Origin of the sequence: Bacillus sp. FSL L8-0654, from assembly GCF_038629965.1 — a bacterium.
In the GTDB taxonomy this organism is placed as follows: Bacteria; Bacillota; Bacilli; order Bacillales; family Bacillaceae; genus Bacillus; species Bacillus safensis.
The window spans coordinates 3052455-3110125 of the sequence record NZ_CP152026.1 but is presented as its reverse complement, the minus strand read 5'-3'; the positions used below and the strand labels follow the sequence as shown (position 1 = coordinate 3110125).

63 protein-coding genes and 1 other RNA gene (2 of these 64 cut by a window edge) are annotated in these 57671 nt (G+C 43.0%); 52 read left to right on the top strand and 12 right to left on the bottom strand.

The genetic code is table 11. From position 1 onward, the window contains the following. A protein-coding gene (locus MHH65_RS16150) for a polysaccharide deacetylase family protein (RefSeq protein WP_075623629.1) crosses the window boundary here: on the bottom strand, nucleotides 1-615 show its 5' portion. Its footprint begins 795 nt before the window's first position; 615 of the gene's 1410 nt are visible here — the first part of the coding sequence; the start codon lies at nucleotides 613-615; its stop codon lies beyond the left edge, outside the window. A 323-nt stretch (nucleotides 616-938) separates the two neighbouring features. Between MHH65_RS16150 and MHH65_RS16145 the strand changes: the two genes are divergently transcribed. From MHH65_RS16145 to MHH65_RS16130, 4 genes are all read left to right on the top strand, one after another. After that, the gene (locus MHH65_RS16145) at nucleotides 939-1967 is read left to right on the top strand and encodes an iron ABC transporter permease (RefSeq protein ID WP_081372098.1); all 1029 of its coding nucleotides are present in this window, start codon (nucleotides 939-941) and stop codon (nucleotides 1965-1967) included. Continuing rightward, a complete protein-coding gene (locus MHH65_RS16140) occupies nucleotides 1964-2965 on the top strand; it encodes an iron ABC transporter permease (protein WP_268412609.1) in 1002 nt (333 codons plus the stop codon). The genes MHH65_RS16145 and MHH65_RS16140 overlap by 4 nt, the downstream gene beginning before the upstream one ends. A gap of 17 nt (nucleotides 2966-2982) precedes the next feature. Beyond that, nucleotides 2983-3882 (top strand): iron-hydroxamate ABC transporter substrate-binding protein, encoded by a 900-nt coding sequence (locus MHH65_RS16135; protein ID WP_169510663.1) that lies wholly within the window; start codon nucleotides 2983-2985, stop codon nucleotides 3880-3882. A 144-nt stretch (nucleotides 3883-4026) separates the two neighbouring features. Further along, complete coding sequence (locus MHH65_RS16130) at nucleotides 4027-4251, top strand: phage holin (RefSeq protein WP_024423530.1); 225 nt, start codon at nucleotides 4027-4029, stop codon at nucleotides 4249-4251. Between the two features lie 86 nt (nucleotides 4252-4337). Here MHH65_RS16130 and MHH65_RS16125 read toward each other — a convergent pair whose 3' ends face one another. After that, nucleotides 4338-4808: a helix-turn-helix domain-containing protein gene (locus MHH65_RS16125; protein WP_024426096.1), complete on the bottom strand. Its 471-nt coding sequence runs from the start codon at nucleotides 4806-4808 to the stop codon at nucleotides 4338-4340. Between the two features lie 257 nt (nucleotides 4809-5065). On the opposite strand from MHH65_RS16125, the gene MHH65_RS16120 reads away from it, so the two are divergent. The 19 genes from MHH65_RS16120 to MHH65_RS16030 all read left to right on the top strand — a co-directional run bounded on the left by MHH65_RS16120 (nucleotide 5066) and on the right by MHH65_RS16030 (nucleotide 25452). Beyond that, complete coding sequence (locus tag MHH65_RS16120) at nucleotides 5066-5797, top strand: Wzz/FepE/Etk N-terminal domain-containing protein (RefSeq protein WP_024423528.1); 732 nt, start codon at nucleotides 5066-5068, stop codon at nucleotides 5795-5797. Continuing rightward, nucleotides 5787-6470: a CpsD/CapB family tyrosine-protein kinase gene (locus MHH65_RS16115; RefSeq protein WP_024423527.1), complete on the top strand. Its 684-nt coding sequence runs from the start codon at nucleotides 5787-5789 to the stop codon at nucleotides 6468-6470. The genes MHH65_RS16120 and MHH65_RS16115 overlap by 11 nt, the downstream gene beginning before the upstream one ends. 165 nt (nucleotides 6471-6635) lie before the next feature. Next, nucleotides 6636-8510 carry a nucleoside-diphosphate sugar epimerase/dehydratase gene (locus MHH65_RS16110; protein ID WP_061110108.1) on the top strand — a complete coding sequence of 625 codons (1875 nt, stop codon included), beginning with the start codon at nucleotides 6636-6638 and terminating at the stop codon, nucleotides 8508-8510. After that, nucleotides 8476-9624 carry a glycosyltransferase family 4 protein gene (locus MHH65_RS16105; RefSeq protein ID WP_268412610.1) on the top strand — a complete coding sequence of 383 codons (1149 nt, stop codon included), beginning with the start codon at nucleotides 8476-8478 and terminating at the stop codon, nucleotides 9622-9624. Before MHH65_RS16110 ends, MHH65_RS16105 begins: the two co-directional genes overlap by 35 nt. Then, nucleotides 9617-10456, top strand: a complete 840-nt coding sequence (locus MHH65_RS16100; RefSeq protein WP_073207494.1) for a glycosyltransferase — start codon at nucleotides 9617-9619, stop codon at nucleotides 10454-10456. Before MHH65_RS16105 ends, MHH65_RS16100 begins: the two co-directional genes overlap by 8 nt. Beyond that, on the top strand, nucleotides 10449-11579 hold the full coding sequence (locus MHH65_RS16095) for a glycosyltransferase family 1 protein (protein ID WP_098677535.1): 1131 nt from the start codon (nucleotides 10449-10451) through the stop codon (nucleotides 11577-11579). Before MHH65_RS16100 ends, MHH65_RS16095 begins: the two co-directional genes overlap by 8 nt. A 14-nt stretch (nucleotides 11580-11593) precedes the next feature. Next, nucleotides 11594-12697, top strand: coding sequence for an EpsG family protein (locus tag MHH65_RS16090; protein WP_268412612.1), 1104 nt, complete (start codon nucleotides 11594-11596; stop codon nucleotides 12695-12697). A 27-nt stretch (nucleotides 12698-12724) separates the two neighbouring features. Then, nucleotides 12725-13747: a glycosyltransferase gene (locus MHH65_RS16085; protein WP_197202598.1), complete on the top strand. Its 1023-nt coding sequence runs from the start codon at nucleotides 12725-12727 to the stop codon at nucleotides 13745-13747. 11 nt (nucleotides 13748-13758) lie between these two features. Beyond that, nucleotides 13759-14781 (top strand): polysaccharide pyruvyl transferase family protein, encoded by a 1023-nt coding sequence (locus tag MHH65_RS16080; RefSeq protein WP_231506873.1) that lies wholly within the window; start codon nucleotides 13759-13761, stop codon nucleotides 14779-14781. Nucleotides 14782-14809: 28 nt separating this feature from the next. Then, nucleotides 14810-16324: an MATE family efflux transporter gene (locus MHH65_RS16075; protein WP_024426088.1), complete on the top strand. Its 1515-nt coding sequence runs from the start codon at nucleotides 14810-14812 to the stop codon at nucleotides 16322-16324. Between the two features lie 20 nt (nucleotides 16325-16344). Beyond that, the gene (locus MHH65_RS16070) at nucleotides 16345-16938 is read left to right on the top strand and encodes a sugar transferase (protein ID WP_029707401.1); all 594 of its coding nucleotides are present in this window, start codon (nucleotides 16345-16347) and stop codon (nucleotides 16936-16938) included. Further along, complete coding sequence (locus tag MHH65_RS16065; RefSeq protein WP_268412613.1) at nucleotides 16901-17587, top strand: acetyltransferase; 687 nt, start codon at nucleotides 16901-16903, stop codon at nucleotides 17585-17587. The genes MHH65_RS16070 and MHH65_RS16065 overlap by 38 nt, the downstream gene beginning before the upstream one ends. Next, on the top strand, nucleotides 17587-18765 hold the full coding sequence (locus MHH65_RS16060) for an aminotransferase class I/II-fold pyridoxal phosphate-dependent enzyme (RefSeq protein ID WP_268412614.1): 1179 nt from the start codon (nucleotides 17587-17589) through the stop codon (nucleotides 18763-18765). The genes MHH65_RS16065 and MHH65_RS16060 overlap by 1 nt, the downstream gene beginning before the upstream one ends. 149 nt (nucleotides 18766-18914) lie before the next feature. Beyond that, a complete protein-coding gene (gene nikA / locus MHH65_RS16055; RefSeq protein ID WP_098677541.1) occupies nucleotides 18915-20537 on the top strand; it encodes a nickel ABC transporter substrate-binding protein in 1623 nt (540 codons plus the stop codon). Nucleotides 20538-20555: 18 nt separating this feature from the next. Next, nucleotides 20556-21500, top strand: coding sequence for a nickel ABC transporter permease subunit NikB (nikB, locus tag MHH65_RS16050; protein ID WP_095409600.1), 945 nt, complete (start codon nucleotides 20556-20558; stop codon nucleotides 21498-21500). Continuing rightward, nucleotides 21497-22330 (top strand): nickel ABC transporter permease subunit NikC, encoded by an 834-nt coding sequence (gene nikC, locus MHH65_RS16045; RefSeq protein ID WP_098677542.1) that lies wholly within the window; start codon nucleotides 21497-21499, stop codon nucleotides 22328-22330. Before nikB ends, nikC begins: the two co-directional genes overlap by 4 nt. Before the next feature lie 4 nt (nucleotides 22331-22334). Further along, the gene (gene nikD / locus MHH65_RS16040; protein WP_176544472.1) at nucleotides 22335-23150 is read left to right on the top strand and encodes a nickel import ATP-binding protein NikD; all 816 of its coding nucleotides are present in this window, start codon (nucleotides 22335-22337) and stop codon (nucleotides 23148-23150) included. A gap of 13 nt (nucleotides 23151-23163) precedes the next feature. Continuing rightward, entirely contained in the window at nucleotides 23164-23979 is an 816-nt protein-coding gene (gene nikE, locus MHH65_RS16035) for a nickel import ATP-binding protein NikE (RefSeq protein WP_098677543.1), read from the top strand. A 147-nt stretch (nucleotides 23980-24126) separates the two neighbouring features. Further along, nucleotides 24127-25452: an MATE family efflux transporter gene (locus tag MHH65_RS16030; protein WP_024426080.1), complete on the top strand. Its 1326-nt coding sequence runs from the start codon at nucleotides 24127-24129 to the stop codon at nucleotides 25450-25452. Between the two features lie 21 nt (nucleotides 25453-25473). Here the strand turns inward: MHH65_RS16030 and yvfG are convergent, their stop codons facing one another. Further along, complete coding sequence (gene yvfG, locus MHH65_RS16025; RefSeq protein ID WP_024423509.1) at nucleotides 25474-25689, bottom strand: protein YvfG; 216 nt, start codon at nucleotides 25687-25689, stop codon at nucleotides 25474-25476. 70 nt (nucleotides 25690-25759) lie between these two features. Here yvfG and rpoN point away from each other — a divergent pair, with 70 nt between their 5' ends. Further along, a complete protein-coding gene (rpoN, locus tag MHH65_RS16020; protein WP_024426079.1) occupies nucleotides 25760-27058 on the top strand; it encodes an RNA polymerase factor sigma-54 in 1299 nt (432 codons plus the stop codon). 171 nt (nucleotides 27059-27229) lie between these two features. Beyond that, nucleotides 27230-27967, top strand: coding sequence for a FadR/GntR family transcriptional regulator (locus MHH65_RS16015; protein ID WP_098677544.1), 738 nt, complete (start codon nucleotides 27230-27232; stop codon nucleotides 27965-27967). A 30-nt stretch (nucleotides 27968-27997) separates the two neighbouring features. On the opposite strand, the gene MHH65_RS16010 is transcribed toward MHH65_RS16015, so the two are convergent. Beyond that, complete coding sequence (locus MHH65_RS16010; protein ID WP_335350939.1) at nucleotides 27998-29434, bottom strand: sigma 54-interacting transcriptional regulator; 1437 nt, start codon at nucleotides 29432-29434, stop codon at nucleotides 27998-28000. A gap of 199 nt (nucleotides 29435-29633) precedes the next feature. On the opposite strand from MHH65_RS16010, the gene MHH65_RS16005 reads away from it, so the two are divergent. The 13 genes from MHH65_RS16005 to MHH65_RS15945 all read left to right on the top strand — a co-directional run bounded on the left by MHH65_RS16005 (nucleotide 29634) and on the right by MHH65_RS15945 (nucleotide 43131). Beyond that, nucleotides 29634-30827: an ornithine--oxo-acid transaminase gene (locus MHH65_RS16005; RefSeq protein ID WP_034280960.1), complete on the top strand. Its 1194-nt coding sequence runs from the start codon at nucleotides 29634-29636 to the stop codon at nucleotides 30825-30827. 139 nt (nucleotides 30828-30966) lie between these two features. Next, the gene (locus MHH65_RS16000; RefSeq protein ID WP_044333973.1) at nucleotides 30967-32340 is read left to right on the top strand and encodes an amino acid permease; all 1374 of its coding nucleotides are present in this window, start codon (nucleotides 30967-30969) and stop codon (nucleotides 32338-32340) included. Between the two features lie 309 nt (nucleotides 32341-32649). Further along, entirely contained in the window at nucleotides 32650-33687 is a 1038-nt protein-coding gene (locus tag MHH65_RS15995; protein WP_024423502.1) for a sugar-binding transcriptional regulator, read from the top strand. A 31-nt stretch (nucleotides 33688-33718) separates the two neighbouring features. Continuing rightward, nucleotides 33719-34726, top strand: coding sequence for a type I glyceraldehyde-3-phosphate dehydrogenase (gap, locus tag MHH65_RS15990; RefSeq protein ID WP_024423501.1), 1008 nt, complete (start codon nucleotides 33719-33721; stop codon nucleotides 34724-34726). Between the two features lie 212 nt (nucleotides 34727-34938). Further along, nucleotides 34939-36123, top strand: a complete 1185-nt coding sequence (locus tag MHH65_RS15985) for a phosphoglycerate kinase (protein ID WP_024423500.1) — start codon at nucleotides 34939-34941, stop codon at nucleotides 36121-36123. Nucleotides 36124-36153: 30 nt separating this feature from the next. Next, nucleotides 36154-36915 (top strand): triose-phosphate isomerase, encoded by a 762-nt coding sequence (tpiA, locus tag MHH65_RS15980; RefSeq protein ID WP_017359213.1) that lies wholly within the window; start codon nucleotides 36154-36156, stop codon nucleotides 36913-36915. After that, complete coding sequence (gene gpmI, locus MHH65_RS15975; protein WP_024423499.1) at nucleotides 36908-38443, top strand: 2,3-bisphosphoglycerate-independent phosphoglycerate mutase; 1536 nt, start codon at nucleotides 36908-36910, stop codon at nucleotides 38441-38443. The genes tpiA and gpmI overlap by 8 nt, the downstream gene beginning before the upstream one ends. Before the next feature lie 30 nt (nucleotides 38444-38473). After that, complete coding sequence (gene eno / locus MHH65_RS15970) at nucleotides 38474-39766, top strand: phosphopyruvate hydratase (protein ID WP_003212752.1); 1293 nt, start codon at nucleotides 38474-38476, stop codon at nucleotides 39764-39766. Between the two features lie 257 nt (nucleotides 39767-40023). After that, entirely contained in the window at nucleotides 40024-40293 is a 270-nt protein-coding gene (locus tag MHH65_RS15965; protein WP_024423498.1) for a hypothetical protein, read from the top strand. A 58-nt stretch (nucleotides 40294-40351) separates the two neighbouring features. Continuing rightward, the gene (locus tag MHH65_RS15960) at nucleotides 40352-41119 is read left to right on the top strand and encodes an ABC transporter ATP-binding protein (RefSeq protein ID WP_024423497.1); all 768 of its coding nucleotides are present in this window, start codon (nucleotides 40352-40354) and stop codon (nucleotides 41117-41119) included. Then, nucleotides 41091-42488 (top strand): hypothetical protein, encoded by a 1398-nt coding sequence (locus tag MHH65_RS15955; protein ID WP_098677547.1) that lies wholly within the window; start codon nucleotides 41091-41093, stop codon nucleotides 42486-42488. The genes MHH65_RS15960 and MHH65_RS15955 overlap by 29 nt, the downstream gene beginning before the upstream one ends. Continuing rightward, a complete protein-coding gene (locus MHH65_RS15950; RefSeq protein ID WP_098677548.1) occupies nucleotides 42485-42853 on the top strand; it encodes a hypothetical protein in 369 nt (122 codons plus the stop codon). Before MHH65_RS15955 ends, MHH65_RS15950 begins: the two co-directional genes overlap by 4 nt. Continuing rightward, nucleotides 42850-43131, top strand: a complete 282-nt coding sequence (locus MHH65_RS15945) for a hypothetical protein (protein ID WP_024426069.1) — start codon at nucleotides 42850-42852, stop codon at nucleotides 43129-43131. The genes MHH65_RS15950 and MHH65_RS15945 overlap by 4 nt, the downstream gene beginning before the upstream one ends. 31 nt (nucleotides 43132-43162) lie before the next feature. Here MHH65_RS15945 and MHH65_RS15940 read toward each other — a convergent pair whose 3' ends face one another. After that, the gene (locus tag MHH65_RS15940) at nucleotides 43163-43618 is read right to left on the bottom strand and encodes a GNAT family N-acetyltransferase (RefSeq protein ID WP_098677549.1); all 456 of its coding nucleotides are present in this window, start codon (nucleotides 43616-43618) and stop codon (nucleotides 43163-43165) included. A gap of 15 nt (nucleotides 43619-43633) precedes the next feature. After that, a complete protein-coding gene (locus MHH65_RS15935; protein ID WP_098677550.1) occupies nucleotides 43634-44098 on the bottom strand; it encodes a hypothetical protein in 465 nt (154 codons plus the stop codon). Nucleotides 44099-44217: 119 nt separating this feature from the next. Here MHH65_RS15935 and MHH65_RS15930 point away from each other — a divergent pair, with 119 nt between their 5' ends. After that, on the top strand, nucleotides 44218-44850 hold the full coding sequence (locus tag MHH65_RS15930; RefSeq protein WP_098677551.1) for an NAAT family transporter: 633 nt from the start codon (nucleotides 44218-44220) through the stop codon (nucleotides 44848-44850). Between the two features lie 55 nt (nucleotides 44851-44905). On the opposite strand, the gene MHH65_RS15925 is transcribed toward MHH65_RS15930, so the two are convergent. Next, nucleotides 44906-45442: a GbsR/MarR family transcriptional regulator gene (locus tag MHH65_RS15925; RefSeq protein WP_024423490.1), complete on the bottom strand. Its 537-nt coding sequence runs from the start codon at nucleotides 45440-45442 to the stop codon at nucleotides 44906-44908. A 268-nt stretch (nucleotides 45443-45710) separates the two neighbouring features. Here MHH65_RS15925 and MHH65_RS15920 point away from each other — a divergent pair, with 268 nt between their 5' ends. From MHH65_RS15920 to MHH65_RS15905, 4 genes are read left to right on the top strand one after another with little or no spacing between them, the layout of a single operon-like run. After that, nucleotides 45711-46859: a betaine/proline/choline family ABC transporter ATP-binding protein gene (locus MHH65_RS15920; RefSeq protein WP_025094044.1), complete on the top strand. Its 1149-nt coding sequence runs from the start codon at nucleotides 45711-45713 to the stop codon at nucleotides 46857-46859. Nucleotides 46860-46872: 13 nt separating this feature from the next. Further along, the gene (locus MHH65_RS15915) at nucleotides 46873-47526 is read left to right on the top strand and encodes an ABC transporter permease (protein WP_024426063.1); all 654 of its coding nucleotides are present in this window, start codon (nucleotides 46873-46875) and stop codon (nucleotides 47524-47526) included. Between the two features lie 13 nt (nucleotides 47527-47539). Continuing rightward, the gene (locus MHH65_RS15910) at nucleotides 47540-48457 is read left to right on the top strand and encodes an osmoprotectant ABC transporter substrate-binding protein (protein WP_024426062.1); all 918 of its coding nucleotides are present in this window, start codon (nucleotides 47540-47542) and stop codon (nucleotides 48455-48457) included. Nucleotides 48458-48478: 21 nt separating this feature from the next. After that, nucleotides 48479-49168 carry an ABC transporter permease gene (locus MHH65_RS15905; protein ID WP_024423486.1) on the top strand — a complete coding sequence of 230 codons (690 nt, stop codon included), beginning with the start codon at nucleotides 48479-48481 and terminating at the stop codon, nucleotides 49166-49168. An 80-nt stretch (nucleotides 49169-49248) separates the two neighbouring features. Here the strand turns inward: MHH65_RS15905 and MHH65_RS15900 are convergent, their stop codons facing one another. The 3 genes from MHH65_RS15900 to MHH65_RS15890 form a co-directional block, all read right to left on the bottom strand. Then, the gene (locus MHH65_RS15900; RefSeq protein ID WP_024423485.1) at nucleotides 49249-49569 is read right to left on the bottom strand and encodes a helix-turn-helix domain-containing protein; all 321 of its coding nucleotides are present in this window, start codon (nucleotides 49567-49569) and stop codon (nucleotides 49249-49251) included. Nucleotides 49570-49639: 70 nt separating this feature from the next. Beyond that, nucleotides 49640-50041 carry a transcriptional regulator gene (locus tag MHH65_RS15895; protein WP_024426061.1) on the bottom strand — a complete coding sequence of 134 codons (402 nt, stop codon included), beginning with the start codon at nucleotides 50039-50041 and terminating at the stop codon, nucleotides 49640-49642. A 130-nt stretch (nucleotides 50042-50171) separates the two neighbouring features. Continuing rightward, a complete protein-coding gene (locus tag MHH65_RS15890; RefSeq protein WP_024426060.1) occupies nucleotides 50172-50576 on the bottom strand; it encodes a helix-turn-helix transcriptional regulator in 405 nt (134 codons plus the stop codon). 154 nt (nucleotides 50577-50730) lie between these two features. Between MHH65_RS15890 and MHH65_RS15885 the strand changes: the two genes are divergently transcribed. From MHH65_RS15885 to MHH65_RS15845, 9 genes are all read left to right on the top strand, one after another. Continuing rightward, nucleotides 50731-50964, top strand: coding sequence for a helix-turn-helix transcriptional regulator (locus tag MHH65_RS15885; protein ID WP_024426059.1), 234 nt, complete (start codon nucleotides 50731-50733; stop codon nucleotides 50962-50964). 29 nt (nucleotides 50965-50993) lie between these two features. Then, a complete protein-coding gene (locus MHH65_RS15880) occupies nucleotides 50994-51284 on the top strand; it encodes an AbrB/MazE/SpoVT family DNA-binding domain-containing protein (protein WP_024426058.1) in 291 nt (96 codons plus the stop codon). Between the two features lie 185 nt (nucleotides 51285-51469). Then, the gene (gene secG / locus MHH65_RS15875; RefSeq protein ID WP_003212746.1) at nucleotides 51470-51703 is read left to right on the top strand and encodes a preprotein translocase subunit SecG; all 234 of its coding nucleotides are present in this window, start codon (nucleotides 51470-51472) and stop codon (nucleotides 51701-51703) included. A gap of 124 nt (nucleotides 51704-51827) precedes the next feature. Then, nucleotides 51828-52574, top strand: a complete 747-nt coding sequence (locus MHH65_RS15870) for a carboxylesterase (protein ID WP_024423480.1) — start codon at nucleotides 51828-51830, stop codon at nucleotides 52572-52574. Nucleotides 52575-52593: 19 nt separating this feature from the next. Further along, nucleotides 52594-54936, top strand: coding sequence for a ribonuclease R (gene rnr / locus MHH65_RS15865; protein WP_024426057.1), 2343 nt, complete (start codon nucleotides 52594-52596; stop codon nucleotides 54934-54936). A 139-nt stretch (nucleotides 54937-55075) separates the two neighbouring features. After that, nucleotides 55076-55546, top strand: a complete 471-nt coding sequence (smpB, locus tag MHH65_RS15860) for an SsrA-binding protein SmpB (RefSeq protein ID WP_012011279.1) — start codon at nucleotides 55076-55078, stop codon at nucleotides 55544-55546. A gap of 174 nt (nucleotides 55547-55720) precedes the next feature. After that, nucleotides 55721-56083: a transfer-messenger RNA gene (gene ssrA / locus MHH65_RS15855) on the top strand. A 431-nt stretch (nucleotides 56084-56514) separates the two neighbouring features. Further along, nucleotides 56515-56718, top strand: coding sequence for a hypothetical protein (locus MHH65_RS15850; RefSeq protein WP_065214778.1), 204 nt, complete (start codon nucleotides 56515-56517; stop codon nucleotides 56716-56718). A gap of 109 nt (nucleotides 56719-56827) precedes the next feature. Then, on the top strand, nucleotides 56828-57331 hold the full coding sequence (locus MHH65_RS15845) for a hypothetical protein (RefSeq protein WP_065214777.1): 504 nt from the start codon (nucleotides 56828-56830) through the stop codon (nucleotides 57329-57331). Nucleotides 57332-57388: 57 nt separating this feature from the next. Here MHH65_RS15845 and MHH65_RS15840 read toward each other — a convergent pair whose 3' ends face one another. Both MHH65_RS15840 and MHH65_RS15835 read right to left on the bottom strand, forming a co-directional pair. Then, the gene (locus MHH65_RS15840) at nucleotides 57389-57568 is read right to left on the bottom strand and encodes a hypothetical protein (protein ID WP_034623886.1); all 180 of its coding nucleotides are present in this window, start codon (nucleotides 57566-57568) and stop codon (nucleotides 57389-57391) included. A gap of 71 nt (nucleotides 57569-57639) precedes the next feature. Continuing rightward, nucleotides 57640-57671: the end of a hypothetical protein gene (locus tag MHH65_RS15835; protein WP_098677552.1), read on the bottom strand. 943 nt of this gene lie beyond the right edge of the window; only the last 32 of its 975 coding nucleotides appear in the window; the start codon falls outside the window, past its right edge; the stop codon is at nucleotides 57640-57642.

Below are 57671 nucleotides of genomic sequence, written 5' to 3'. Positions count from 1 at the left end.
TTTCAAGGCAAATTGACTGAAGTTTTGAGCATCAGGGGCTGTTCCCTTCTGAAGGAGAGGCTGATCCTTAGATAAGGTTTTATCCTTTCGAAGCTCTGTATATGTAATATAGGATAATTTCTTTAAATAATTGGTTTTAGGCAGAAATAAATCTTTGGTGTCAAGAAAGGTTTTTTTCTGAAAATCAAAGTTAATCGTGAGATGATTGGTGGTTCCACTTTGCTGGCCAGTATACGTATAGGTCGTAAAGCGGATGGCAGCAGACTGCTTCGCATAATGCACCATTTCATAATCAATATTCAGTTCATAGCGTTTATTTTCATCAATATCCTTTGCTTCACTGAATGTTTTTTTGAAATGCTCTAATGCTGAATTGGCATAGCTTTGAATCTTGTCATCTAGCTCTTTTTGATGAAAAAGAGGATAGTTGACTGCATATCTCATAAATTTCCCGTCATTTACGAGAGTGACAATTTCTACGTTTTTATAGTTCGTATCCTGCTTTACATTTTTCTTCTCTGTACCGCTTGCTTGTTGATTTTGAAAGAAAGCAACTGCTCCAATGACGACTGCAAGCGCAAATAGGACGATACTCCATTTTCCCTTTACTGACACAACTTTCAAATCTCCTCTCATGACGGGTCATTCTTTATTAGTTTGACATCTGTTTGTAATATTTTTATAACATTTGACTTACTTTTGTAATTTTAGGGGATATTCATGTGAACTGTCAACTATTTTCCTATTAAACTAGGAGAAAAAATGATAGGCCGTACTGAGCGGCAAAAAGAACCTCCCACCCCGATGCTCCGCATATACCTTCATTAATTAAAAAAAGGGGTGTACATTGATTTTTTAGAGGCTGACGGCTATAATTTTGTTGATTATGATTCTCATTTTCAAACTGACTTTTAATGAAGAAAAGGATGACACCGATTTTGCAGGATAAGCGAAAACCGCAACAAAAACGATCATCACATATTCTGTTCTTTTTGATATTTTTTCTCGCCGTCATTGGTTTAGCGGCTGCCATGTTTTTTGCTGTGTCATACGGTGCAAAAACATTGTCTCTGCAAACGGTTTGGACAGCTGTATTTGACTACCAGTCAAATGTCACAGAGCAGCAGATCATCCATGAATTAAGACTTCCACGTGTTTTAGGGGCAGCTCTAGTGGGAGCGGCGTTTGCCGTAGCGGGTGCTCTTATGCAGGGCATCACAAGAAATCCACTGGCAGATGCGGGGATTTTGGGCATTAATGGCGGTGCGATGTTTGTGGTCGCTCTCTGTTTTGCTTTTTTCCCGGGAATACCTTATTCAGCACTGATGTTTTTTTCCTTTATTGGTGCTGTGCTCAGTACGCTGCTGATCTTTGCGATTGGAGCGGCTGGCGGTGTATTGACACCGCTGCGCCTCACTGTGGCAGGAGCGGTTGTAGCCGCATTGCTTCATGCGCTCAGCTCTGGGATCGCGATTTATTTTGATCTGAGTCAGGATTTGGCTTTTTGGTATGCAGGCGGGGTAGCTGGTGTGAAATGGCCGCAGCTGACGATTCTCGCCCCGGTTATTCTGATTGTGATCGTATGGGCCATGCTATTAGGCCGGTCACTTTCCTTACTATCGCTCGGTGAAGATACAGCGGCAAATTTAGGGGTGAAAACACGGCAAGTGCGAATACTAGGAATGACTGCTGCTGTGTTATTAGCAGGGGTTTCTGTTTCAGCAGTCGGATCGATTGGGTTTGTCGGTCTCGTCATCCCGCATATCGCACGAAAGCTTGTTGGTGTAGACTATCGTTTCGTCATTCCGATGTCAGCGATACTAGGCGCAATGCTGCTTGTCTTTGCAGACCTTGCCAGCCGTACAGTCAATCCGCCAAGAGAACTTGCCATTGGCGTGATGGTGGCACTTGTTGGTGTTCCTTTCTTCTTATACATTGCCAGAAAAGAAGGGAGGAACCTGTCATGAGAGAGAAACAGCGTGCTCTTGTCGTGACACTCGTTTTGCTTTGCCTGAGTGCGGCTGTGGTGCTGTATAGTTTAAATACCGGTACGCTGAAACTAAGCCCTGTCATGGTCGTCAAGACGTTATTTGGCTTTGGAGATTTCCAAAGTGAAACGGTGCTGTTTGACTATCGTCTGCCTCGAATTGTGGTGACGATGTTAGCTGGTATTGGTCTTGGCATTGCTGGCGGCATTTTGCAGAGCTTATCCCGTAACCCGCTGGCCGATCCTGGGATTATTGGATTGAATGCAGGGGCAGCCTTTGGCTTAATTGTGTTTGTGACATATTTTCACGCACTTGAAGGCAATCCGTCTCTTCTTATTCCGCTCTTTACGTTTGGCGGCGGACTGCTTGCGGCAGCTGTCATCGTGCTTCTTGCATATGACCGGCATGAAGGGCTTGTTCCTATCCGGCTGATCTTAGTTGGCATTGCGGTTGCTGCGGGATTTAGTGCACTCACCTTATATTTGTCATTGAAGCTGGATGAAGATACATACACGTTTGCTTCAAGGTGGCTTGTGGGCAATGTATGGGGGAGAGACTGGATTCATGTGCTGGCGCTTCTGCCTTGGATTGTATGCCTTGTGCCGCTTACGCTGATGCAGACGAACACGCTCAATGCATTGACATTAGGAGATGCTGTCGCCTCAAGTGTAGGTGTACGTGTCCAGCGTAAACGTCTTCTCCTCTTGACTTTAGTGGTAGGCCTCGCGAGTGCAAGTGTTTCAATGACAGGTGGTATTGGCTTTATTGGCCTCGTCGCCCCGCATTTGGCTAGGAGGCTTGTCGGTTCACTGCATCAGTATTTTTTACCAGTTAGTGCGCTGCTTGGCTTGTTGATTTTGGTCAGTGCCGATACAATCGGACGTTCCATCTTTGCTCCAAATGCCATACCGGCGGGTGTGGTCGTGGCCTTTATCGGTGCCCCGTATTTTCTCTATTTATTAACTAAAACGAAATAAATATGAAAGAGGAACTCATCATGAAAAAACTACTAGTAATTGGATTAACGCTCTGTTTCTTGCTGCTTGCCGCTTGCGGACAACAGGAAACAAAAAATACAACAAATGAAAAGACCAATGGCACACCAAAGATTGCTTCCTTGTCTATTCATTTAACAAATGACTTGTTAGCACTCGGTATCAAACCGGCGGGCTCTGTTGTAGGAGGAGACTTAAAAGATTTCCTTCCACATGCGAAAAAGCAGCTGAGTCAGACGAAGAAGCTCGGCATTGCATCTGATCCAGATATGGAATCACTGCTTGCGTTACAACCAGATGTCATTTATGTTGATGAAGAATTAGCCGGTCAAGACTTATCGAAATATAAGAAGATCGCCAAAACAGAAGTGTTTAATTTAAATGATGGCACATGGCGGGATCATTTGAAAAAAATCGCCAAACACGTCAATAAAGAAAAAGAAGCGGATCAATATATTAAGAATTACAATCAAGAAGCAAAAGAGGTCAAATCGCTCATCAAGAAAAAGATTGGAAACGGAAAAGTCATGGCGATCCGTGTGACAGCAAAGGAGCTTCGCGTATTTAGCATGAAGCGCCCAATGGGTCCTATTTTATACGAGGATTTAGGCCTGACACCTGTCGATGGTGTGAAAAAGCTGGACAGCAAGCGCCCATTTGAAGTGATTTCTCAAGAGGTTCTTCCTGATTATGATGCTGATGCAATCTTTGTCGTTGTCAACCGTGATGATAAAGCGCAGCAGGCATTCAAGCAATTAGAAAAGACTCCGATTTGGAAGGGTCTAAAAGCAGTGAAGAAAAACCAAGTCTATCCGATTGCCGATCAGCCTTGGCTCGATTACTCAGCTCTAGGCAATAAAATGGCATTGGATGAAGCAAAAGAGATGTTTTCTAAATAAATAGCTAATGAAATCAGGCATCATTCCGCATATAGGAATGATGTCTCTTTTTTTGATTCGTTCTTCTATTCATTCGGCTGATGCATACATATGAGAGAGAACGAGCAATACCGCCCGTGAGAAGAGGAAAGGGAGGGGTTACAGTTGGAGGTTCAAAAAATTAGTGCAGGTACGATTGCAAGGCTTGTGCTGCTTTTACTGGCGCTTGTTAACAGTGCGCTAACTGCTGCGGGAAAAAGCCCAATTCCTATTGATGAAGAAGGCGTTCAGCAATTCATCACACTGGCCTTTCTGGGAATTACATCACTATGGGCCTATTGGAAAAACAATGATATAACGAAAAAAGCACGAACAAAAAAAGAAGAATAACAGAAAAAAGAGCCTTTCATGAATCAAAGGCTCTTTTTCATCGAAGCGTCAAACGCCTCTCCCCGCAATCATTCTTCCTGAAAGGCTTACGCCCGGCGTTCTCCCATGTTGTTGAGGAAAGCTTTTACTTCCTCAATGCTTAAGCCAATTGCCTTTGCTTCACTCATTAGACGCTTCCACTCTGCGATATTTGAATCAGTCAGCTTTCTATGGGTGACATGTAACGACTTCTCTTCCTGCTCCTTTCGGTACGTTTGGAGCAGCTGATAGAGCTCTTCTTTAGGCATGCCTGATTGGACGGCACTTACGATATGCTCCCGCCATTCGTGTTCACCACCCTCAGCGTAATGAAACATCATCGTCTCTGCATCAAACAGCTCTTGTAAATCAATCTCTAGTGAAGAGGATACCTTTTTTAAGAACTGGACAGATGGATTTCTGTGGACACCACGCTCAATTTTGCTCAAATATGACTTAGAGACATGAGCATCCTCAGCCAGCTGCTGAATCGAGTATCCTTTTCTCTTTCGGTAAATGCGTATCACCTTGCCTATCATTCGATCAATGATCTCCCTTCTCACCGGCGAATAGTTCTGCGACCTTTTCGTTCATTATAAGAAATAAATTGTTCTTTATAAAATTCAAAAACGTAAGAATCAGGAAGTAAACAAAAGAAAACGAACGATTTCGTTCTTTAAAAAGAACTATAAGACCTATTATGACATTTTTCTTTGCGGGTATTATCTTTTATAATCCAATCATTAACAAAAAGAAACCATATATAACCTTTTTATGATGAAATCGGGAGGTATCTATGAATGAGAATATAGGTTTTAAGCAGCTGTTTTCTGTCATTAAAGAGAAAATGGCCCTTCTGATCCTGATTGTCCTGATCGTAACGGGCATTTCAGCCTATTATCAGTTCTATGTCTCGACTCCTGTATATCAGGCAACCACTCAAATTCTTGTTCATAAACGCAGCAATGACGCACAAGCAGATTTAAACGATATTCAGATGAACCTTCAATATACACGTACCTTTCAAGTTTTATTAAAAAGCCCAATCGTCATTGAAAAAGTAAAAGAAACACTCCATCTCACAGAATCAGCAGAAGGACTAAAACACAAAATTGCCACAAGTACAGAAAATGAGTCTGAGGTCATCAATATTTCTGTACAAGATGAGGATCGCGCGAAGGCAGTCGCCATTGCGAATACCGCAACAGAGGTGCTGCAAGAAGAAATCAAAAAAACAATGAATATGGATCGCATTAATGTTTTGTCTGAAGCCAAGCTGTCCAACACGATTCTGATGAATTCAAGGAAGTTCGTTCATATCGTTCTGGCACTAGGCGCCTCTTTATTAGGGGGCATGACACTCATTTTCTTAATGAATTTACTCGATGATACTGTAAAACGAACACATCAAATAAGAGAAGAGATCGGATTGCCGTCGCTTGGCAGTGTCTATCAGATGCAGGCAGACAGGAGGGCCAAAAAAGACAAGCAGTCCGTCATAACGGGAGGACAGAACATTGATCTTTAAGAGGAAGAAAAGAGAAAAGAGAGATTTATCCTGTATTTCTGTATTAAATCCTCACTCTGTCATTGCGGAACAATTCCGTACGATCCGAACAAACATCGAATTCACATCGATCCAAACAAGGCTGAAATCGATATTAGTGACCTCCTCCTTACCGAAGGAAGGGAAATCATTTACGGCTGCAAACTTAGCAGCTGTTTTTGCACAGCAGAACAAGCGGGTGCTGCTCATGGATGCTGATTTGCGAAAGCCGGCCGTCCATGAATATTTTGACTTGAGTCATCATACCGGTTTGACGAATGTGCTATTAAATAATTGCAGCTTGGAAGAAGCCATTTTACCGACACCGATTGAGCATTTAGAGCTGCTTCCGAGCGGAACCATTCCGCCGAATCCAGCTGAGCTGCTCTCCTCTTCTGTAATGAAGCAGTTATTTTATGAGATTGAACAGCAATATGACATGGTGATTGTTGATTCCACGCCGCTTCTGCCAGTTGCAGATGCAAAGATCTTGGCGAACCGGACGGATGGGAGCATTCTCGTTGTCTTAAGCGGCAAAACAAAGATTGCTGCTGTGAAGAAATCAAAAGAAGTATTAGAAGGAACAACAAGTAAACTGCTTGGAGCTATGCTAAATGGCAAGAAAGAGAAAAAGGGCAGGCTGTATATGTATTAAAAAGATTGATAGGTGATGTCTCCTAATCTTTAACAATGGAGGCACTCGATCCTGCTGTGGGCATAACCGGTGCCTTAGATGCTCGTCATCAGTAGTGGGATGTGAGGACGGGTTTGATGCCCATGTTACGTAAGAATAGTGATGCTTTAAAAAGGGGGAGGAGCGTTGACTTACGCCCAAAGATTATCAATCATCGTAGCACTAGATTCATATCTCATCTTAGTTGCCGTCTTTTTTGGTTTTCAATTTGTCCAAGAGGCGGCTTTAACCGTTTATACATTTGAAATGCTCGCCATTTCTTCACTCAGTCTGCTCATTGGGCACCATATATTTGCCTGCATGTTTCATGTGTACAAGCAAGTATGGGCTTATACAGGAGTAAGAGAGTTATTTTCTTTAATGAAGACCTTTGTGTGTTCTTTTTTATTTTCGATGACGATGCTGTACCTTTTCGTGCAGACATGGCCATTTCGGTTTTTATTCATCGTGTGGCTTTTTCATATCTTATTCATCGGTGCATCTCGTATGGCTTCTAGGCTATTTCATGATGGGGCAAAACGGCTTCAAGCAGAAAAAGAGCGGGCATTAATTATTGGCGCCGGATCAGCGGGGACCATGCTCGTTCGTCAGCTTCAGCAATCGAGTGATGTACATATTGAGCCAGTCGCCTTCATCGATGATGACAAGACGAAACATCGGCTTGAAATTATGGGTCTGCCTGTCATAGGAGGAAAAGAACAAATTCAAACAGCTGTCGTCATGATGGATATTCAGAAGATCATCATCGCCATTCCGTCCAAAAGCAGCCACACCTTAAAAGGGCTGTATAAGGAATGTGTCGCGACCGGAGTCAAAACACAGATCATGCCGGAAATGGAGCAGATTTTAAAAGGAACCCATGCGCTGAATCAATTACGGGATGTACAGCCAGAGGATTTACTAGGGAGAGAACCGATTCAATTAGATACGAGCCGTCTATCTGCTCATTTAAAGGGAAAAACAATCATGGTCACAGGGGCAGGCGGATCAATTGGATCAGAAATCTGCCGTCAAATTTGTGTGTTTGCTCCTCAAGCGATTGTACTTGTGGGACATGGAGAATTTAGCATTCATTCTATTTTACTAGAGCTGAAAGAATTATATGGAGGCAGCATCAGACTCTATCCACAAATTGCGGATATTCAAGATAAACAGAAAATGAGTGAAATCGTTGGTCAATTTCAGCCGGATATGATTTATCATGCTGCGGCACATAAGCATGTCCCGCTCATGGAGATCAGTCCGAAAGAAGCTGTGAAAAACAATATTATCGGGACAAAAAATGTCGCAGAAGCCGCACACGAGCACGGCATTGAAACATTCGTCCTCATCTCATCTGACAAAGCGGTCAACCCTGCCAATGTGATGGGAGCCACAAAGCGGTTTGCTGAGATGCTGATCATGCAAATGGGGGCAAGCAGCGAAACAAAATTTGTTGCCGTTCGATTTGGAAATGTACTCGGAAGCAGAGGGAGCGTCATCCCTATTTTTAAGAAACAAATCGAGCAAGGCGGGCCGGTGACGGTCACGCACCCAGCCATGACAAGATATTTTATGACCATCCCAGAAGCATCAAGGCTTGTGATTCAGGCAGGTGCACTGGCAGAAGGAAGACAGATTTTTGTTTTAGATATGGGGGAGCCAGTGAAAATCGTGGACCTCGCAGAAAACCTCATTCACCTCTCAGGCTACACCACAGACCAGATTCCGATCACTTTCACAGGCATTCGTCCTGGAGAGAAAATGTACGAGGAATTACTCAACCAGCATGAAAAAGCACAGGAGCAAATCTTCCCGAAAATTCATATCGGCCATGCGCTGGATGGTGACCCATATGTGCTGAACCGCTTTATCCATGAATTTGACATGATGAGCGAAGAGCAGATGAGACAAGCATTATTTGCTGCCATTGAGTCACATGATATGTTGTCCGAACAGATGAAACGAGAGGAGGAGCCGCTTGTCAATGAAGAAAAAAGTCTTGTTTTGCGCAACGGTTGATTATCACTTTAAAGCCTTTCATCTTCCGTATTTCCGGTGGTTTCAGGAACAAGGATGGGAAGTGCATACAGCGGCAAACGGCCAGCTGAAGCTGCCCTATGTGAATCAAGCTCACTCAATTCCGATTCAGCGCTCTCCTTTTCATGTACGCAACCGGCTTGCGTATGTAGAACTGAAGAACCTGTTAGCAAAAGAGCACTATGATTTCATCCATTGCCACACACCAATGGGAAGTGTCATTGGCAGGCTCGCAGCCAAAGGTACGCGCAAAAAAGGAACGAAGGTTCTCTACACGGCACATGGCTTTCACTTTTGGCAGGGGGCGCCGCTTCAAAACTGGCTGCTCTATTATCCAATAGAGAGATTTCTAGCCCGCTATACAGACGCTCTGATCACCATTAATGGAGAAGATTTTAAAAGAGCCGACCGTCTATCCAAAGAGCGGACATCTGTTTATTATGTGCCCGGTATGGGTGTGGATATGAAGCGGTTCGCACCTGTCGATGAAAAAGAGAAGCAGAGCCTTCGCGCAGCCTATGGCTTTTCCTCGGAAGATTTTATCGTGCTGTGTGCTGGTGAATTAAATACGAATAAAAATCAAGGGATGCTCATCAAAGCATGTGCGCAGCTGTCTAGGAAAATACCAAATATAAAAATCGTGTTTGCGGGGGAAGGGACAATGAGGCCGAACTATGAAAAGCTTACCCGCCAGCTCCATCTTGAAAATCATGTCCACTTTGCTGGGTTCTGCAAACAAATAGAGGAATGGATGCATATGAGCGATGTATGTGTTTCCACCAGCTTGAGAGAAGGGCTCGGCATGAACCTGCTTGAAGCGATGTCGGCAGAAAAACCTGTGATTGCAACGGAGAATAGAGGACATTGTGAGCTTGTCAAACATGGCGTCAATGGTTTTTTAGTTAAACCGCAAGATGTGAATAGTTTAGCTGATTACTTGCAGCAGCTCTACGACAAAAAAGATCAGCTGCCCCTCATGGGGAAAGCGGGACGTTCTATGGCTCATGCATTTGCACAGGAGCAGACGGTCAGTGCAATGGAAGAAATTTATACAATCTATATGGATCAAGCAGAGAAGGTGATACAGCATGCATAAACCAAAGGTGTCTATGATCATGGGCGTCTACAATTGCCAAGAGACAGTAGAAGAAAGCATTGAATCCATTCTTCATCAAACATATGAAAACTGGGAGCTCATCATATGTGATGACGCATCAACAGATGGCACTTATGAGAAAGTGCTGTCTTATACAAAACGACATCCTGAAAGAATTCGCCTGATCCGTAATCAACAAAATCAAAGACTCGCTGCCAGTCTCAATCGCTGCCTGGCTGAAGCGAGGGGAGAGTTGATTGCAAGGCAGGATGGCGACGATCTATCAGTGCCTGTTCGTTTAGAAAAACAGGTTCATTTCCTCGATACATATCCTGAATATGATGTGGTCGGTACGGCAATGACGGTTTTTGATGAAACGGGAACAAAGGGTGTGCGGGCACTTGTTTCAGAGCCTGATCGGAAGGTGTTGGCAAGAGGGACTCCTTTTTGTCATGGAACCATTATGATGAGGGCTTCTGCTTACAAGGCTTTACAAGGCTATCGTTCTGTAAAAACAACAAGGCGGATGGAAGATATCGATCTTTGGATCCGCTTTTTTGCTGCTGGGAGGAAAGGTTTTAATTTACAAGAGCCGTTATATCTGGTGAGAGAGGATGAAGCGGCCTTTCAGCGGCGAAAGTTTCGATATTCGATGGATAATGCCTGGCTCGTTTTGAAAGCATGCTGGCTATTAAAGCTGTCGCCGCTTGACTATTTATTTGCTCTAAAGCCGGTGGTCCGTGCCTGCTTGTCACCGAAGATCATGAAGCTTTATCATCGCCGGAAGCTGTCGGCGTCTATGCTGAAGAGGAGGGCGGTTCAAGATGAGTGAGCCAAAGCGCGTGCTTCATATTGTGGGCGGAATGAACCGAGGCGGAGCTGAAACGATGATTATGAACATCTATCGTGCACTCGACAGGAATGTCCTTCAATTTGATTTCATTACTCACCGGCAGGACGTCTGTGATTATGATGAGGAAATTCGCCGGCTTGGGGGACGCATCTTTTACGTCCCAAGTATTGGGGCGTCCTCTCCGGTTGCTTTTGTGAAAACATTGACCAAGACAATTAGGCAAACAGGGCCCTATCAGGCAGTGCATGCACATACGGATTTTCAGACGGGTTTTTCCGCACTTGCTGCCAAACTAGCGGGTGTAAAGGTGCGCATTTGCCATTCACATAATACAGCGTGGAAGCAGTCGCCAAACTGGCTGGATCATATGATGCTCAAAGGATTTCGCCAGCTGATCTTTGCATTCTCTACACAGCTAGTTGCATGCGGCGAGGATGCCGGTGTCTTTTTATTTGGACAGAAAAAAATGCAGAACGGGCAAGTTGAGGTGCTTCCAAATGGGATAGACTTATCCCTTTTTTTTCAGCCTGATCCAGACGAAAAGGCAGAGATGAAAAAGCAGCTCCATCTTCGCGAAAAAAACATGGTCATCGGTCATATTGGGCGGTTCCATGAGCAAAAAAATCATGTTTTTTTTATGGAGCTGGCACAGACCTTAAAGAAGCAAGGGGTTTCATTTCAGCTTGTCCTCGTAGGAGATGGACCGCTGAAGCAAGTAGTCGAATCGTATGCAGAGAAGGCAGGCTTGATGGAGGACATTGTCTTTACAGGCGTCGTATCAGACGTTCCACAGTATATGAAAGCATTTGATGTATTTGTGATGCCTTCCTTGTTTGAAGGTCTTCCGCTTGTATTAGTGGAAGCACAGGCGTCTGGTCTGCCTTGTGTGATTTCAGATCATATTACAGAGGAAGTAGATTTAGGCTGCGGGCTTGTGAAAAGGATGTCCCTGCGAGATTCCGCGCATGAATGGATGCAGGCGGTGCTTGAAGCATATCATGCAGAACCTCCTCTTCAAGAGATCATTACCTCTCAGCTTGAACAAAGAGGATTTGATGTGAAACAGAATATTACACGTGTGATGAATCTATATGGACTGTAAGGAAGGAAGGGCAGATGGCAGTTTATTTGGTGAACATGATCATGGTCTATTTATGGTCGAGCTTTGCCGCATTTTACGGCAGGCGTGATGATACCATTCAAAGCGGATGGCGGCCTAATAAGCTTCTGGTGTTTTTTCCGTTTCTGTTTCTTTGTATCGTAGCTGGTATTCGGTATAAAGTAGGAACCGATTTTGTCACATATGGCCAGATGTATGAGTTCTCCATCAACTACGAAAAGCCTTGGCATATATTCGGATTCGGTGTGGATAAGGCCGCAACGGATCCGGGGTTTACATTTATTTTATGGATGCTTAATCAACTGTCTCATGATCCGCAAATCATGTATATCTCAGTCGGAGCCATTACTTATTTTTTTATCATCAAAACGCTTATTCAATATGGCCGTCCATTTGAGCTGAGTATGCTGCTTTTTCTTGGGACCTTTCATTATTATGCGTCGTTTAATGGCATGCGTCAGTATATGGTGGCAGCGATTCTTTTTTATGCCATCCGGTTGGTGATCAATGGCCAGTTGAAATTGTATTTTCCGCTCGTCCTTGTATGTTCATTGTTTCATTCATCCGCTCTCATTATGATTCCTGTGTATTTTATTGTGAGAACAAAAGCTTGGTCTTGGATGATGCTGGTCTTATGCCTGGTGTTCTTAGGCTTAACCGCTCTTTATGATCGTTTTGTCTCGGTGTTTGTCGTGATGCTGCAAGGCAGTTCATATGGTCATTACGAGGAATGGCTCACAACGAATACGAATGGAATGAATGTGACAAAAATCGGTGTCTTGATTTTGCCGCTTCTGCTTGCTTTCTTTTATCGAAAACGACTTCGTGAGCTGACACCTGAGAGTGATTACATTGTGAATTTTTGTTTGCTTGGTTTCTTGTTTGGCATCCTTGCAACGAAGGATGTCATTTATGCAAGATTTCATATTTATTTTGGCTTGTATCAGCTCATTTTACTGCCATATTTCACACGCATTTTTGATCAGCGGTCTAATGTGTTTATGTATGTAGGGATTGCTGTTTGCTATATTCTGTACAGCATCATGCTGATGCCGTTCGATTCCTCGGTTTTGCCGTATAGAACGATATTTAATAAGTAGATTTGAAGAAAGGTGGGGCATGCTGTAATGCCAGCTATCAGTCTATTGGTCGCAGTTTACAATACGAGTCAATATGTGGAGCAATGTCTTCAATCAATTGCAGATCAAAGTTTTTCCGATATAGAAGTCATTCTTATCAATGATGGATCGACCGACCGCAGCGGTGAATGGCTTGAAGCATTTGCTGAGCGTGATGAGCGATTCCGGGTAATCCATCAATCCAATCAAGGGTTAGGCGCTGTGAGAAACCGGGGCATCGAGGAAGCGAAAGGGACGTATCTCGCCTTTGTGGATTCAGATGATATTCTCGCTCCTCATTACTGTGAAGCTATGTATGAAAAAGCCGAAATGACCGGGGCAGATCTTGTTGTGAGCGAGTATTGGATTCAATTTGAACAGTCAAAGCGAACGATAGCAACGACGCTGTTAGACAAGCGCTCAGCCGAAAAAACGGATGTAATCAAAGCGTTATTACACGGAGACTTGACTGGATTCTCATGGAATAAGCTGTATCGGCGTGCCTTTATGGAAAATCACCACATTCGATTTCCGCTGCGGGGTGAGCTAGAGAACATTGAAGATCAATATGTGACGCTGCGCTGTTTTTCTTTAGCACGCAGTATCGCTTTTGTTCATGAGCCTCTTTATTATTACAGGGTTCATCTGTCATCTATTGTACAGCGATATCAGAAGCAGTATTTTCATCATGGACTGACCTTTTATCATGCACAGCGCTCTTTTTTAAAAGAGCATGATGACATCTCTCTGTATGAGAAGGCATTAGACTTTTTTATCGTCAATCATACGCTTCATTGTATGCTCAACGAATGGAAGAGCCAAAATGATCTCTCTATTAAGGAAAAGCTTGATCACATGCGTGAAATGGTCACACATGATGCTTTTCAGCATGCCGTCAAACAAGTGGAACCATCGAAGCTCACAGTACGAAAGCGAATGATTTTATTTCTTGCGAAGTGCCGATTGGTTTATCCGCTTTCTGCCGCGGCTTCTAGCTATCAAAAATGGATCGAATATCAGACAAGGAAATAGGGGTGATGGGATTGACAGTGCAGCAATTGAAGGCAAAAACCGCAGAGTGGCTGCTCTTAAAGGTCAAATATCCGCTTGAGTATAAACTGAGCCGCCAAAGGCTGCCAGAGCTGAGTCATCAGAAGAAAATCATTCTCACGCTGCTGCCGGGCCATGATAATTTAGGGGATCATGCGATTGCCTATGCGAGTTTTTGTTTTTTAAAGAAACACTTTCCAGCCTATGACATCATAGAAGTGGACATGAAAGAGATCTATCGCCTTGCCCGTCCGCTAAAGCGCAGCCGGCATCCAGAAGACATCGTCTGTATGATCGGTGGGGGCAATATGGGGGATTTATACCGGTACGAAGAATGGACGAGACAATTTATCATCAAGACCTTCAAGTCCTATCCCATGATCCAGCTGCCTGCTACTGTACATTTTACAGAAACAAAGAGAGGGAAACGAGAGGAACGCCGTGCCATTCACACGTATAGTCAGCATCCAAGACTGCTCCTCATGGCAAGAGATCAAACAACCTATGAATGGATGAAGCAGCATTTTCCTGATCAAAATGTGTGGAAACAGCCTGATATGGTGCTGTCATTAGATGAATCATCAAAGGATGAAACACGTGAAGGGGTTCTGCTTTGTCTGCGTGAGGATCAAGAAGCATATCTCACAAAGGAGGAGCGCCAGCAGCTGCAGCAGCATATCCAAGAGACATATGATCAAGTCGGTTTGATCACAACGACAATTGGCAGACGAGTCGATCGAACAACTCGCTTAGAGGAGTTAACGTCTTTGTGGACGGAGTTAAAACAAGCGCAGGTCGTCGTGACAGATCGTCTGCATGGCATGATCTTTTGTGCGATCACTCATACACCGTGTGTTGTCCTTAGATCGTTTGATCATAAGGTGATGGAGGGATTTGAGTGGGTGGCTCACCTTCCGTTTATGACCCTTTTAAAAGAACCAAATGAGGCCGCTGTGAAAGAGGCTATTCATCAGCTGATGAAAACAAGCGGTCAAAAGGGAGAGGAAGCTGGATGAGGGCTCTTAAACGCTGCGTGAAAGCACAATGAATCGAGCGTTTCTTTATAATGCCAGTGCGAACTTAATCACGTTTGTCCTGATGATGCTTATGTCTGTTTGTTTAACACCTTATATTGTTCATACACTTGGAGTGGAAGCATTCGGCTTAATCCATCTGACGCAAAATATGATCAACTATTTATCGGTCATTACGGCTTCGTTAAGTGCGGTTGTTGTGCGATTTTTTTCTGTGGCGGCTCATAAAGGAGAGATGGAGAAGGCGCAGCGCTATCTCGCTTCCTATTTCGTCAGTTCGTTTTTACTATCTATTAGTCTCTTTTTGCTTTGTCTTTTCGTGTCTCATCAGCTGGTTGAATGGCTTCATGTACCTGTTCAACTCGCAAAAGACACACAGACCGCCTTTATTTTAGGGGGTCTTTTATTTATGCTCAATTTCGTCATGTCTGGCATTGGGGCTGCTCCGTTTTATGCGAATAAGCTCTATGTATCAAGTATTGGACAGGCGATTCAAATGTTTTTGAGGGCGCTGATGATTGTCATCCTGTTTACATGGACGACACCAGCCATTTGGCATATCCCGCTTGCGGCCGTCATAGGAAGCTTAGCGGCTATGGGAATCGGTATCTATTATTTTAAGAAACTCATCCCTTGGTTTTCGTTTAAGTGGCGGCACGTCTCATTATCGTCTAGTCTCACTCTTGTTCGATCAGGGGTCTGGCATTCATTTGAGCAAATGGGGATATTGCTGTTTTTACAAATTGATTTATTGATGACCAACTTGCTCATTGGAGCGGAAGCGACGGGCCAATATGCGGCAATTTTACAGTTTCCATTATTATTACGCACACTGGCAGGGACATTGGCCGTTGTGTTTGCACCAACGATCACGAAATTTTATTCGAATCAGGACAAAGAGGGACTCATTCAATATGCTGCAAACGCCATTAAGTGGAGCGGCTTATTTGTTGCGTTCCCAGCCGCACTTCTAGGAGGTCTCGCTGGTCCGCTCATGCTTTTATGGCTTGGGCCTGCTTTTGAGGAGCTGAAATGGCTTCTCATGATTCATGCGGCTTATTTATGTTTGACCTTGATGTTTTTACCGCTCACATATGTGCCGACCGTGTTTAATCGATTGAAAGTTCCTGCAGTTGTCACCCTTATATTAGGTGTGTCTAATGTGCTTTTTGCCTATGGATTGACTCATCTGCTACAGCTTGGTTTATATGGCATTGCATCAGCGGGGGCAATGGTTTTATTGATTAAAAATATTGTGTTTCTGCCATTTTATACGGCCAGGATCACGAATCAGAAACGCACTATCTTTTACAAGCATACACTGGTTCCACTTGCTGGAGGGCTATTTATTTGGGGCATCTGTGCGGGGATTCAGGCGGTATATAACGTGACTTCATGGTGGGAGCTGTTTTGTATTGGAGGGCTTTGTTTCATTCTCTATATGGGCTACTTGTATCTGTTTGCAGGAACGAAACGAGAGCGGATGCAGCTGATGCGTAAGGTAAAACATGCGGTCTCCCGCTAATATGAAAAGGAGATGCAATGATGAAAAGAATGATAGATGTGATGGTGGCATTGACGCTGCTCATCGCAGGCAGTCTTCTTTTTCTTCTCATCTATGGACTGATTAGATGGAAAATTGGAACGCCTGTGGTGTTTCGGCAGAAGCGGCCTGGTTTGTATGGCCGGCCTTTTATGCTATATAAATTTCGGACGATGACCGATGAACGCGATGAACATGGGGTGCTGCTGCCAGATCATCTGCGATTAACAAAAACCGGTGCCTTGATTCGAAAGCTTAGTCTTGATGAATTGCCGCAGCTTGTCAATGTACTCAAAGGAGAGCTTAGTCTTGTCGGGCCAAGACCGCTTTTAATGGAGTATTTGCCTATGTATACAGAAGAACAAGCAAGGCGTCATCTTGTGAAGCCCGGCATAACAGGATGGGCACAGGTGAACGGCCGGAACACGCTTTCCTGGGAGGAGAAATTCACCTATGACCTTTGGTATGTCGAGCATCAATCGTTTTGGCTCGATATGAAAATTTTATGGATGACCTTGCTGAAAGTCATGAAAACAGAGGGGGTGCAGCAGCCGGATCATGCCACAGCTGAAAAATTTAAAGGAACCGATATGTAAGAAGCAAACCATTGGTTTAATTGGGGCTGGAGGACATAGCAAAGTCATTCAAGATCTCATTTTTGCACATGCCGATTACTCATTATGTGCAGTATTAGATGATCAATTTGAAGAGACGGTCACTCAAAGCGGGATTTTGTATGGACCGATCTCCATGAGCGAGCAGCTGAGAGAGACAATGCCTCATATGAAATGGCTGATTGCGATCGGACAAAATGAGATCAGACAGCTCATCAAGGAACGCCTCTCATTTGAAGACACAGCATATGCCACACTCATTCACCCAGAGGCGGTCATGAGTCCGTCATCTGTCATTGGAAGGGGGACTGTTGTGATGGCAAGGGCAGTGGTTCAAGCAGATGCAGCCATCGGTGAGCATACGATTATAAATACAGGATCTATCGCCGAGCATGACTGTATACTCGAATCGTTTGTGCACCTGTCACCAGGCGCGGTGCTGACTGGTGGTGTATCCGTGCGGGAAGGTGCCCATATTGGGGCTGGTGCCGTGGTGACACCGGGTATAACGATTGGAAGCTGGTCCGTCATTGGTGCTGGAGCAACAGTGACAAGAGATATACATGATCAGAAGGTCGCTGTAGGAATTCCTGCAATAGAAATCAAAGATCGGAGAGAAGGTGGGAAGTGATGAAAGAAAGGAAGCGAATTTACTTATCTCCTCCGCATATGAGCGGAAAAGAGTCTTTCAAAATAGAGGAAGCCTTCAAGAGCAACTGGATTGCGCCGCTTGGACCGCTTGTGAATGAATTTGAACAGGCGGTGGCGGACTATGCAGGAGTGAAGACAGGAGCGGCTTTATCTTCAGGAACAGCAGCGATTCACCTTGCTTTAAAGCTGATAGATGTGCAAAAAGGAGACATTGTCTTTTGTTCCACCCTCACGTTTGTTGCAACGGCAAATCCGATTTTATATGAACAAGCGGAACCTGTTTTTATTGATTCTGAAAGGGAGACATGGAATATGTGCCCGCTTGCTTTAGAGAAAGCCTTGCTTGAATCAAAACGTCTTGGGAAAAAACCTCGTGCGGTCATCGTTGTCCATTTATATGGACAAAGCGCAAAAATGGACGAGATCATGGCTCTGTGTGAAGCATATAATGTACCAGTCATTGAGGATGCCGCTGAATCGTTAGGGGCGCTTTATAAAGGAAGAAAAAGCGGCTCAATGGGCAGGTTCGGTATCTATTCTTTTAATGGAAATAAAATCATTACAACATCAGGGGGCGGAATGCTTGTGAGTGATGATGAAGCTGCGATTGAACGATGCCGCTTTCTTGCTTCACAGGCCAGAGAACAAGCGATGCACTATGAGCATCAAGAGAGGGGATACAATTATCGCATGAGCAACCTCTTAGCAGGAGTCGGGATTGCTCAAATGGAAGTGCTGGACGAGCGTGTTGAACAAAAGCGCCGCATTTTTCAGCGTTATCAGGACGCTTTATCAGAAGTAGAGGGTGTTCATTTGATGCCAGAATATCAAGAAACGAAATCCAACCGCTGGCTGACGGCATTGACCATTGATCGTGACACACAATTGTCTCCAGCAGATATCATTGGTGCTTTAGAAAAAGAACAAATCGAAGCAAGGCGTGTATGGAAGCCGCTGCACCAGCAGCCGCTCTTTCGCCATTGCCCTTTTTATACTGCGGAAAAAGGCACTCCTGTATCTGAGCTGTTATTTGAGCGGGGGCTTTGTCTTCCGTCTGGAACGAGCATGACAGATACAGATCAGGAGCGTATCATCCATATACTCCATGACATGCTGCGAGAAAAAACATTTACCTCTTCACAGGCTGCTCATTCGTAAGCAGCCTGCCTCTCTTTCTATCAAATTCCTCAATTTATGGAATAAATAGGAATAAGTATTGTCATTTCGTTTCAAATATGATATTGACAACGGCTTCCTTCCTCCTTAAAATGAAAATGATTATCAGCATCAATTAGGGGGAACAACTTATGTCTATTTGGAGAAATTTTCCGAAAATTAAAATAAATTCAGTGTTACCATTCCTGCTTATTTTCTTTTTACTAGTAGGATGCTCTCAAACAAACAATGGAGCAGAAGGCAATAAGGATCATCCTGATATGATCACAATGGCGTGGCCAAGAGATATTGGTGAAATGAATCCACACGTATACAACCCGTCACAATTATTTGCGCAATCAATGATTTATGAGCCATTGGTCAGCTATCAAAAGAATGGTAAGCTGAAACCTGAATTAGCGAAATCATGGGATGTTTCAAAGGATGGCAAGGTGTATACGTTCCATTTAAGAGACGGAGTGACTTTCTCAGACGGCTCTGAATTTAATGCGGACATTGTCAAAAAGAACTTCGATACAATATTAAAAAATAAAGATTTACATAGCTGGTTAGGTGTCATTAAGAAAATCAAAAAGACAGAAGCCGTTGATAAAAAGACATTTAAACTCACATTAACAGCACCATATTATCCAACTGTGCAAGAATTAGCCGTTGTTCGTCCAGTTCGTTTCTTAGGTGAAGCAGGTTTCCCTAAAAACGGAGATACGTCAAAAGGAATTAAAAAACCAGTGGGGACAGGCCCTTGGGTTTTAAAAACATATAAGAAAGATGATTATGCCATTTTCGAACGAAACGATCATTATTGGGGAGAAAAACCAAAGGTAAAAGAAATCAAGGTAAAGGTCATCCCAGATGCGGAAACGAGAGTCATGGCTTTTGAAAAAGGTGATGTGGATTTACTTTACGGAGAAGGAACCATTAGCCTTGATTCTTACAAACAGCTGGAAGCAAGCGGCAAGTATGAAACGAAAATGTCAGAGCCTGTTGCAACGAGACAGCTTGTTATGAACACAAAAGTGGATCAGCTGTCAGATGAGAAAGTGCGTCATGCCCTTCAATATGCCTTCAATAAAAAATCAATGGTAGAAGGGGTCACCTCAGGTTTAGAGGATGAAGCAGATCACATCCTGCCGACTAACATGCCGTATACGTCACACATTCAAGTGAAGTCTTTCAAATATGATGTGGACAAAGCCAAAGCATTGCTGGATGAAGCGGGCTGGACACTTCCAAAAGGAAAATCCGTTCGTGAAAAAGATGGGAAAAAGCTTGAGTTTAGTATGATGTATGACTCAGCGGAATCGATTCAAAAAGCGATGGCGGAAACGCTGCAAGCAGAATGGGCAGCCGTTGGTGTCGGCGTCAAGCTTGAGGGTGTGGATTTGGCCACACAGGTTCAACGCTTTAAAGCCAATAAGTTTGATATGAACTTCTTTAGCAACTACGGAGCGCCGTATGATCCGCATACATTTATGAACGTTCTTTCATCAGATGGTTTTGGATTCAAAGAAGCCATTTCAGCCTATCCAAATAAGGAAAAGCTGATCAAAGAAATGACGGAAATTCCATCCACAACAAATGAAAAGAAACGCAAAGCACTGTATTCGTCTGTCTTATCCTCTTTACAGGATCAAGGGGCAATTGTGCCAATCTCTTATTTTAAAAAGACAGCCGTTTATCAAAAAGCTGTGAAGGACTTTGAATTCCCTGCAAATCGTGATGAACATCCTTTCACAGGCATTAAGCTGAAGTAACAGAAGGAAGGTAAGGAAATGGGCCGCTATATCGTCAAACGAGTGCTATCAATTATTCCTGTATTTTTATTAGCCACACTGCTCACAACTGGTATGATTCACCTCTCGCCAGTTGACCCGGCTGAGGCATATTTAGCAGCGGCTCATATCCAGCCTACAGATGAAATATTAGCGCAAAAACGAAGTGAATTCGGCTTAGACGAGCCGTTTTATATGCAGTATCTTCATACCATTGAAAAAGTCATTCACCTTGATTTCGGCCGGTCGTATATGTCCAATCAGCCTGTCGTTGATGAGGTGATTTATCGAATACCGGCGACAATTCAATTGGCGCTTACCAGTCTGCTGATCGCTATATGCGTCAGCATTCCGCTCGGCTTTTTCAGCGGCATGAGGAAAAATGGTGCCGTGGATCATGTGAGCCGGCTCATTTCTTTCTTAGGAGCATCTATCCCGACGTTTGTCTTGGGGTATTTGCTCATCTTCTTTTTTTCAGTGAAACTTGACCTCTTACCAGTTGAAGGGATTGGAACATGGGAGCATCTCATTCTGCCCTCGATCACACTTGCAGTCCCTTTAATTGCTACTTATACAAGGCTGTTACGGTCAAGTGTGAGTGAGGCGCTTCAAGAGCCTTTCGTTCAATATGCGAGAATCAGAGGTTTGAAGGAACAATCGATCATGTTCAAGCATGTGTTCAGAATTGCGATATCGCCGATGCTGACCGGACTAGGGGTGAACCTTGGCAAGCTGTTAACCGGAACCATTATTGTAGAGGCCGTTTTCTCATGGCCAGGGTTTGGCCGCTTTTTTATTGAAGCGATCTTTAACAGAGATCTGCCTGTCATTCAATTTTATGTCCTCATGTCAGCCTGTATTTTTATCGTGAGCAGCTTGATCGTTGACTTAGTTCAGCTGATCATAGACCCCCGTATTTCTAGAAAGGAAGGCCGCCAGCAATGATGACAAAAGTAAAACATCTCTTCGTTCATCAAAAGATGATCTCGATCTGCGCTTTGCTGCTCGGTCTCCTGCTCATTGTCACAATATGTGCACCATGGATCGCTCCACATGATCCGGCTGCTGTCAATCTAGCAATGAAGCTAAAGGGATCTTCGTGGGAGTATCCTCTTGGAACAGATCAATTAGGGCGGTGCAATTTATCTCGTATTTTATATGGTGCGCGTGTTTCGCTCGGCTGTGCGTTATTAATCTTTCTTTCTTCGTTATTCATTGGTTTAATTGTCGGCCTCTTTTCAGGATACAAAGGCGGCTGGATCGATCATGTTTTGATGAGAATCTGTGACGGCGTCATGGCATTTCCCAACCTGGTGCTGATCCTTGGATTAGTCGGCATCTTCGGTCCGGGACTTCCTCAAGTCGTACTTGCTTTGATGCTTGTGCAATGGGTATATTATGCCCGCGTCTTCCGAGGAATGGTGCTCAGTTTAAAAGAACAGAACTTTATTGCAGCTGCAAAAATCAGTGGGACCTCGCATTGGAACATTATGAGAAAGCATATGATTCCCAATGTCCTGCCGCCATTAGCAGTCATTGGAACACTTGAAATGGGCTGGGCGATTATGGACATTTCTGCGATGTCTTTCCTCGGATTAGGGGTTCAGCCTCCTATGCCTGAATGGGGAGCGATGATTCATGAAGGGAAATCTTACATTCAAACGAATCCTCAGTTAATGCTGTACCCAGGTCTTATGATCATGGCTGTGGTGGTTCTGTTTAATTTACTAGGAGAAGCCCTTTCAGAGAAATATGGCATCAAACGCCGTGTGTAAAGGAATGATCAATGTGCAAGAGTCCATTTTACAAGTAGAGAACCTGCATGTGCAGACGAAAACACCTCAAGGGACAACCCCTCTTATTCAAGAAGTATCGTTTGAAGTAGGGCGCGGTCAAATCCTTGGATTAATTGGTGAGAGCGGCTGCGGGAAAACAGTGACAAGTATGTCGATCTTGCGTATGCTTGATCGAAAAACAGCGGAAGTCACTGGCAGTATCACATTACAGGGACGAGAATTGATCGGTATAAGTGAAAAGGATATGCGTTCCATTCGGGGCAAAGACATCTCGTATATTATGCAAAATCCAATGAACAGCTTTACGCCGGTATGGACAATCGGCCATCAGCTGGTTGAAACGATCCGCCGGCATACGGCTGTCAGTAAAAGGCAGGCACGATCACAGGCAATAGATGCGTTAGCGAAAATGAATCTGCCGCAGCCAGACCAGCTGTTCAATAAGTATCCTTTTGAATTAAGCGGAGGGATGCTACAACGTGTCATGATCGCCATGGCTGCCTGTATGCACCCGCCCCTCATCATTGCAGATGAGCCGACAACTGCATTAGATGTACACAATCAGAAACGGGTCCTTCAGCATCTGAACCAAATTCGTCATGACTATGGAACGGCCATTTTACTGATTACCCACGATCTTGGTGTCATTGCTGAAATGGCAGATCAAGTTGTCGTCATGAAACAAGGAGAAATTGTTGAAAAGGCAGGAGTTCTTGAGATTTTTGAACAACCAAAACATGATTATACAAAAAAACTATTAGCAGCTCGTCCATCGATTCCAGCTGTTTGCCCGATTTGAGGTGAGAAGGCCCTTGCATTTATTAGAAGTGAAAGCAGTCAGTCATGCATACAACAGCCGGTCGTTTCTAATGAGAAAAAAAGGCGCAGCCCCTGTCCTGAAAAGCGTCGATTTAACTATTGAAGAAGGCACCTGCCTTGGGCTGCTAGGGCAAAGCGGCGCAGGGAAAAGTACACTTGGCCGCATCATACTTGGTCTAGAGAAACCAAGAGCTGGGCAGGTGCTTTTTGAAGGTCAGGATGTCTATCATGCAGATCAGCAAACACGTAAGCATTTTCGCCGGCATGTGCAAGCGGTGTTTCAGGATTCCTATTCGGCGGTAAATCCAAGATGGACAGTCGAACAAATTTTATCTGAGCCGCTTGAAAACTACGAATCCATAAGCCGAAAGGAACGTAAAAATGTATTGATTCACTGGCTGGAAAGAGTCGGGCTCGGTGAAAAGGATTTGTCTAAATATCCACACCAATTCAGCGGCGGCCAGCTGCAAAGGATCAACATCGCTAGAGCCTTATTGCTCCAGCCAAAGCTCATTGTATTGGATGAATCTGTCAGCAGCTTAGACATGGTGACGCAGGCTGTCATTTTAGATTTATTAGTAGAATTAAAGAAGGAGCTGGGTGTGGCTTACTTATTTATTACACATGATATAACAGCAGCCTATCACTTATGTGATCAATTGGCGATTCTTGATCAAGGAGAGCTTGCTGCCCAATTTCAATCAAAGGATGACTTCTTTTCATCAGAAGAGGAAGCGGTGCGGAAAATGAGAGATGCAATGCTCGCAGACCATCCTTTGTCACGAACGATTGGCAGACCGGTTCGGTAAAACTTCATTTTATCAATGCCTCAGCGTGCAGCCAAAGCGTCGCATTCGGTAAAAAGCAAAGAGCGAAAGCCCCAGTTTAGCCCCTTTGCAGACAATCTGCGCCTCTTTTAGGAAAGAGGCTATTTTTCATGAAAGGCAGGTGGCATCGTGAACCATCGAGCGTATTTAGCTTTGGCCATTCCATTAACGATTTCAACGATGACCACCCCATTACTTGGAGCTGTTGATACAGCGGTCGTCGGTCAGCTCGCAAACCCCGCTTATATTGGAGGCGTTGCGGTCGGCAGTCTCATTTTCAGTACATTATATTGGCTGTTTGGTTTTTTGCGGGTAAGTACATCTGCTTTTGCCGCCCAGGCAAACGGTGCACAGAATGAGGAGCAGGGCGTTCTTGCTTTTCTAAGACCTTTTTTCGTCGCCATCATCGTCGGACTTTGTTTTATTGCCCTGCAATGGCCGATCATTCAATCTGCTTTTCTAGTGATCTCTCCTGATGCTGATGTCCGTCAATTTGCCGCAGACTATTTTCATATTCGCATTTGGGGAGCGCCATTTACTTTAATGAATTATGTTATATTGGGCTGGCTGATGGGGATGGCTAAAATGAAAGAAGCTCTTTCATTACAAATCTTGATCAATGTTATGAATATGGCGCTCGCATTTCTGCTTGTTCATGTGTTTTCGTTTGCGGTCAAAGGAGTTGCGGCGGCAACATTGATATCTGAACTAACCGCTTTTGTGTTAGGGGCATGGATTATCCTGAAGCATTCGTCAAACGGATTCCAGATGCCTTCCATCAAGAAAATCATGGATACTCAGGCAGTGAAGAAAATGTTTCATGTGAATAAAGATTTGTTCATTAGGACGATCTGTCTGCTAGTGGTCATCAATATGTTTACGGCAAAAGGTGCTTCTTTTGGTACAGAGCTGCTGGCAGCCAATGCCATCTTATTTCAAATTCACTACATCATGGCTTATTTGTTCGATGGTTTTGCCAATGCGTCCAGCATCCTTGTTGGCAGGTCGGTTGGTGCAAATGACCGCACCCTTTATGAAAAAACCTTAACCCTTTCGAGGCAGTGGGCACTTGTGATGGCATGTGTCATTGCGGCGGTTTATTTTTTATTAAAAGAGCCGATATTGAGCTTGTTTACAAATCTCCCTCAGCTGCTTGATGTGACATTACACTATGCAGACTGGCTTGTTCTTTATCCATTTGCAGCTTGTTTCGGATTGGTCATTTACGGCGTATTTACAGGTGCAACAGAAATTGCCCCTGTTAGAAATTCGATGCTGTTTGCGATGATTTTGTTTATCGTCGTTCAAACCGCAGTCACGCCCATTTGGCACAATCATGGCCTATGGTTTGCCTTTATCATCTATACTGTAGGGCGGTCTGGCTTTTTAATGATGTATAAATCGAGGCTGGATCAGAAGCTTTTTGCATATGATAAACACCCTTTGCCATCTTGACAAAAGGGTGTTCTTTTTCGTTCATTCGCTTTCTTTTTTCACCTTTTGATAGGCTTCATCAAGATGCTGAATTCGCTTCAATACAACCGCATTTTTGGTCAGCTGGTCTTGAACAAGCGTTGACACTACTGAGCGGTAATAGGCATTCATCGCATGAACCTTGTCTTCATTTTGGTTCATGGCGATGTGCTGCTTCAAGTTGTCGACAAAGTATGGAACGGAAAAAAGTTCAGACATAGAAATCACTCCTATTTCGTATATACGGTCCGTCAATCTTCATGTAAAATGATGAGAGGGAGGGGAGACAATGAGCCTTAAACTGCAACAAGAACAGGTATTAAAGCAGGTGCTCACACAAGAACTTAGGCAGGCCATTACGCTGCTGCAGCTGAATTGCGCAGAGCTCGGCGAGTATCTTGACCAGTTAGCGCTTGAGAACCCTCTGATTGAGCGGAAAGACACGGACAGCTATCAACCAGTTTATCATAAAAAATCACAAGATCGAATGACAGAGCCGTATCGAACGCATCAAAAAGAAAGCCTGCAAATGTTTTTAAAAAGACAGGCGATTGATTTGAATTTAAGTGAAAAGAATCAAAGAATCTTTTACTTTATGATTGAGTCCATTGATTCCAATGGCTATCTAAATGAACCGATTGACGCAATGGCAGCTGTCTTAGAGGTGCCAGCTGAAGAAGTAGAAGCTGTCCTTCATCAGCTGCAATCGCTGGAGCCTGCCGGGATTGGCGCAAGATCATTGCAGGAATGCATCCTCCTTCAGCTGAGAAGGAAAAAGAAGCGCTGGTATGAAGCCGAGCTGATCATCGAAGAGCATTTCTTTCTTTTTGCGAGAAAGGCTTGGAAGGAAATTGCGGCCAAAACAGGTGTTTCAATGAAAACACTCCAGGCGGTACAAGATGAAGTGTCTCAGCTTGAACCAAGACCAGGCCTTCATTTCTCATATGATGAAGAGCATGTGTATATAGAGCCTGATGTGACAATTACTGTGGTGCAGGATCACATCACATTTGAGCTGAATCAGCGCGCTTTTCCAGACGTAGAAATGAATGAAGGCTACTTCGCCATGATTCAAGACCAAAAGCGGCATGAAGCATATGCGTATTTAAAGGAAAAAGAGCAGCAGTACAATTGGCTTGTCCAAGCGCTGAAGCAAAGAAAGCAAACGATGACTCATGTCGTTCGTGAGATTATCTCACATCAGACCGATTTTTTTCTAACAGGGAAACATAAAATGAAACCGCTTACGATGAAGCGGATCGCAGATATACTGCAAGTCCATGAGTCAACAGTCAGCCGGACTGTAAAAGGGAAAATGGTGCAAACCCCTTATGGTCTTATGGAAATGAAACAATTTTTCCAAGCGAAATTAGAAGGGCATTCGCTAGAAGAGGCGTCCAGCTACACAGTCAAAACGCACATTGCAGAGCTCATCCAAACGGAAAATAAGAAAAAACCGTATTCAGATCAGCAAATTATGACGCTGCTTCAGCAAACCTTTGGCATCCGCGCGTCGCGCAGAACCATTGCAAAATATCGTGAACAAATGAATCTTCCGTCCTCTACGCTGCGGAAGCGATACGATTAAAAAGAAGTACTTGCCAGAACATGGCACGTGCTTCTTTTTTGTTGAAAGCAAGGCAGCTCGAAGATTTCTTGAAAATTAAAGAGGGGAGACGTGTGATCGGAAATTTTGGGGTAAAGTATAAGATAGGGCATGAGCCGATAGGGATAGACAACAGTGATGAGGTGAGACCAATTGAAATATAAACAAATCAAAACGAAAAAAATATATGAAGAAATTGCGGATGCATTAATTGAATCCATTCGTACAGGTGAGCTTCTTCCAGGGGAAAAATTAGATTCGGTTCAAGCGCTTTCAGAAAGCTTTCAAGTCAGCCGTTCCGCTGTAAGAGAGGCACTGTCTGCTCTCAAAGCGATCGGATTAATAGAGATTAAGCAAGGGGAAGGCACATATGTGAAGCAGTTTGATCCTGAGCAGCTCACATTTAGCCTGTCTCCTGCATTTTTGATGAAGCAGCATGATGTCACACAGCTCCTTGAATTAAGAAACATAATTGAGACGGGTGCTGTTAAAAAGGCAGCGCTCATGCGAACGGACGATGACCTTCATCAGCTGCGTGAGGCACTCGAACAAATGAAACTCGCAGAAGCACATAAAGAAACTGGTGAAGAGGCAGACCTCGCATTCCATCTCGCTTTAGCCAAAGCCTCAAAGAATGATTTATTAAAAGCGTTAATGAATCAGGTCTCCACCTTGCTGGTAGAAACGATGCGGGAGACGAGAAAAGTCGTCTTATTTTCAAGAAAAGCCTCCATTCGGCAGCTTTACAAAGAACATGAACATATTTACAAAGCCGTCATGGCAAGACAGCCAGAAGAAGCAGAAAGAGCGATGCTCACGCATTTAAAAAATGTAGAAAGACTGCTGAGTGATGTGAGTCAAGAACCGGCAGGACAGTCAGAACCACAGTAAGCTGTGCCGAATGAGGGCACAGCTCTATTATTAACGAGAAATATGCAGTTTTTTCATGCGATATTGCAGACTTTGCCTGCTCATGCCCAATAACTTTGCAGTCTGTGAAATATTATCGTCCATTTTTTCTAAGTAATGGACGATGTATTGTTTTTCGAATCGTTCCATTTGGGTTTGAAAATCAGTCGTATGTTCTGGGCTTGTATAAATAAACGTGTCAGCTGCGGTATGCTGCAAAGGGTTCGTCTGTAATTGCGCTGCAGGACGGCTTTCCCTATGTTTAAATCTAAAATGATATGGAAGGTGATGCATGCATAAGTAATCCTCATCCATCATCATATTCATCCCCGCTTCAATCACATGCTCCAGTTCTCGTACATTACCCGGCCAATCATACGCTTGAAAAAGGGCTAGTACCTCTTCATCAGCCGCCTTCACCTTCATTTGAAACAGCTCATTATATTTTTGAATAAAATGACTGACAAATGTAGGAATGTCTTCTTTTCGTTCAGAAAGCGGCGGAATAAATAGGGTGACAATACCCAGCCGGTAAAATAAATCCTTGCGCATGCGTCCGCCTGCGATTGCATCTACAGGATCCTCATTCATATTGGCAATGACTCTTACATCAACAGCGATTTCTTTTGTGCTGCCAAGTCTTCTCACACGTTTCTCCTGTAATACACGCAGCAGTTTTGCTTGAAGACTAGGATTTAATGAGTTGATCTCATCAAGCAGCAGTGTACCTCCCTGCGCCTGTTCAAATAAGCCGGGCTGATCAGTTGCGCCTGTAAAAGCCCCTTTTTGTGTACCAAAAAGCAGACTTTCAATGAGATTATCAGGCAGTGCCGCGCAATTTTGGGTAATAAATGGTCCAGATGACCGGCTGCTGCCGTTATGAATACTTTGTGCAAATAGTTCTTTTCCTGTCCCTGTTTCTCCAACAATGAGCACATAGGAAGAGGTGCGTGTCGCTCGTTTTGCATGCTCAATCACCTCTAAAAACGCAGGGCTTTGTCCAATAATGGATTCAAAGGTAAAGCGCGTGCTTCCTTTTTTCTTCATATTGTGATGAATCAGCCGTTCCAGCTTGGTCACATCATTCGAAATTTCAACCGCTCCTTGGATGAGGCCGTCTCGAACGAGCGGGTATGTATGATTAATCGTTGTGATTTCTTTTCCGTTGTAATTATGATACGTCTGCTTTGCATGAACGGTTTGTTTCCCGGTACGCAGCGCTTGGACAAGCGTACTGTGCATTTCGTCTTGGAAGACGAAGAGATCTAATACATTTTTATGGAGAACATCAGAGCGTTTCAAAGACTCAATCTCCATCATTTTTTTATTATAAACAACAGTATTGCCATTCTCGTCAATTGCATGAACCCCGACATCTATTAAATCAAGCATTTGTTTATATAGATCAATCTCATTTTCCAGCTTTGCAGTATACTGATCTTCTTTCATTGAAGCACCTCCAGACGTTACCTCTATTTTACATGAAAAATTTTGCGGTTTCCTCTAAAAAATTTGGCAGGTGCAAAAATATTTTGCACAAAGAACCAGATCAATCACTGCCACAATGCGGGCAGAAAGTTGGCACGATCCTTGCATATCATATGTGTGAAGATAAAAAGAGGCTAGCTTATAGAAGGAGGAATAGACGATGACACAGACAAATGAATTGATTCAACAAACCGAACAATACGGTGCGGCAAACTATCATCCGCTGCCAATTGTGATTTCAGAGGCTGAAGGAGTTTGGGTGACAGACCCTGAAGGCAATCGATATATGGATATGCTGAGTGCGTATTCCGCGGTGAACCAAGGCCATCGCCATCCCCGCATTATTGAGGCGCTCAAAAAACAGGCAGACCGTGTGACATTGACTTCAAGAGCTTTTCACAATGATCAGCTTGGCCCTTGGTATGAGAAAATTTGTCAACTGACGAATAAAGAGATGGCACTCCCGATGAATACTGGCGCTGAGGCTGTAGAAACAGCTGTAAAAGCAGCAAGACGCTGGGGCTATGACGTCAAGGGAATCGAAGACAATCGCGCAGAAATCATTGCGTGCGTTGGAAACTTCCATGGCAGAACGATGACAGCTGTTTCCCTTTCTTCTGAAGCAGAATATCAAAGAGGTTTCGGTCCAATGCTTCCAGGCATTAAACTGATTCCTTACGGAGATATTGAAGCGTTACGTGAAGCCATCACACCACAAACAGCGGCTTTTCTGATCGAACCTATTCAAGGAGAAGCGGGAATTGTCATGCCGCCAGAAGGCTTCTTGAAGGAAGCGAAAGCGCTTTGTGAAAAAGAACATGTGCTGTTCATTGCGGATGAAATTCAGGTCGGATTAGCGCGAACAGGCAAGATGTTTGCATGTGACTGGGAAGACATTGAGCCAGATATGCTGATTCTTGGAAAAGCTTTAGGCGGCGGTGTATTCCCAATCTCGTGTGTGGTCGCAAACCGCGATATATTAGGTGTGTTTAACCCTGGATCTCATGGCTCTACCTTCGGCGGAAATCCTCTTGCGTGTGCGGTGTCGCTGGCTGCACTGGATGTCTTAATCGACGAAAACCTTGCAGCGCGTTCTATGGAGCTTGGCGAATACTTAAAAGACAAACTCACGCGCATTCAAAGTCCTGTCATCAAGGAAGTGCGCGGCCGCGGATTATTTATCGGCATGGAGCTGACAGAGGCAGCGAGACCTTATTGTGAGAAGCTGAAACAAGCAGGGCTGTTATGTAAGGAAACCCATGAGACCGTCATCCGCTTTGCACCGCCTCTCACGATATCTAAAGAAGATTTAGACTGGGCGATTGGTCATATTGAAGCATTATTTCAAGCATAAATGTCAAAGGGGGAGAAACCTTCACTTTCTCCCTTTCTCTTTCAACGAACAGCGAATTTTGTCAAAGGATGATGAATAGAAGAGTGAAAGTGGGGAAGCGGATTTGAACCAAGAACAGCATAACGAACTAGAACGTTCCATGAAAAGCAGGCATCTCTTTATGATTGCCTTAGGCGGCGTCATTGGTACTGGTCTTTTCCTTGGGTCAGGACTCATTATCCATCAGGCTGGACCCGGGGGAGCCATTCTATCCTTTATCATTGGCGGATTGTTAATGTATTTGGTGATGCTCTGTCTTGGAGAATTAGCGGTGGCGATGCCTACAGCGGGTTCCTTTCAGGAGTATGCAACCAAATATATAGGTCCGTCCACAGGCTTTATGATCGGCTGGCTTTATTGGTTTAGCTGGGCATGTACAATAGGACTGGAGTTTACGTCAGCAGGCATTTTGCTCCAAAGGTGGTTCCCAGATATCCCTGTTTGGCTTTGGTGTCTTGCATTTAGCGTGATTTTATTTGCCGTGAATGCCATCTCAGCTCGCAGCTTTGCTGAAACCGAGTTTTGGTTTTCAGCCATTAAGGTCGCTGCCATCCTATTATTTATTATCATTGGAATTGGCGCAATTTTCGGAATGATTCATCTGAAAGATGGAGAACCAGCCCCTCTATTTCGTCATTTGACGGATCATGGCGGACTATTTCCTAACGGCGTTTTTGCTATTTTATTAACCATGGTCACGGTCAATTTCTCCTTCCAAGGAACAGAACTTGTAGGGATTGCAGCAGGAGAGAGTGAAAGCCCTGAAAAAACATTGCCTCGTTCTATACGAAATATTATTTGGAGAACGATGGTCTTTTTCGTTTTATCCATTGCGGTTCTGGCCGCGCTTCTTCCGTGGCAGACAGCAGGCACTGTCGACAGCCCGTTTGTCGTCGTGCTGGACAAGGTCGGTATACCATATGCGGCAGATATCATGAATTTTATCATCATCACAGCCGTCTTATCTGTAGCAAACTCTGGATTATATGCATCATCACGTATGCTTTGGTCGCTTTCGAAAGACGGGAAAGGACCTGAATTTACGAAAAAGCTGTCCAAGCGTAAAATTCCGATCAATGCACTATTGGTGACAATGGGCGTATCTGCCCTATCTCTGCTGACAAGTGTTGTGGCACCAAAAACGGTGTATGTGTGGCTCATTTCTATTTCTGGTATGGTTCTTGTTGTGGTATGGATGTCTATTTGCTTGTCTCAGTATTTCTTTAGAAAACAATTCATAAAGGCGGGCGGAGATGTAAAGGATCTTGTCTTCCGAACACCGCTCTATCCATTTGTTCCACTAGCAGGCTTTATCGCATTTGGCATTGTCCTCATCAGCTTATTTTTTATCGAGGATCAGCGGATCGGCCTTTATTGCGGAATCCCGTTCATGGCTGCCTGCTACATTATTTATTATCTCAAAATCAAACCGAAGGAAGAGGCCAAACAGTTTGGAACCATCACAAAAACATAAGCAGGTCCTGAAAAAAATGTGCATGCTCATATCACCAGCATGCACATTTTCCATCGTGAATACATTCTATATAAAAGAAAATAAATATTTTGAAAAGAAATATCATCGCAAGAACCTTGATGACAAGCAGGCTATCGGTGAAAATGTGTCTATTTTTTGTCTAAATGTGTTTGTAAGAGTTGAAAATGCAAGATTATCCTGTTAAAATAATTAAAGAAAGCAGGGATTGATTTTTTTTGGCTGTGGCGGGACGTTTTTTGTCACAGTGGGACGTTTTTAGTCCAACGTGAAAAGGAAGGGTCGTTAGCCATGAATCGTTTATTGGAAGCTCAAAAAAAATTATTGCCAGATCTTCTCATTGTTATGCAAAAACGCTACGACATTTTGCAGTACATCAGATTAGCTGAACCGATTGGCCGCAGAAGTCTTGCGACAAGTCTTGGTCTCAGTGAGCGCATCTTACGTGCTGAAGTTCAGTTTTTAAAAGAACAAAATCTGCTGGATGTGAAAACGAGCGGTATGATGCTGACGAGTGAGGGTCACGCTTTGCTTGAAATGCTTGAAGGAATGATGAAGGACGTTTTAGGTTTAACCTTTTTGGAAAATACATTAAAGAGAAAGTTAGGCCTGGAAGAAGTCATGATCGTTTCTGGAGACAGTGACGAATCCCCGTGGGTGAAGCAAGAAATGGGAAGAGCTGCTGTCCAATGCATGAAAAAAAGGTTTACTGGAAATAATATCGTCGCCGTCACTGGCGGAACGACGATGGAAGCCGTTGCCGAAATGATGACCCCTGATGCCAAAAACCGCGATACGATGTTTGTCCCTGCGAGAGGCGGTCTTGGGGAGAATGTAAAAAATCAGGCAAACACCATTTGTGCCCACATGGCTGAAAAAGCTTCCGGTACTTACAAACTGCTGTTTGTTCCAGGGCAGCTGTCAGAAGGTGCTTACTCTTCCATTATTGAAGAGCCGTCCGTCAAAGAAGTGCTTCAAACGATTAAATCGTCCACAATGCTTATTCATGGTATTGGTGAAGCAAAAACAATGGCGATGAGACGAAATACACCAGCTGAAGATTTAAAGAAGATTGATGAGCATGACGCAGTGACAGAGGCCTTTGGCTATTACTTTAATCGTGATGGTGAGGTCGTACACAAAGTGCACTCCGTCGGCATGCAGCTAGATGATCTAGAAAGCATTCCACACATCATTGCTGTTGCAGGTGGATCATCAAAGGCGGGGGCGATTGAAGCTTATTTCAAAAAACCGCGCCGAACGGTTCTCGTCACAGACGAAGGAGCCGCAAAAGAGTTATTAAGGGAGTCAATTGATCCCTCAATATAAAACATTGTGACCTATAAAAGGAGGAAACATCATGGCAGTAAAAGTCGGTATTAACGGATTTGGACGTATTGGACGTAACGTATTTCGTGCAGCATTAAATAATCCTGAAGTTGAGGTAGTAGCGGTTAACGATCTAACAGATGCTAACATGCTTGCACACCTTTTACAATATGACTCTGTTCACGGAAAACTAGATGCAGAGGTTTCTGTAGACGGTACAAACTTAGTAGTGAACGGTAAAACAATCGAAGTATCAGCTGAGCGTGACCCTGCGAAATTAAGCTGGGGTAAACAAGGCGTAGAAATCGTTGTTGAATCTACTGGATTCTTCACAAAACGTGCAGACGCTGCGAAACACTTAGAAGCTGGCGCTAAAAAAGTCATCATCTCTGCTCCTGCTAACGAAGAAGATATCACAATCGTTATGGGTGTAAACGAAGACAAATACGATGCAGCTAGCCACGATGTCATCTCTAATGCATCTTGTACGACAAACTGCTTAGCTCCATTTGCAAAAGTACTTAACGATAAATTTGGTATCAAACGCGGTATGATGACAACTGTTCACTCATACACAAATGACCAGCAAATTCTTGATCTTCCGCACAAAGACTACCGTCGTGCTCGTGCAGCTGCGGAAAACATCATCCCAACTTCTACAGGTGCTGCGAAAGCTGTTTCACTTGTATTGCCTGAACTTAAAGGTAAATTAAACGGTGGCGCTATGCGTGTTCCAACACCTAACGTTTCTTTAGTTGACCTTGTTGCTGAATTAAACCAAGATGTAACAGCTGAAGACGTAAATGCAGCACTTAAAGAAGCAGCTGAAGGAGAACTTAAAGGAATCCTTGGCTACAGCGAAGAGCCATTAGTATCTGGTGACTACAATGGTAATCCAAACTCTTCAACAATCGATGCTCTTTCTACAATGGTAATGGAAGGCAGCATGGTGAAAGTAATCTCTTGGTACGATAACGAGAGCGGATATTCTCACCGCGTTGTTGACCTTGCAGCTTACATTGCAAAACAAGGTCTTTAATTTCTCACACTGAAGGAACTCACTTGGTTCTTTCCTAGAGACACGATATAATGAAGACGGACAAGGGAAGGGGAAGCATCCCTTTCCCTTTTTCTCTGTTTTTATCCGTTCTGCACGATTTCTCGTTTTGATGAGGGCAAAATGGGAAAAGGATAAAGAGAGTCTTGTCCAATGCTAAGGAAACCAGAATAAAGGAGGATCTCCTGACGAGCATGAATAAGAAATCAGTAAAAGACATTGACGTAAAAGGTAAAGTTGTGTTCTGCCGCGTAGATTTTAACGTTCCGATGAAGGACGGAGAAGTGACGGATGATACTCGTATCCGCGCAGCATTACCAACAATTGAGTATTTAACAGGACAAGGCGCAAAGGTACTGCTAGCTAGTCATTTGGGTCGTCCGAAGGGTCAAGTTACTGAAGAACTGCGTCTGACACCTGTGGCAAAACGTCTGCAAGAGCTTCTTGGAAAAGAAGTGAAAAAAGCAGATGAAGCTTACGGCGACAACGTGAAAAAGCAAATCTCTGACTTAAAAGATGGAGATGTGCTAGTGCTTGAAAACGTTCGTTTCTATCCTGGTGAAGAAAAGAACGATCCTGAATTATCAAAAGCATTTGCTGATTTAGCCGATGTGTATGTCAATGATGCGTTCGGTGCTGCACACCGTGCACATGCATCGACAGCTGGTATTGCAGCTTATCTTCCGGCTGTTTCAGGCTTCCTCATGCAAAAAGAGCTTGAGGTTCTAGGAAAAGCCATTTCAAATCCTGATCGCCCATTTACAGCGATTATCGGCGGCGCAAAGGTAAAGGATAAAATCGGTGTAATTGAAAGTCTTCTTGATAAAGTGGACAACCTCATCATCGGCGGCGGACTTGCTTACACATTTGTGAAAGCACTTGGCCACGAAGTAGGGAAATCTCTATTAGAAGAAGATAAAGTAGATTTAGCGAAATCGTTTATGGACCGTGCAAAAGAAAAAGGCGTGAACTTCCTGATTCCAACAGATGTTCTGGTAGCCGACGACTTTTCAAATGATGCAAATACAAGCATTGTGCCAATCTCTGAAATTCCAAGTGATCTAGAAGCACTTGATATTGGAACAGAGACAAGAGAAAAGTATGCTGACGTTATTAAAAACAGCAAACTTGTTGTCTGGAACGGACCAATGGGTGTATTTGAAATCGATGCATTCGCTAAAGGAACAAAAGCTATCGCAGAAGCACTGGCAGAAGCAAAAGATACATATTCTGTCATTGGTGGTGGAGATTCAGCAGCAGCAGTTGAGAAATTTGGTCTTGCCGATCAGATGAGCCATATTTCTACAGGCGGCGGCGCTTCACTTGAATTTATGGAAGGCAAAGAACTTCCTGGTGTTACTGCATTAAACGATAAATAAGACCAAAACTGCTATAAGGAAGTGTCAATCATGAGAAAACCAATTATAGCTGGGAACTGGAAAATGAACAAAACACTTGGCGAAGCAGTCAGCTTCGTTGAAGAAGTCAAGTCATCTATTCCATCTCCTGACAAAGTGGAATCCATTGTCTGTGCGCCAGCTCTTTTCCTTGAAAAGCTAAACAGCCTATCAAACGGAACAGACCTTAAAATTGGTGCACAAAACATGCACTTTGAAGAAAATGGTGCATTCACTGGGGAAATCAGCCCTGCTGCTCTAAAAGATTTAGGCATCGGCTATTCAGTGATTGGGCATTCAGAGCGCCGTGAATTTTTTGCTGAAACAGATGAAACAGTGAACAAAAAAGCACATGCTGCATTCAAGCATGGCATCGTTCCAATCATTTGTGTAGGTGAAACGCTTGAAGAGCGTGAAGCTGGCAAAACAAATGAACTTGTCGCTGATCAAGTGAAAAAAGCACTAGCTGGTTTAACGAAGCAGCAAGTTGCTGAATCTGTGATTGCATATGAGCCAATCTGGGCTATCGGTACAGGAAAATCTTCTACAGCGAAAGATGCAAACGACGTTTGCGCACACATCCGCCAAACCGTTGCAAGCGAATTTGGTCAAGAAGCGGCAGACAGCCTTCGCATTCAATATGGCGGAAGCGTGAAGCCGGCAAATATTAAAGAATATATGGCAGAATCCGATATTGACGGTGCTTTGGTAGGCGGCGCAAGCTTAGAACCTCAGTCTTTCGTTCAATTATTGGAGGAAGGTCAATATGAGTAAGAAACCAGCTGCATTAATCATCTTAGACGGGTTCGGTTTAAGAGGCGAAACAGTCGGTAACGCTGTCGCACAAGCAAAAAAGCCGAACTTTGACCGCTACTGGAACGAATTTCCGCATCAAACCTTAACGGCTTCAGGTGAGGCAGTAGGTCTACCGGAAGGTCAAATGGGGAACTCTGAAGTTGGGCATTTGAACATCGGTGCAGGACGCATTGTGTATCAAAGCTTAACAAGGGTGAATGTTGCCATTCGTGAAGGGGAATTTGAGAAAAACGAAACGTTCCTAGATGCAATGACGTATGCAAAAGAGAATGACAAGGCGCTTCATTTATTTGGACTCTTGTCAGACGGCGGTGTGCACAGTCACATCCAGCATCTTTTTGCCCTGCTGAAGCTGGCGAAAAAAGAAGGCTTAACAAAGGTATACATTCATGGTTTCTTGGACGGACGTGATGTTGGTCAGAAGACAGCCAAAGTGTACTTAAAACAGCTGGAAGAACAAATCAAAGAAATCGGTGTCGGTGAAGTGGCAACACTTTCAGGACGCTATTACTCAATGGACCGTGACAAACGCTGGGATCGTGTGGAGAAAGCGTACCGCGCGATGGCATATGGTGAAGGGCCAAGCTATCAAAACATCTATGATGTCGTTGATGACTCCTATGAAAATGGAATCTACGATGAATTCGTTATTCCATCTGTCATTACGAGAGAAAATGGTGAGCCGGTTGCCAAAGTAAACGACGGAGACTCTGTGATTTTCTATAACTTCCGTCCAGACCGTGCCATCCAAATCTCGAACACTTTCACAAATGCAGATTTCCGCTCGTTTGACCGCGGAGAAGCTCATCCGAAGAATTTACACTTCGTCTGCTTCACACACTTCAGTGAAACGGTTGATGGCTATGTTGCCTTCAAACCAGTGAATTTGGATAACACAGTAGGAGAAGTGCTTTCTCAAAACGGATTGAAACAGCTGCGGATTGCTGAAACAGAGAAATATCCTCATGTCACGTTCTTTATGAGCGGTGGACGTGAAGAAGAATTTCCTGGTGAAGACCGCATCTTAATCAATTCACCAGATGTAGCAACCTATGACCTCAAGCCGGAAATGAGTGCTTATGAGGTAAAGGATGCACTTGTTGCAGACATCAATGCTGACAAGCATGATGCGATCATTCTGAACTTTGCTAACCCGGATATGGTTGGTCATTCAGGTATGCTCGAGCCAACAATCAAAGCCATTGAAGCAGTAGATGAGTGCTTAGGAGCTGTAGTCGACGCAATCCTGGCAAAAGGCGGACATGCCATCATCACGGCAGACCACGGTAACGCAGACGTGCTGATTACCGAAGAAGGAAAGCCGCATACTGCACATACAACGAATCCTGTACCAGTCATCGTGACGAAAAAAGGTGCGACGCTTAGAGAAGGCGGCATTTTAGCTGATCTATCTCCAACGCTTTTAGACTTACTTGGTCTTGAAAAACCAAAAGAGATGACAGGAACATCATTAATTCAGAAATAAAAAAATTGATTCAAAAGGAGAGAAATAACGATGCCATACATTGTTGACGTATATGCACGCGAAGTATTAGACTCTCGCGGTAACCCAACAGTTGAAGTAGAAGTTTACACAGAATCTGGCGGCTTTGGCCGTGCGCTTGTTCCAAGTGGTGCTTCTACTGGTGAATATGAAGCAGTAGAACTACGTGACGGAGACAAAGACCGTTACCTTGGAAAAGGTGTTCTGACAGCTGTAAACAACGTAAACGAAATCATTGCACCAGAGCTTTTAGGCTTTGATGTAACAGAACAAGTAGCAATTGACAAAATGTTAATCGAACTTGACGGAACAGAAAACAAAGGGAAATTAGGCGCAAACGCAATCCTTGGCGTATCTATCGCTGTAGCGCGTGCGGCTGCTGATTTCTTACAAATTCCACTTTATCAATACCTTGGTGGATTCAACTCCAAAACGCTTCCAGTACCAATGATGAACATCGTCAACGGCGGAGAGCATGCGGATAACAACGTAGACATTCAAGAATTCATGATTATGCCTGTAGGTGCACCGAACTTCCGTGAAGCACTTCGCATGGGCGCTCAAATCTTCCATAGCCTGAAATCTGTATTAAGCGCAAAAGGCTTAAACACAGCTGTAGGTGATGAAGGTGGATTCGCTCCAAACCTTGGTTCTAACGAAGAAGCACTTCAAACAATCGTTGAAGCGATCGAAAAAGCTGGCTTCAAACCAGGTGAAGAAGTGAAGCTTGCTATGGATGCTGCATCTTCTGAGTTCTACAACAAAGAAGACGGTAAATATCATTTATCAGGTGAAGGTGTTGTGAAAACATCTGCTGAAATGGTTGACTGGTATGAAGATATGGTATCAAAATACCCAATCATCTCTATCGAAGACGGCCTTGATGAAAACGACTGGGAAGGTCACAAACTATTAACTGAGCGCCTTGGCAGCAAGGTTCAGCTAGTAGGAGACGACTTGTTCGTTACAAATACGAAGAAGCTATCTGAAGGAATCAAAAACGGCGTTGGTAACTCAATCCTGATCAAAGTAAACCAAATCGGTACATTAACTGAAACATTTGATGCAATCGAAATGGCAAAACGCGCAGGATATACAGCTGTTATCTCTCACCGTTCTGGTGAAACTGAAGACAGCACGATTGCAGACATCGCTGTTGCAACAAACGCTGGACAAATCAAAACAGGTGCTCCGTCTCGTACGGACCGTGTGGCGAAATACAACCAATTACTTCGCATCGAAGATCAATTGGCTGAAACAGCACAATATCACGGCATTGCAACATTCTATAACTTGAATAAATAATGTCAGCTATGCGCTGCGTTCCGCTCTTTCATGAGAGCGGGGCGCAGCGTTTTTTTGTGTTAAGCGAAATCCGCTGGCTGATTCATTTGGCTTATCCTATTTCTGTAAAAAATCCTTCTTCAGTTAGAGAAGAAGGCAAAATCCCCTCCATTTATAAGCACTAAATCATGAAAAATCGACTAAAAATATGATCTGAAATGAACTTATGCTTTCTGTAAGGGGGTGGTATCATTTTACATATATTAGGGGGTGATGAGATGCTGAATCCTTTTAGCCTTCGTTTTCCAGTAGGTGTATATATGTATGTTCTTCACCTATTGGCGGCATATGATGAAAGGAAGCAACGAATTCTAACTTCTAAGAATGTACAGAAAAACGCATTTTGGATTTATGTCCTTGCCGCTATATTGGGCATTATTTCACTTGGAGCATTGATCTGGGCATGCAAGACCTTTGGACGAGGCTCCAAATTTTTAGGTGAGTTCAAATTATTAGGCATGTACGTTAAAATCCAGTGCGGTTTTTAACAGGGATGAGAACAGATGCAAGGGCATCTGTTCTATCTGAAACAAACGGAGGGATATGATGCTGACATTACGATTAAAAGAAAAAACATATAGCCGCACCTTCTCTCTCCGCAATATTCAAATGAATGTCGAGAAAGGGCAGATGCTGCTGCTTTTGGGGCATAATGGTGCGGGAAAGACGACGATAATCCAATCCATGTTTGGGCTGACGCCATTTAAAGGATGCGTCACTTTACATGGTAAACAGCTGAACCTTCAATCCTCAGAACATATCTCCTTATTGAAAAAACATGTTTCCTATATTCCTGACGAGCATTCATTGTTCGATTATTTATCACCGAGGGAATACTTTCAATTACTTCAGCTGCCAAATGAGCAAGATGTCACACGGGAAGAGACGTTCATCGATCTGTTTGAGCTGGGTTCTTATATGGATCAGCCTATCGCTCAGCTGTCTCATGGCAATCAAAAGAAAACGCAGATCATTTCACAGCTCCTCAGGCCATGTGATTATTATGTGTTTGATGAGCCAACGAACGGACTTGATCCAGATATGATGATCATCTTAAAAAAGGTGCTCATGAAGCTGAGAGATCAAGGCGCTGGCATTCTCATTTCAACCCATCATTTGAGCTTTGGTGATACGCTTTATGATCATCTCATGATCTTAAGAAATGGGGACGTCAAGCTGGATATGTCCCGCCAAGAAACGACTCAGACATTTCCTCATCAGGCACTTGAAGAGATTTATAAAGAAATGAATCGAGATTACTATATGCAGGTGGAGAGGTTACTCAATGATTTGGACACGACACGTTCTTCATAAAATAGAATGGGGGATGCTGACAACGAAAGGAAAGCAGCTTGCCAAAAAGTACCCTATACAGCTTCTCGCAGCCGCGGTTTTTTTCTTGCTCATGTATGCGATATACGTCGTCATCAGCCTGCGCTTTTTTATGCAGGCAGGAGAAACTGAGCCGGCTGCTATTTATCTTCAATTGATGAAAATGACGCTTTTACTTTTAGGCGCAGGTATTGTGTTATCCCGCAATAAATTAAAGCGCCAAGAATATCAATTCTACTTTTTGAATAGTGCGATACAAAGTGTGCCATTTGTCCTTTGTGTGTATTTCTTTCCGATGCTCTTTTGTTTTCTCATGGTAGGACTGCTTTTTTTACCGATTGTCTTAGGCCTTTTGATCAGCGGTGTTACGCCATCTTTGTATTGGATAACGGCTGTATGCATGACTTGCTGTGTACTCGCGCTGCTTGCACTTGCTTCTTGGATGGTGATGCGGATTGCTGTGAGCCGTTTCGTCTCAAAAACAAAAGAGCATTTACTGCTGCAAACGCTCGGCTTTGCGGTGCTGAATCTATTGGTGTTTCTCCTTTTGAAAAAAGCAATGGAAATGATCCGAGTATGGCCATCAGTCTATCTCATATTTCTCGTGCTCCTTCTAAGCGCTGGCTGGCTATGGCTGAAGGGGTTAGCGGCTTCTTATGTCCATCAGATGTTTTTGCAGCTGAAAACAGAGGTAAAGTCGTTTTCTTACAAGAAAATTAGAACGGAATCTTCCTTTCTGACGCACCTGCGGCAGGAATTGGTCTATTTCAGCCGGTCAGCTGTTTTTAAAGAACAGGGCATTTTGTTTTTATTTCTCGTTTGTTTGACTGCGGGGTTGCCTATTGTTTTTACACCTGTAGAAACCGGCTGGATGTATGCCTTTATTGTGCAGTATGCATTAAAGGAAATATTGATCATGCTTCCACTGATGATTGGCAGAGAATATCATATGAATCAAAGGGCCATCTTTATGTTAAATACATCAAAGGGTGCTTATTTATTGTCGAGAATTTTATTTTATTACGCTATTAATTTGTTGATATATTTTGTGTTTATTGGGTTTGCATCTATGGTGATAGGTATTGAAAGTGAAGGTCATGGCCTCGCAAGTTTGTCCATTTTGTTGATCACTGCCATGGCGGCCTGTACAGGGTTTATCGTGAAGATCAGTGAGTTTAATAAACTGTTTGTCATCGTGATGATGATTGCTGTATTCAGCTTCATCGATATGCTTTTATTGAAGTGGCTTTCAGCAGATGTGTATCTTCTCGCCACCGCCTATCTGTTAGGTTCACTTGCATTTTATAGCTGTATATATACGGTCATGTTAAAGAGGCCTGTCTTGCGATGATAGAACTTGTGTGTAGTTTCCTAGCGGTTGTGATGATACATGAACTCGGTCATATGCTGATGATCATGTTGTGTAACAAGATCGAAAAAAGGCCGCTCTTTGATTTTGTGATCACGATTGATTGGAAGCATGTGGCGGTCGTCCATGAGAAATTTGTCCGGCCGAGCTTCAATATGATAGTGGCACTTGCAGGCCCGCTCTTTCCAGTGCTTTGTTCGCTTGTGCTTTTTATGATATGGAAGCATCCTGTAAGTCATCAGCTGCTGTTTTTTTCTTTACTGAATACGGTGATGCTGCATCCAGCTTGCCCTGACGGAAAAAATATCACAGCCAGTTTAAAAGAGATGAAGGAGAGAAAGAGATGATCAAAGTATTTCATTCGTTTTCCAGCGGTATAACACTTGCGATGCTGTATGTATTTGCTGTGTTTATGACCCCTGTTTTTTTACTGCTGCTAGAGGTCAATCATGTTGAATCAAGCCCAACATTGTTTGGCATGCCATTTTATATCATGAAAATTGAAGAGTATCAATTCAGCTCAGAGGCGACGCTCTTTGGATGTGTGGTCTGCTTTTTAGCTGGCGCCGTGCTTTATTTCTTCATTCAATATGTGAAGCATGTGGTAAAAAAGCGCAGAACATAAAAAAAGCAGACGGAACAAAACATCAGTCTGCTTACAAAGTGAGTGACAGCCGTACCATATCCATACACTGAATGCCATTTTCAAAAATCGGTTCATCATAATGCTTAAGAAAGAAATCGTGGTCGATAGATATCATGCGGAAGCCGCATTTCTGATAAAGTGCGAGTTGCTGAATGCTCGAGTTGCCTGTGCCGATTTCAACCGTGTGAAAACCTGCGGCTTTCGCTTCAGCAATGGCATGGCGGATCAGCTGCTTCCCAATTCCTTTTCCTTGCCATGATTCCTTCACGGCGACATTGATGATTTCGACTGTCTGCTGAGACAGAGATAAAAGCACATAGACACCAATCACGTCCCGATCATGATACGCGGCATAACAAGAGCCGGATTGCACATAAGTAAGAACCTTTTCCTTTGAAGGATCAGCTAAGAGTAAAAGATCCATAGGGACGGATTGATCACCTGACAATGGCCGAATGTGTATCATGTTTTTTCATCCTTTCTATTCTTTAATATATCCTTGTTTCACACCCCAATCATATTGATCCTGTACCCATTGTGAGGGCGGATTGTGAGTGACATTTGGGTCTTTTTTAACAGTTGGTTGCCTTGTAGCCTGTGCGCTCTGTTTATTCGCTTGAGCAGTGGCTTTCGCTGCTGTCAGCTCTTTTTGAAGCTGGTCAATTTTTGCCTCAAGTATTTTACGCTGCTTGACTTCTTTTTGATAGGCTTTCTTTTCGTTTTTGAGCTTTTTGGTGATGGTAGACAGTTTCTTTTTTTGATCTTCGTTTTCATGCTTCATATCCGCTTGATCTGATGTTAACTTCGAAAGCTGCTCGTCGTTCGTTTTGCTTTCTTGCTGATGTTTTTCCTCAGCTGCTTTGATGGTCTGCTGCTGCCAAACCATCCAGCCGGCTGCTCCTAAAACCGCAACAGATAGAAGGATGATGGTGATCGTCTTCTTCATGTGTCATTCCCCTTTCTATAAAACCTTTATTATCATCGGTTAAATATAGACAGGTTTTAACATCACAAGGGAATATTCACATCAGATTGGCAGACACTATGAAAAAAGGAGGGTGTCTGTTGATTTCCTTTATGATTCATGTCGTGGTCTCATTATTTGCTGTATCAAACCCTATTGGAAACGTGCCTCTTTTCATCACTTTAACAGAGGGATATACAGAGAAAGAACGCTCCCAGACAGCCAAAAAAGCCATTGTGGTCTCTTTCATTATTCTGGTTGCCTTTCTATTGGCTGGGAGGCTCATTTTCAAATTGTTTGGGATCGATATTCATGCACTCCGTATCGCCGGAGGTATTTTTATTTTTGGTATCGCTTACAATTTACTGAATGCCAAGGAGTCACATGTCCAAAATCCTCATTCTGAGGAAAAGGCAGAAAGCATAGAAAAGGCGGATGTTTCCGTTACGCCGCTGGCGATTCCGATCATCGCTGGTCCCGGTACAATCGCTACAGTGATGAGTTTAACCCCGGGAAGTCAAGGGATGCTTCACATGTTTACGATTTTAATCGGCATTGTCATCGTTCTGGCAATGACCTTTTATGCCTTTCATTATTCAAGTTTCATTATGCGGAAAATGGGGAAAACAGAGATGAATGTCGTGACGCGGTTAATGGGATTAATTCTTGCTGTAGTGGCAGTTGAGATGATCGGCGCAGGCTTAAAAGGGATGTTTCCAATGTTTATGTCATAAGTGTATATAAAAAAGCTGTTTTTTTCTACAATGATGTAAAATAAAACAGCTTTTTTTAAGGTTTCGGCACATGCTTAAACACTTCTTCACTTTCAAAGAATTCAATTAAGCGGCTAATCCAATCATAATAATCAAGACTTTCCTTGATTTCTGAAAGAAGCAGATTGATTTTATTCTCTGTCTCTTCTGGCAGGTCGTCCTGTTCAAGCAGCTCCAGCAATTCCTTGCACGTTTTCTTATGTGCCTTGCGGTTTTTGCTGACAACTCGGGACCAATTGGCTGCAAACAAGGAAATAAACGTTTGGTATTGATCTTGCTCAACGTCATATAGATCTTTACGTATTCCTTTTTCATAAACCTTTTCCGCAATATTCAAATCAAGCATTTCTCGAACGACTTGACTCATTCTCGTTTTGCTCATGCCTGTCGCCTCTGATAGCTCTCCAAGCGTCATTGGTTTACGGTTCATGTGAATGATACCAAGCACTCTACCCACTGTAGAAGAAAGACCAAAGGCATTCATGTTCTCGGCAGCTTTTTCAATATAATGATCCTGTGCTTTTTGAATGGCACCTAACGCTTGCTTGTCCACTCCCCGATTCATCCCTTCACGACTGACAATTTGTAACACAATATATCATATACCTGTTTGTTGATGAAAACAATAAATATTGAGTATTTGCTCGTAATTTGGAGGAAAAAGGAGAGATCTCTATCTAGCAGGCCGTTAACTGAAAATTTTAAATAAATGTTATGCAATACAAACACATCATAAACTTTTTATTTTATAAAGTTTGCACTATAATAAATAAGGTGTAAATTTTCTGAAAATATTGATCCGACTAATGGAGGTGTCTCATTTGCTGAAACTAGAGAATGTATCTAAGACGTATAAAGGCGGAAAAAAAGCTGTCAAAAATATTGATTTAGAAATAGCAAAAGGAGAATTTATTTGTTTTATTGGACCGAGTGGCTGTGGTAAGACAACAACCATGAAGATGATCAACCGACTCATCGAACCTTCCTCAGGAAAAATCTTCATCGAGGGAGAAAACATTATGAAAAAAGACCCAGTTCAATTAAGAAGAGAAATTGGCTATGTGATTCAGCAAATTGGACTGTTCCCCCATATGACCATCGCACAAAACATTTCACTTGTTCCGAAGCTGTTAAAATGGCCGGAAGAAAAACGAAAAGAACGGGCACGTGAACTGCTGAAGCTTGTCGACATGGGACCGGAATATTTAGAGCGCTACCCTCATGAACTCAGCGGAGGACAGCAGCAGCGCATCGGTGTTCTTCGCGCACTAGCAGCGGAACCCCCTCTGATCCTAATGGATGAACCGTTTGGCGCACTTGATCCAATCACACGAGATTCATTGCAGGAAGAATTTAAGAAACTGCAAAAAACGTTAAATAAAACCATCGTATTCGTCACACATGACATGGACGAAGCTATTAAACTAGCTGATCGAATTGTGATTTTAAAAGATGGAGAGATTGTCCAAGTAGGTACGCCTGACGATATTCTGCGGAACCCAGCCAATGAATTCGTAGAAGAATTCATCGGCAAAGAACGTCTGCTTCAATCAAATCCGAATATGGAACGTGTAGAACAAATGATGAACACGTCACCAGTCACCGTTACAGTTGAAAAAACATTAACAGATGCCATCTACATCATGAGAGAAAAGCGGGTCGATTCCTTGCTTGTAGTAGATGAACATCATGTGCTAAAAGGCTATATCGATATTGAAACAATCGATGCGAACCGCAGAAAAGCAGCTTTCGTTGGTGATATTTTAAATACAGAGTTCTATACCGTACAAGAAGGTGCACTTCTAAGAGACACTGTCCGGAAAATCTTAATACGCGGCATTAAATATGTACCGGTTGTGGATGCAGAAGGGCACTTAAAAGGCATTGTGACACGTGCAAGTCTTGTAGATGTTGTGTACGACTCCATTTGGGGAGACGATACGCCGGCGGCTGTCACTGAAATGAAGTAAGGGAGGTGTACACATGGATCAAATCATCGACTTTCTAGAGAAAAATGGTGGGGAACTCCTCACAAAAATGTGGGAGCATTTATATATTTCCTTAATTGCTGTTGTGCTTGGTATTATCGTTGCCGTTCCTTTAGGTGTGGTACTCACACGAATGAAGCGAGGCGCAGGTTTTATCATCGGTGTTGTGAATATCTTTCAAACACTCCCTAGTTTAGCGATTCTTGCCTTTTTTATTCCTATTTTGGGGGTTGGGAAAATACCTGCAATCGTTGCTCTCTTTTTCTATTCGGTTTTACCTATTTTAAGAAATACGTATGCCGGGGTCCAGGGTGTGAACAAAAACTTGCTTGAATCCGGTAAAGGAATCGGGATGACAACTTGGGAACAAATTCGTCTTGTTGAACTCCCGCTTGCTGTACCGGTCATTATGGCAGGTGTCAGAACGTCAACGATATATTTGATTGGCTGGACAACACTTGCAGCCTTTATCGGTGGAGGCGGTCTAGGTGACTACATTTTGATTGGACTTCAGCTGTATCAGCCGGAATTTATTATTGCGGGTGCGATACCAGTCACAATTTTAGCAGTCATCATCGACCTATCATTAATGAAGCTGGAGAAAAAAGTAACACCAGAAGGCTTAAAAGGATTGAAGGAAGTTTCATAAGGAGTTGGCTTATGTGAAGAATCGAAAAACAACATGGATCAGTGCACTGCTTGCCGGATGCTTGCTATTGATAAGCGGCTGTTCACTTCCTGGACTAGCCGGCTCCTCAGGGGGCACGCTGCGAATTGGAGCACAAAACTTTACCGAATCAGAAATTATGGCCTATATGGTTGGCGATATGATCGAACATTACACAGATAAAAAGACGACTATTGTGAAAAACCTAGGCTCCAACACTGTGCAGCAGAAAGCAATGGAAAACGGAGATGTCGACATTTCTGCGACAAGATATTCAGGCACGGATTTAACAAGCACGCTTGGAATGGATGCGGAAAAAGACCCGGAGCGTGCCATGGAGATCGTCCAAAAAGAATTTAAAAAGCGATATGATTACAAATGGTTTGATTCTTATGGATTTGATAATACGTATGCCTTTGCTGTGACGCAGAAGATGGCGAAGGAAAACAAGTTAGAAAAGGTCTCTGATTTGAAAAAGAATGCGAACAATTACCGATTTGGTGTCGATAATATTTGGCTCAAAAAGAAAGGCGACGGCTATGACGGGTTCGTGAAAACATACGGAATCAAATTTGGCAGCACATATCCGATGCAGATTGGTTTAGTCTATGATGCATTAAAAAATGAAAAAATGGATATTGTGCTTGCCTATTCAACAGATGGACGAATCAAGGCCTATAACCTTAAAATCTTAAAAGATGATAAACGGTTCTTCCCGCCGTATGATGCATCACCAGTAGTCCCGGAGAAAGTCTTAAAAGAAAATCCAGGGCTTGATAAGGTGATCAACAGGCTGATCGGAAAAATCGATACAGAACAAATGCAAGAGCTGAACTATCAAGTCGACGGGGAGCTTCAAGAACCAGCAACCGTTGCGAAGAATTTCCTGAAAAAACACAATTACTTTGAGTAAGATGGGGAGGTGTCACGGCTGATGGACACACTGCAGCAATTATGGACGTATTATCAGCAGAACGGGTCATATGTGTTAGAAGAATTTTATCGCCATTTTCTCATGTCGGCGTATGGGGTGTTGTTTGCGGCAATTGTCGGGATTCCAGTAGGCATCTTTGTCGCGCATTACCGCAAGCTGAGCAATTGGATCTTCGCCGTTACCAACGTCATTCAAACGATACCGGCATTAGCGATGCTTTCCGTATTGATGCTTGTATTAGGACTTGGCGCAAATACAGTCATCCTATCACTCTTTCTGTATTCGCTTCTGCCGATCATCAGAAACACGTATACGGGCATTGTCAGCATTGAACATGCTTATTTAGAATCAGGTAAAGCGATGGGCATGACGAAATGGCAAGTGCTGAGAATGGTTGAATTACCGCTTGCTTTATCAGTCATTATGGCTGGTTTAAGAACCGCACTGGTCATTGCCATCGGTATTACAGCGATTGGAACATTTGTGGGCGCGGGAGGACTTGGTGATATCATCATCAGAGGATCAAACGCCACAAACGGAACAGCTATCATTTTAGCAGGTGCGATTCCAACTGCGCTTATGGCTATTATGGCTGACCTCGTCATGGGCTGGCTCGAACGCTATTTAAGCCCGACAAACAAGAAAAAGGAAAGAAAAGCGTTAGCTGAAAAAAACATCACATCTGCTTAAGCGGTTGAAAAGACAAAACCTCCCTTACATCTGTAAGGGAGGTTGTTTTATGATGATCAGGTGGTCCGCATGCTGGTATTTTATGATTCAAGCGTGATCCATTCAGAGGACCACTTCGCAATTTCCTCAAAAACGGGTGCAAGTGAACGCCCCATATCTGTTAAAGAATACTCAATGCGCACGGGTGTTTCAGCAAAAACCTCCCGTTTTACAATACCTGCTGCCTCCAGCTCTTTTAATCTCTCAGATAAAACTCTTCCACTTAAATTTGTCAGAGCCGCCTCAATTTCACTAAAGCGCTGCTGACCTGAGAGAAGCTGAAAAACAATCAGTGCCACCCAGCGTTTACTCAATAACTCAACTGCTTTTTCAAACCGCGGGCACATATCAGATTGATTCATCTTTCTTCACTCCAATCTGAACCCATTATACCGTAAATCTGTCATAAATCGGCGCAAAAAGCTTAAACATTTATGAGGACGAACGGCTGTTTAACATAAATAACAAATAGCGGTTGAGGTCCTCTATTTCTTTTTTCGAAAGGGTTGACCATATGTTACCATCAAATATTTCGAGATCATCAAGTTCATATTGCGCTGCGGCTTCCTTTATTTTGGATAAAGAAAGATCATCTTCCTCGTGCTGATGGACAGAAGAGGCCTCCTCAATATAGCCCGCAGCCTGCATCATGTCTTCATAAGGTACCTTTAACGCACCAGCTAGCTTTTTAATCGTAGGAGGTTTCGGAATGCCGCGTTTCCCGTTTTCAATACGAGATATACCGGCAGCGCTGACCTCAGAATACATCGCTAATTGGTTCACCGACAGCTTCTTTTCCTCACGTAATGCTCTTAAATATGCACCAAAGTTCATCAACGCAAAACCTCACATGGTTATAGATTCGATATGTCTATTTTACTTGATTTGTTGACTATTGGCAATAAGCACACCATGAAAATATTGACATTAGTTAATGGTGGATGTACATTAGGTTTATGCCCCGCTATTTGTTCGCCTTTTTTTGGTCGATGAGCGTGAGAAAGTATTCATTCAGCTGGCTGATGTCTTGTGCGGAGAGCCTTTCCCATTTGTCTCCGTCAAAAATGGGGAGATGTTCTACATCCTTTTGAAGCGCCGTTTGATAGATTTTTAACATGGACTCATATTTCGGTTTCATTTCATGAACTTGTTCCTGTTCAATATGACCGGCAAGCAGCATTAAATCCTCATAAGGCACCTTCAAGGCGTGTGCTAATTTTTTTATGGTTAAAGGCTTTGGCACACCGCGCTTTCCATTTTCAATACGAGAAATACCAGCAGCGCTTACACCTGAATACATGGCAAGTTGATTGACCGACATTTTTCTATTTTCTCTTAAAATGCGTAATTGTTCACCAAAGTGATTCATGACATCGAACCTCACATTTCAGTATATGACTTATTTTAGTATGATCATTGACCAAAGGAAATAGCAGAGGGGTAAAAGTGTTGACATAAGTTAATGAATCTGCTTGATGTGAGAGCCTTACATGTTGTACATAATGATTCCATAGGAGGTTGTAATGATGGTCGAAAAGATTCAGATCAGGCGGGCTTTTGTCATGCAGTATATGATCGAGAACGATATGTCGTTAAATCAGCTCGCTGATGAAATTGGCATCTCTCCTGCCACACTTAGCAGGGTATTAAATGGTCACCGAAAACCAGGACAGCTTGTCATTGGCAAAATGATTCATTACTTTGATAAAAAATTTGAAGATCTATTTTACTATGAAGATATTGACAAAAGTCAATAAATGATATCATCATCAAGGAGGAAATGTCATTGAAAAGGACTGGGATGGTCAGACACATTGATTCTCTCGGCAGAATTGTTCTGCCCTCAGAAATGCGCAAGGTACTCAATATTAAAGAAGAGCAGCTGTTAGAAATTTTCATTGAAGATCAAACCATTATGCTGAAAAAATATGATGCAGATAAGAGCTGCCTGTTAACGGGACAAGTGACGAAGTACAACAAAAGCTATGGAAATGGGAGCGTGATGCTGAGTCCTGAAGGAGCTGAACGTTTGTTAGTAGAATTAAAACAGCTATTGAAGGAAGAAGCAACTCATTAAAATGTGTTTTTAACCGATAAATTTCATATAAAAATGCTGCAATCAGCACTTTGGAACGAAATTGTATCAAAATAACGAATCAAGTCGACAATATATAGGAAATCTTTATTTTGATGTTTCGTGACATGCACCTTGTTTTCATGTAAAATAAAGTTATGTGTACCAGTTTGTCTGGAGGTGTTTTCATGCACGCATTTGTTATCACATTACTCGTAATTGTCAGTATCGCACTTATCATCGTTGTATTACTACAATCAAGTAAAAGTGCTGGACTGTCAGGCGCTATTTCAGGTGGAGCCGAGCAGCTTTTCGGTAAGCAAAAAGCGAGAGGCCTTGACTTGATTCTTCACCGATTAACGGTTATTTTGTCAGTGCTTTTCTTCATCTTAACACTTGCATTGGCATATTTAGGCGTGTAAAGCGCGAGTAACAGAAGGTCTGATCTTTTTTCAGACCTTTTTTTATTATCAGCACTCTTTTGTGTTTGTTTCATACATACAAGTGGAAAATATAAACCATATCAGAAGGAAAGGAAGTCACATCATGAAAGTTGTTACACCAAAACCATTTACGTTTAAAGGTGGAGAAAAGGCGGTGCTTCTTCTTCACGGTTTTACTGGGAATACAGCCGATGTTCGAATGCTTGGCCGTTATTTGAACGAAAGAGGATATACATGCCATGCACCTCAATATAAAGGACACGGTGTGCCGCCAGAAGAGCTTGTCCATACAGGCCCGGCTGACTGGTGGAAAGATGTAGAAGAAGGCTATCAATTCTTAAAAGATGAGGGCTATGAGGAGATTGCAGTTTGCGGACTATCCCTCGGAGGAGTTTTTTCATTGAAATTAGGTTACACTGTACCTGTAAAGGGAATTGTACCTATGTGTGCACCTATGTACATAAAAAGTGAAGAAGTCATGTACCAGGGTGTACTAGATTATGCCCGTAACTATAAGAAATTTGAGGGTAAGTCAGAGGACCAAATTGAACAAGAAATGGAAGCGTTCAAGAAAACACCAATGGATACACTGAGGAGCCTGCAAGAACTGATTGCAGATGTCAGAAACAATGTCGACATGATCTATTCACCTACTTTTGTTGTGCAGGCACGTCACGATCATATGATTAATACAGACAGTGCGAATATCATTTATAACGAAGTAGAGACAGATGATAAGCATTTGAAATGGTATGAAGAATCAGGCCATGTCATCACGCTTGATAAAGAGCGGGAGAAGGTTCATCAGGATGTCTATGCATTCTTAGAATCACTTGATTGGTCAATTTAAATATATAGGGGGTTAGAGTGTGCAAAAAGAAGAATTTATGGATGAATTACTCGCTTTTATGAAAGAAGAAGCGTATAAACCGTTAACTGTTCAAGAGCTGGAAGTCATGATGGAGATTACCAATCCTGATGATTATAAAGAGCTCGTCAAAGCACTTGTGACGCTGGAGGATCAAGGACTCATCGTTCGCACGCGCAGCGACCGTTACGGTGTACCAGAAAAAATGAATTTGGTAAAAGGAAAGCTGTCTGCTCATGCAAAAGGATTTGCATTTGTAACGCCTGAAGAGTTTGGACAGGATGATATTTTCATTCCGCCAAATGAGTTAGGCACAGCGATGAATGGCGATACCGTCATGGTTCGTGTCAGCCACAAATCAAACGGCACGAAAAAAGAAGGAACGGTCATCCGCATTCTGGAGCGCAATACTCAGACGGTTGTCGGTACCTATACAGAAACGAAAAGCTTTGGCTTTGTCATTCCTGATGATAAAAAAATCACAAACGATATCTTCATTCCGAAATCCGCTAAAAACGGTGCGGTCGAAGGTCATAAAGTCGTTGTGACGCTGACAAGCTACCCTGAAGGAAGAATGAGTGCAGAGGGTGAAGTGACTGAAATCCTCGGTCATAAAAATGACCCTGGCATTGATATTTTGTCGATCATTCATAAACACGGTCTGCCAGGTGAGTTCCCAGAAGAAGCACTTCAGCAGGCAGTAGACACACCGGAAACGATTGATGAAAAAGACCTTGAAGGCAGACGCGACTTGCGCAATGAAACGATTGTGACGATTGACGGTGCAGATGCAAAGGACTTAGATGATGCCGTAACCGTGCAAAAGCTGGATGATGGCAAATATAAGCTTGGCGTGCACATTGCAGACGTTTCTCATTATGTCACAGAGAATTCTCCGATTGATCAGGAAGCTTATGAACGTGGAACGAGTGTGTATCTCGTCGACCGCGTCATTCCGATGATTCCGCATCGTTTGTCAAACGGTATTTGTTCATTAAATCCAAAGGTCGATCGTCTCACCCTGTCTTGTGAAATGGTTATTGATCGTAACGGGAAAGTCGTCAAACATGAGATTTTCCAAAGTGTGATCAAAACGACAGAGAGAATGACCTATTCCGATGTGAATAAGATTTTAGTCGACCAAGATGAAGAGCTTCTAAACAAATATGAGCCGCTAGTGCCGATGTTCCAAGAGATGGAGAAGCTTGCAGAGATTCTTCGTGACAAACGAATGGAGCGCGGAGCTGTAGACTTTGACTTCAAGGAAGCAAAAGTACTTGTAGATGATGAAGGCGCTGCGAAAGATGTTGTCATTCGTGAGCGTTCCGTTGCAGAGAAATTAATTGAAGAATTCATGCTTGTTGCAAACGAAACGGTTGCAGAGCATTTCCACTGGATGAATGTTCCGTTCATTTACCGAATTCACGAAGAACCAAATCCTGAGAAACTTCAGCGCTTTTTAGAGTTCGTGACGACGTTTGGTTACATTGTGAAAGGGACGTCAACGAACATTCACCCGCGCGCACTTCAAAGTGTCCTCGATGCTGTCAGGGATCAACCAGAAGAAGTCGTCATTCAAACTGTGATGCTTCGCTCTATGAAACAGGCGAAGTATGATCCAGAAAGCATTGGCCATTTTGGATTATCAACGGAATTCTATACACACTTCACATCACCGATCCGCCGTTACCCGGATTTAATCGTGCATAGATTGATTAGAACCTATTTGATTCAGAAAAAGACAGATGAAGCGACCTTAGAAAAGTGGGGCCAGCTGCTGCCTGAAATCGCAGATCATGCATCTACAATGGAGCGCCGCTCAGTCGATGCAGAGCGTGAAACAGATGACCTGAAAAAGGCAGAGTTTATGCTAGATAAAATCGGTGAAGAGTTCGATGGTATGATTAGTTCCGTGACGAACTTCGGACTATTCGTTGAACTGCCGAATACGATAGAAGGTCTTGTCCATGTCAGCTACATGACTGACGACTACTATCGCTTTGATGAACAGCACTTTGCCATGATCGGTGAACGTACAGGGAATGTCTACCGTATCGGTGATGAAATCACTGTCAAAGTCGTGAATGTCAATAAAGATGAGCACTCAATTGATTTTGAAATCGTCGGTATGAAGGGCACTCGCCGTAAATCACCAAAAGATTTCAAGTTCAAAAAACGAACAGATCCACCAGCGAAAAAAGGGCGTGGAGGTCAAAAAGCCTCTGGGGAAAAAGGCAAAGAGGATAAAAGCGGAAGTGACTGGTTCACAAGCCGTAAAAAGAAGAAAAAGAAAAAACGCGTATTTGAAAACGCACCGAAACAAAAACGCAAAAAGAAAAAGTAACGTGCCAAAAAGCAAATAGGGCATCACGCTCTATTTGCTTTTTGACCACATAGCGTCAGCATTGTCGAAAGCCGGATTGTTTGATAAAATAATCCGTACGATTTGGACCGTGTTTGTTTCAAAAGGAGGGTGTACGCCAATGCCAAAGGGAGAGGGAAAGGTTGTTTCCCAAAACAAAAAAGCAAATCATGATTACTTTATAGAAGAAACATACGAAGCCGGCCTAGTATTACAAGGAACTGAAATCAAATCGATTCGTGCTGGAAAAGTGAATTTAAAAGATTCCTTTGCCAAAATTGAGCGAGGAGAAGTGTTCCTTCATAACATGCATGTGAGCCCATACGAGCAGGGGAACCGTTATAACCATGATCCGCTGAGAACGAGAAAGCTGCTTCTTCATCGAAAGCAAATCAGCAAATTGATTGGTGCGACGAAGGAAGAAGGCTATTCACTTGTGCCTTTGAAACTCTATTTGAAAAATGGCTTTGCCAAAGTGCTGATCGGAATCGGAAAAGGGAAGAAGAAATACGATAAGCGTGAAGATCTGAAGAAAAAAGATGCAAAACGTGAAATCGAACGTGCCTTCCGCGATCGTCAAAAGCAATTCTAGCCTGATGCTGATGGCTTGCTGAGAGCGGAAGCATTATGCTACAATATGTTATGCAGTAAACAATCAGCGCTGTTTTGACAGAAACCACCAGTTGTTTCGAGCAGTGAGATTGTTATAATAGTTATATACGGAAGCAGTGAAGCTGAACTTCCATCCCGTATATCCCTTTTACAAGGGGACGTTACGGATTCGACAGGGATGGTTCGAGCTTAGGCTGCGAGCCGAGAGGCGATCTCGTTAACACGCACTTAAATGTAACTGGCAAAACTAAAAGTTTTAACCAAAACTTAGCACTAGCTGCCTAATAAGCGCAGCGAGCTCTTCCTGACATCGCCTATGTGTCTGTGAGGAGCCCAATGAAGTAGGCTACGCTTACGTTTCCGTCTGAGGACGTAAGAAGAGATCCATCAGACTAGCTCTCCAAGCGCCCGTCAGCAGGCATGAGGATGAGTGAACACAAAATATGTTGACTACGCTCGTAGACGCTTAAGTAATCGATGTCTCTGGACGTGGGTTCGACTCCCACCGTCTCCATCAAAACTTTTAGAATGCAGCCGTATCAAGAGTTTGAAAGCCCTTGATGCGGGTCTGGCAACATTTTAGCAACATTTTAAAAAACTTTTTCTTTCATAAAAGCTACAACTTCCTTTTGTGTGGAAGGGTATATATGGCTATAATTGTTTAGTGTTTCTGAGAACTCCTCCATTTTTTTGGAGGGGTTTTTTGTGTTAATTCAGTTACTTCAAATACAACAACTATCTATCATCCGTATTTTTGGAAAATCAAAAAACAAGTAGAGAAAGGAGGGATACATCTATCTTGTGTAATGCTTCTTATTACTTATTTTTACATAAATGTTGGAAGGCGAAAAGGAAATTTGAGATAATAAATTGAAATTACCTTGGATATACATGAAAAGTAGATGTGTAGAATGTTTGATTTTTCTCTAATTTGGGAGGTGAACTATAATGAATGGTATAGATATATTAGAGAACGCTTCAAGACTTGGTCAATTAATTCTTTTCTTCTCTGGATACGCTCTTTATTGGAAACTAGTCAAAACAAAAAAAGAGCGCCCTCTCACAAAGTACGAAAATTTCCTTAAATTTTTTGTAATGTTGGGCATGGTCATTTATTTTCTCTCGTTTTTATGTTTAAACTTGTGGGCGTAATATGTCGTTTTATGTATGATTGTGTCTAATGGGTTTAACTCTCTCTTAAAACCCTTTATTTTACATAAATGTATGATAAAGTAATTTTAAGTTAAAAGGGGGAGTTAATATGAAAAGATTGGTTTTTTTAATGTTAGCATTAGTTCTGGCTGTGACTGCCTTTGTTCCAGCTGCTGCTGCAAAGACACAAAGCACAAAGGGATTAGAAGGTTTGACAGAAGAGCAAATTGAGAAGTCTTTAAAAGAAATTGAATACATCTTCACAAAGATTATCATTTCTGATAAAGAAAAAGGCTACACCATTAATGAAGAAGAACTTGCAAAATCACATTATACAGATGCAGAGAAAAATGGCATGATCGCTTTCGCAAAATTAATGAATCAAGAAGCGACCACGAAAAGTAACACGGTAACTCGCTGTGTCGAGGATGCAGTTGGTATCGCTAAAGGTACTTTAAAGCATCTGCAAAAAGCAATAGATAAGGGAGATTGGATGACAGTGGCAGTATACTTAGGCGGTATGGGCCTTGCAATTAAGCCAAGCGTGTTATTCGTATTCATGCTATTTTGTGGTGCGCCAGTAGCCAAAATTGCTCCTGCTCAATATGAATAAGAGTAATATGTAAAATTGTCCGTCCATCTGGGCGGCTTTTTTACATTACTTGAACTTTCACTCATGCTTCTCTTTATCCCATTCTATTTCATTTCTAGACATCAGGTTTTTAACAGCCTTACGGATCGCGAGTTCATCTTTACCCGTTTTCTTTTTAAGGTCATCCATCGAAGGGTTGTTGCGAAATCGGCTCATATTATAAATGCTTCGGTATAACTTCCTTTCAAGATCCGTCACGTCATACCCTCCTACAAAAAGAATGTACGTTCGATTATAAATGTTAATAAAAAACCCTTCAACTTGAAGGGTCATTTTAAAGAAGATACTTTATCAGTAATTT

Coding starts and splice junctions, on each gene's coding strand:
- MHH65_RS16140 (WP_268412609.1), top strand. CDS start 1,964: ATGAGAGAGAAACAGCGTGCTCTTGTCGTGACACTCGTTTTGCTTTGC.
- MHH65_RS16125 (WP_024426096.1), bottom strand. CDS start 4,808: ATGATAGGCAAGGTGATACGCATTTACCGAAAGAGAAAAGGATACTCG.
- MHH65_RS16120 (WP_024423528.1), top strand. CDS start 5,066: ATGAATGAGAATATAGGTTTTAAGCAGCTGTTTTCTGTCATTAAAGAG.
- MHH65_RS16105 (WP_268412610.1), top strand. CDS start 8,476: ATGAAGAAAAAAGTCTTGTTTTGCGCAACGGTTGATTATCACTTTAAA.
- MHH65_RS16100 (WP_073207494.1), top strand. CDS start 9,617: ATGCATAAACCAAAGGTGTCTATGATCATGGGCGTCTACAATTGCCAA.
- MHH65_RS16095 (WP_098677535.1), top strand. CDS start 10,449: ATGAGTGAGCCAAAGCGCGTGCTTCATATTGTGGGCGGAATGAACCGA.
- MHH65_RS16090 (WP_268412612.1), top strand. CDS start 11,594: ATGGCAGTTTATTTGGTGAACATGATCATGGTCTATTTATGGTCGAGC.
- MHH65_RS16085 (WP_197202598.1), top strand. CDS start 12,725: ATGCCAGCTATCAGTCTATTGGTCGCAGTTTACAATACGAGTCAATAT.
- MHH65_RS16075 (WP_024426088.1), top strand. CDS start 14,810: ATGAATCGAGCGTTTCTTTATAATGCCAGTGCGAACTTAATCACGTTT.
- MHH65_RS16070 (WP_029707401.1), top strand. CDS start 16,345: ATGAAAAGAATGATAGATGTGATGGTGGCATTGACGCTGCTCATCGCA.
- MHH65_RS16065 (WP_268412613.1), top strand. CDS start 16,901: ATGCCACAGCTGAAAAATTTAAAGGAACCGATATGTAAGAAGCAAACC.
- MHH65_RS16060 (WP_268412614.1), top strand. CDS start 17,587: ATGAAAGAAAGGAAGCGAATTTACTTATCTCCTCCGCATATGAGCGGA.
- nikA (WP_098677541.1), top strand. CDS start 18,915: ATGTCTATTTGGAGAAATTTTCCGAAAATTAAAATAAATTCAGTGTTA.
- nikB (WP_095409600.1), top strand. CDS start 20,556: ATGGGCCGCTATATCGTCAAACGAGTGCTATCAATTATTCCTGTATTT.
- nikC (WP_098677542.1), top strand. CDS start 21,497: ATGATGACAAAAGTAAAACATCTCTTCGTTCATCAAAAGATGATCTCG.
- nikD (WP_176544472.1), top strand. CDS start 22,335: ATGATCAATGTGCAAGAGTCCATTTTACAAGTAGAGAACCTGCATGTG.
- yvfG (WP_024423509.1), bottom strand. CDS start 25,689: ATGTCTGAACTTTTTTCCGTTCCATACTTTGTCGACAACTTGAAGCAG.
- rpoN (WP_024426079.1), top strand. CDS start 25,760: ATGAGCCTTAAACTGCAACAAGAACAGGTATTAAAGCAGGTGCTCACA.
- MHH65_RS16010 (WP_335350939.1), bottom strand. CDS start 29,434: ATGAAAGAAGATCAGTATACTGCAAAGCTGGAAAATGAGATTGATCTA.
- MHH65_RS16005 (WP_034280960.1), top strand. CDS start 29,634: ATGACACAGACAAATGAATTGATTCAACAAACCGAACAATACGGTGCG.
- MHH65_RS16000 (WP_044333973.1), top strand. CDS start 30,967: ATGAAAAGCAGGCATCTCTTTATGATTGCCTTAGGCGGCGTCATTGGT.
- MHH65_RS15995 (WP_024423502.1), top strand. CDS start 32,650: ATGAATCGTTTATTGGAAGCTCAAAAAAAATTATTGCCAGATCTTCTC.
- gap (WP_024423501.1), top strand. CDS start 33,719: ATGGCAGTAAAAGTCGGTATTAACGGATTTGGACGTATTGGACGTAAC.
- MHH65_RS15985 (WP_024423500.1), top strand. CDS start 34,939: ATGAATAAGAAATCAGTAAAAGACATTGACGTAAAAGGTAAAGTTGTG.
- tpiA (WP_017359213.1), top strand. CDS start 36,154: ATGAGAAAACCAATTATAGCTGGGAACTGGAAAATGAACAAAACACTT.
- gpmI (WP_024423499.1), top strand. CDS start 36,908: ATGAGTAAGAAACCAGCTGCATTAATCATCTTAGACGGGTTCGGTTTA.
- eno (WP_003212752.1), top strand. CDS start 38,474: ATGCCATACATTGTTGACGTATATGCACGCGAAGTATTAGACTCTCGC.
- MHH65_RS15965 (WP_024423498.1), top strand. CDS start 40,024: ATGCTGAATCCTTTTAGCCTTCGTTTTCCAGTAGGTGTATATATGTAT.
- MHH65_RS15960 (WP_024423497.1), top strand. CDS start 40,352: ATGCTGACATTACGATTAAAAGAAAAAACATATAGCCGCACCTTCTCT.
- MHH65_RS15955 (WP_098677547.1), top strand. CDS start 41,091: ATGATTTGGACACGACACGTTCTTCATAAAATAGAATGGGGGATGCTG.
- MHH65_RS15950 (WP_098677548.1), top strand. CDS start 42,485: ATGATAGAACTTGTGTGTAGTTTCCTAGCGGTTGTGATGATACATGAA.
- MHH65_RS15945 (WP_024426069.1), top strand. CDS start 42,850: ATGATCAAAGTATTTCATTCGTTTTCCAGCGGTATAACACTTGCGATG.
- MHH65_RS15940 (WP_098677549.1), bottom strand. CDS start 43,618: ATGATACACATTCGGCCATTGTCAGGTGATCAATCCGTCCCTATGGAT.
- MHH65_RS15935 (WP_098677550.1), bottom strand. CDS start 44,098: ATGAAGAAGACGATCACCATCATCCTTCTATCTGTTGCGGTTTTAGGA.
- MHH65_RS15915 (WP_024426063.1), top strand. CDS start 46,873: ATGGATCAAATCATCGACTTTCTAGAGAAAAATGGTGGGGAACTCCTC.
- MHH65_RS15905 (WP_024423486.1), top strand. CDS start 48,479: ATGGACACACTGCAGCAATTATGGACGTATTATCAGCAGAACGGGTCA.
- MHH65_RS15900 (WP_024423485.1), bottom strand. CDS start 49,569: ATGAATCAATCTGATATGTGCCCGCGGTTTGAAAAAGCAGTTGAGTTA.
- MHH65_RS15895 (WP_024426061.1), bottom strand. CDS start 50,041: ATGAACTTTGGTGCATATTTAAGAGCATTACGTGAGGAAAAGAAGCTG.
- MHH65_RS15890 (WP_024426060.1), bottom strand. CDS start 50,576: ATGAATCACTTTGGTGAACAATTACGCATTTTAAGAGAAAATAGAAAA.
- MHH65_RS15885 (WP_024426059.1), top strand. CDS start 50,731: ATGATGGTCGAAAAGATTCAGATCAGGCGGGCTTTTGTCATGCAGTAT.
- secG (WP_003212746.1), top strand. CDS start 51,470: ATGCACGCATTTGTTATCACATTACTCGTAATTGTCAGTATCGCACTT.
- MHH65_RS15870 (WP_024423480.1), top strand. CDS start 51,828: ATGAAAGTTGTTACACCAAAACCATTTACGTTTAAAGGTGGAGAAAAG.
- smpB (WP_012011279.1), top strand. CDS start 55,076: ATGCCAAAGGGAGAGGGAAAGGTTGTTTCCCAAAACAAAAAAGCAAAT.
- MHH65_RS15850 (WP_065214778.1), top strand. CDS start 56,515: ATGAATGGTATAGATATATTAGAGAACGCTTCAAGACTTGGTCAATTA.
- MHH65_RS15845 (WP_065214777.1), top strand. CDS start 56,828: ATGAAAAGATTGGTTTTTTTAATGTTAGCATTAGTTCTGGCTGTGACT.